Below are 41,400 nucleotides of genomic sequence, written 5' to 3'. Positions count from 1 at the left end.
TCGAGTGCGGCTCGTTCCTCGTCCGACAGTGTCAACTCGGCCTTCGGCCGCCCCGTCCGTGCCATAGAGCAAGCCTATACATCTGAACAGAATTCTCGACTCAGAACACTAGGGCATGTGTCGGAAGTGCTCTAGGTTGGCTGGCGTGAGTGGGTGGGGGCGGAGCTATCGATATGTCGGACCGGTCGAGCTGAAGGCTGCGGTCCGGCTTGGTGACGGCGGGCGTCGGATCGGCTCGGCGGGTGACTTCGGTGGCTGGATCGAGGAGCAATCGGCGGCGGAGCTGGCCGAGCCGTTCACCTTCGTGGTCGGTATGGACAGTGTGCTTCGGCTGGCGCCGCGGCGTAGCGAGCACGTGGCCTGTGCCGGCGGAGACATGGTTCTGAGTGCCGGCGAGATCAGCTTCATGCGCGAGGCAGACCGGTGGGCCGTGAGCGAGGTCAGTAACCAGTCCACCGGGTACTGCCCGGACGTCAGCTCCTGGGTGGAGGTCGCCCGTGCTCTGGACGCTGTCGAGCTCCGGCGGCCTTCCGGCTTCACCCACGAGGTTGTATTCCGGCGGTGCCCCGGCTGCCAGGAGCACAACATCGTGCGTGACGACGACTTCGTCTGCGTCTTCTGCGGCAGCGATCTGCCTGCGGCGTGGAACGTGGATCCCACCGCGTGACGGCCGTGGGTCACAGCCACTCGTTGAATGGCAGCGACGAGCACAGTCGCCTCGTAACGGACGGCGAGCTTGATGCCCCTATGGATGTCAAACAGCGGCTCCGGCGGGACCTGTCTGGCCAGTCGGAGAGTTGCCCGGGGCGATGAGTCGATAGAGCTCGCGTGCGACGTAGCGCTTGAGACAGCGAATGATGTCTCGCCGTGTCTTGCCCTCGGCCAGGCGTCGTTGCATGTAGCTGCGGATGCGGTCGTCCCAGCGCAGACGGCTGAGGACGATCCGATAGAGAGCGGCGTTCGCCTGTCGATCGCCCCCGCGGTTCAACCTGCGCCGCTGTGTCTTCCCGGAAGACGCCTCGACCGGGCTGGTGCCGCATAGGGCCGCGAAGGAAGCCTCGCTGACGAGTCGTTCAGGGTTGTCGCCGGCCGAGATGAGCAGGGCGGCGGCGCTGTCCGGGCCGACCCCGCGGACTTCCAGCAGGCCCGGCGTGCTGGCCTCGACAGCCTTGGCCGCCTGCTTGTTCAGATCGTCGATCTCCTCGGTCAGGTGCCGGACGCGGCGGGCCAGCAGCCTCACCGACGCCCAGTCGCGGCGCACGACATCCTTCTCGTCCTACCTGCTGGCCGCGACACCCGCCCTGCGTGCGTTGGACCCTTGCGGCGGGCTTGTGCGAACCGTCTGGCGCCAGATCCACCTCCTGCGTGACTTCCGTCCGGACCAACCACACCGCTACCGGATGCCCTACCAGGTGATCGCCCAGTACATCAGCGAGTTCGCCGCGTTCGCGGCGGCATGGATGGCAACTATCCACCTCCTTCAGGTCCTTCTGGCCTGGGGAAGTATCTGGTTCATCAGCTGGCTCGGCGTCGGCACCGCATGGGAGGCAACGGCGATCCGCGGGTTTCGGACCACTGCCCGAGATCTGCTCACGCCCACCAAGTGGGTCGCACCGATCGTCGGCACCGCGCTCTGGCTCTTGTGCCTGCCCGGTGCATGGTGCTCCTCGAACGGCCTGACCACCTACTGGCTCCCGTCCCTGCTCGGACCTTCCACGTTCCCAATCGTCCTGATCTGCCAGATCGTCTTCATCGCCCTGCTCGCCATGGACTTCTCCCGACGACTCAGGTTCAGCGATCCCACTCGCTACTTGGGCCCAGCCGCGCTGATCCACGTAGGCACGGGTTCGGGTGTGCCAGCGCAGGCGGGCCGGGACGATGGTGTAGGGGGCGGAGTTGGCCTGGCGGTCGCCGTCTGCGGCGCGGGGTCTTGCCGGACGATGCTTCGACGGGGCTGGCGCCGCATAGTGCCGCGGATGACGCCTCGTTGCCCGTCCGGTCGGGTTTATCGCCGACTGCCGTCAGCAATGCGGCGGCGGTGTCCGGGCCGACGCCATGGAGATCAAGTAGCTTGGGTGTGCAAACCTTGACCGCTGTGGTGAGCCGGGCCGTTCGGTCGTTGATTTCCTCGGTGAGACGCAGGATCCGCCTGGGCAGGATCCGGAGCCTGTGGCGGGCTGCCGTCTTCGGACTGGTGTCTTGCGCGGGACGCAGTTACGAACATCGGCGGATGAGCTTGGGAAGAACTCCTCGGCCACGCCCACATCGGCGTCGCCGCCTCCGTCTACGCCTACGTAAGCTCCGCTTCCAACGGCAAGCCATCGACACCCTCAACCGACAGAGGACATTACGGGCGAGCCGGTCGGACCGATCAGCGACCATAGACCACTGACGAATCGAGTTCAGTAGTCGGCCGGATTAGGAATCCGAAGGTAGCGCGCCACAAGCTCGCTGTCGCTCTCGTACACCAGAAGCCGCAGTTCGTCGCCGTCGCTGGCCCGGTAGTTGAATACCTGCATGCCAGGTCGCCAGCTGGCGCTGCGCACGGCACGCCCGCCGACCGGTAGTCGCAGTGGCCGCCGAGCCGGACGCTTAAAAATGGCACCGCCTGTGTCAATGCTGAGCTTTCCGTACATGAAACGACTACGGCCCAACCCCCGCCGCCAAGAGATCCGACAGGGAATAGGGATGTTTCCACCCCGCTCAGATCTTTCTGCGCGCCGAGCCGACCGTTTCGCAATAACTGCTCTGAATATGGGAATTATGAGTACAGCGATCAAGGCGAACGAGGCAAATTCCAGCAATGAAATCACCCTCCTAAATTGGTTTAGGCCACGATGACGGGCTGCGGCGCTTGGATGACAAAGACTCGGTGGCCTTGGTGCCTTCGGTGAAGTGGGTGAGCTCGCCTTCGGTGTCCCAGGTGAAGGCACGCGCGATGCTGGTGAGGCCGTAGCTGTTGGTGGTGTTGCCCTGCTCGTCGTACGAAAGGGTCCCAGCTTGGCCAGATCTCCGACAGCACCTACGAAACCGAGCATGAACTCCTTCTGTGTCCACATCCGGCCTCGCTCCTGCACATTCAGTTCGTCGTAAGACATGTATGCGCATATTGCGTGCTGCAGCAGGTTTTCGAGGCTCAGCAGACCCCGGCCGGACGTCGTCCGGCTGGGGCCTGCTTGAGTGTCAGCGGATTCAGGGCTGACGCGCCTCTTCGTGCAGTCGGTCACGTGCGGCCCTCAGCAAGCCCTGCGACCACTCCGCACGGGTGATTCCCTCGGGCAGTCTGGTCAACTCGGCGTGGCTGGCGCCCAGGGCGCGGGCGATCGCCTCCACCGCGAGACCCTGCATAAGATCGTCGTTGTACTCACCGCGGCCTTCCTCGGCGAGCTTCAGCAGGGCGCGGAGGAGTTCGGCGTCGAACCCGTTGTGCAGGATCGACCCAGCCCCCGAGACCGCGGCCATGAACACGTCGTCATCCAGGTCCCACTCGGGGGATCCCAGCAACTCCAGGATCTGCTTCCTGTACTTCGCTCCGACTCTCCAGTGCGCCGTGAGCACCTGTACGGCAAGCGCCGAGACCTCGGGATCCTGGGGGTAGATCAGATACGTGGCGATCAGCGGCTCGTAGGCCGGGCCGCCCGCACGGGCCACCGCGTACAGCCGCTGGTAGAGCTCCCGGCCGGCCTGGCACTTGGTGACGGCTTGGGCGATCTGCTTCACCTCCTGTGGCGGGATGGTGCCGTCCTTCGCCCGTGCGATCAGCTGCCGCACATATGCATCATGCGCCACTGTCATGCTCCACTCACTTGATTCTGGGGACGAACTGCTCGGAGAAGTCCAGCGTTCTGCTGGCCCGCCCCAGGTCGGCGACGAGAAGGTCTCGCATGGCGCCACTCGTCCCACGGCGGGCCAACTTCCTGCTGCGGCTGCGGCTGCGGCTGCGGCTGCGATTTGATTGATTAGGCCACCCTGGGCGTTGCGAACCTCGTCGACATGATCCCAGGGGACACCGCTCGCCTTCCGCTTAGAACTAACGAAATGATCTTCGAGGTGGTTGGATCACTCCGGGACTGATGATCTGGGGGTATGGGGCGGCTCGGTCAAAGCCGTGGCATGTCGATGACGAGCTGTGGGCGGTGATCGAGCCGCTGTTGCCTCAGGTCGCGCGTCGGCCCCGGCATCCAGGGCGGAAGCGGCATCCGGACCGACTGGTGTTCCAGGGCATCCTGTTCGTGCTGCATACCGGGATCGCCTGGGGACACCTGCCGCAGGAGCTCGGATTCGGCTCCGGGATGAGTGCTGGCGCCGCTTGGCCGAGTGGACCGGGGCCGGCGTGTGGCCCCGACTGCATGAGGTTCCCCTCGCCAAGCTCCGCAGCGCGAATGCTCTGGACTTTTCCCGTGCGGCGGTCGACGGCTCCCACATCCGGGCGTTAAAAGGGGAGCCAAGACGGGACGAAGCCCTGTTGACCGGGGTAAGACGGGCAGCAAGCACCACTTGATCACCGACGCCACCGGCATCCCGCTCGCCGCCACCCTGACCGGCGGGAACCGCAATGACGTCACCCAGCTCATCCCGCTGCTCGAAGCCGTGCCGCCCGTGCGGGGCAAGCGCGGCCGGCCCCGGCGCCGTCCCGATGTCGTACTCGGCGACCGTGGCTACGATCACGACAAGTACCGCCGCCTCGTGTGGGACCTCGGCGTAGAACCGGCGACCGTGGCTACGATCACGACAAGTACCGCCGCCTCGTGTGGGACCTCGGCGTAGAACCGGTGATCGCCCGCCGCGGCACCGAGCACGGTTCCGGATTGGGCACCCAACGCTGGGTCGTGGAGCGCGCCTTCGCCCACCTGCACTGGTTCCGCCGCCTGCGGATCCGCTGGGAGATACGGGACGACATCCACGAGGCTTTCCTCACCCTTGGATGTGCGCTCATCTGCTGGCGGCGGCTTGTGTCCCTACGCTGAGAGCATCGGAACCCAGTGCTTCATCAGCTGGTGCAGACGCTGTCGATGGTCGGCGATCCAGTCGTCGGGCAGGGCGATCGGCACGCGCACGGTGACCATGGATCCTGACTCGTCCTCTACGACCACCTCCGGACAGTCACGCTCGCCAGTGAGTTGGATGAAGATGGACGCTCCCCTGCTCATCTCCATCCAGGCGACATCCTCGCCAGCGTCGAGCCTGTTCAGTGCGTCGGACCAGCTCTCCAGCTTCGAAACGGACAACGACAGGTAACAGCGGCCGGACACGAAGGGCGTCCCGACGACGATCTCTGCATCGAGCCCGGCAGCCCACCTGGCGTTACGCCCCAGGACGTTGACGGTGACGCTGTTCCCCTCGTCATCGGCGAGGGAGATGAGCTCCCTCGGAGCGATGTCGCCCATAGCTTCCCCTTCATCGGCGAGTACCGAGAGATCGTCGCCCCGCCGCAGTGCAACCGCCACCCCATTTCGTTAGGGGTTCTTAGCTTGTTCTTTAACTACCGTCGGTAGCTGCTTCGACTAGCTTCACGAGGGGCGCCAGGATCTGTGGCAGGTCGTTCTCGGAGGCGAGCACCGGTTGGTCCTGCCAGGTGTGCTCGGTTCCGGAGTCGATGAAGAGCAGTGAAGTGGCACCCGATTCCCAGAGGAACACCATCCCCGTGCGCTCGTCTGATTCCAGTGTGAGGCTCACTGCCGTGGCCTTCGGCCGCCCTCGCGACGGGGTTTTTGGGACGGGCTGCTTCACCGCAGAGCTGATCCCACGAGAGCGAAGCTCGTGTTCATGTGCGGCATGCCAGTCCTTAAGCCACTGAGCGATCTCTGACATTGCGCCCCCAAGTGGGCCTCGAACGGCCGTCGAACTTGATCGTAAGCCCGACAATCACCGGACGCAGGAACGGCCTTCGTCTGATCATGTGCTCCGACCAAGGTGCACGTGACCAAGACGAAGGCCGTGAGGGTGAGTCTGCTGCCTGTTGCTGTCCGGAGGGAAGCGTTCGCGGAAGCGTCAGCCTTCCGGGGTGAGTTCTATGAGTGTCTGACCGCTCGGCGCGACGAGTTGTTCGAGCTGGTGGACGCGGTGCTGTGTGCGGACGGGGCGGTGAAGTCGCCGGTGGACTTGACGTTACTGCCCGAGCATCGTCGTGGGCACGGAGCGATGTACGGCGGCTTGAACCACGGCCGGATCGACGTCAATCGGCTGCGGACGGTGCTGGCCGGGTTGTCGCTGCCGCGTTTCGACGGCGGGCGCCTGGTCCTGGCGGTCGATGTGTCGCCGTGGCTTCGTTCGGACGCGCCGTGCTCAGCGGAGCGGCTGTTCTGCCACGTCTACGGCCGTGCGAAGACGGCGTCTCAGTTCATTCCGGGCTGGCCCTACTCCTTCGTGGCCCTGCTGGAGCCGGGCGCCACGTCCTGGACCGGGATCCTGGACGCGGTCCGGCTCGGCCCGGCGGACGACGCAACCGCGATCACCGCTGACCAGCTCCGAGGAGTAGTTGAGCGGCTCATCACCACGGGCCAGTGGCAGGCCGGGGACCCGGCCATCGTGATCGTCAGCGACGCCGGCTACGACGTCACCCGCCTGGCCTGGGTCCTGCGCGACCTGCCCGTCGAGCTGGTCGGCAGGGTCCGCTCCGACCGCGTCATGCGTCTGCCGAAACCACCCAGGACGCACGGCGTCAACGGCCGACCGCCCAAACACGGACCGGAATTCCGCTTCACCAAGCCGGAGACCTGGCCCGAGCCCGCGATCACCACGGTCACCGACACCACCAACTACGGCAAGGCAAAAGCCCAGGCATGGGACCGGGTCCACCCCCGACTCACTCACCGTTCCTCATGGCTCGACCACGAGGGTGAACTCCCCTTGGTGGAGGGCACGTTGGTCCGTTTGGAGGTCGAGCACCTGTCGAAGGAACGGGACGCTCCGCCGGTGTGGTTATGGTCTTCGAAGACCGGCGCCACCCCCGATGATGTGGACCGTTTCTGGCAGGCATTCCTCCGCCGCTTCGATCTGGAGCACACCTTCCGCTTCGCGAAGCAGACCCTCGGCTGGACCACCCCGAAACTCCGTACTCCCCAGGCGGCGGACCGCTGGACCTGGCTCCTGATCGTCGCTCACACTCAGCTCCGGCTCGCCCGGCCCCTCGCCGTGGACCTCCGCAGGCCCTGGGAGAAACCCACCGCCTCCGGCCGGCTCACCCCGGCCCGGGTCCGCCGTGGGTTCAGGAACATCCGCGCCCACCTTGCCTGCCCGACCCGTGTTCCCAAACCCCGAGGTGTCGGCCCCGGACGGGCACCCGGCGCCAAGAACAAGAAACGGGCACCCCGCTACGACGTCGGCAAGACCGTCAAACGTCCCGACACCCTCAAGGCCATCGGCAAGCCTGGAAGATCCTGGTAGATAAAAAACAAGCTTAGTGGTCGTCTCGTTTGGCTCTCCAGGCGACGTGGGGGGTGTCCGTGACTGTTGGGGTAGTCAGGGCTACATGCCGCGCTCCGGCCCGCTCCGGGGCTCTGGCCGTTCGCCGGCGGCCATCGGAAGTCGACGCAGTTGTACCGGGCCGGGATAGAAGGCTGAGGTGTTGGGGCCAGCCATGTCTTCGCCGATGAGGTAGCGGTAGAGCCATTCGGCGAAGCTCATCTCGTACTGCGCCCAGCCGCCTTCCCCGTCTTCGACCAGTGCTTGAAGAACCAGGCGTACTTGTCGAACTTCGCGGCGCGAGGCGGAGCTACAGGGCGGCCGCGGCGCCCTGCAGGTTCTTGGCGGCCAGTGCCAGTCCCTCGGTCTGGGAGTAGGTGGCGTCCTCGTGTTCGATGTTCACGGCCATGTCCGGGTCGATCTCGACGAGGGCGCGCAGGAACTCGGTCCAGTAGGCGACGTCGTGTCCGACGCCGACGGCGACGAACTTCCACGCCGGGTTCTCGGGCCAGGCGTTGCACCAGAACCCGTAGCCGGTCGACACCTTGCCCGGCGCGTCGGCGGGCACGCGGGTGAACGATGTGTCCAGCACGCCGCGGATGTCGGCGCCGGGGCAGAGCGTCGCGTCCTTGGCCGCGGCGTGGAACACCAGCGGACCCAGCCACTTGATGCAGGCGACGACGTCCATGCCCTGCCACATCAGATGCGAGGGGTCCATCTCCGCGCCCACGTTCGTCGCGCCGGCCTCGTCGACGAGCCGCTTCAGGGTGACCGGGGAGAACACCAGGTTGTGCGGGTGCATCTCGATGGCGACCCGGACGTCGTTCTCCCGGGCCAGTGCGTCGATCTCCTTCCAGAACTCGACGGCCACGCCCCACTGGTAGTCCAGGACGTCCATGTAGACGCCGTCCCAGGGGTTGACGACCCAGGACGGGTACTTGGCGTCGGGGTCAGAGCCCGGCGTGCCGGACATGGTCACCACGTGCCTCACACCGAGCAGGCCGGCGAGGCGGATGGTGCGGCGCAGGTCGTCGGCGTGCTTCGGGCCGACGCCGGGGAGCGGGTTGAGCGGGTTGCCGTTGCAGTTGAGGCCGGTCAGCTCCATCCCGCGGTCGGCGAAGGTCGCCAAGTACTCCTCGCGCGCGGTGGCCGAGGACAGCAGCAGGTCGACCGGGCAGTGCGGGGACGGAATGAAGCCGCCGGTGTTGACCTCCACGGAGGTCAGGCCGTTCTCCTTGAGGAGGTCGAGAGCCCCGGTGAGGGGCCGGTCGTGCAGACAGGCGGTGTAGGCGCCGAGCTTGAGGGCCATGTGTGTCTCCTTGGATGCGGGTGGGGGCGGGCGGTCAGGCGGCGGGCGGAACCGTGACGGCGGCGCCACCGTCCAAGGAGGACTCGACAACGGCCCGGATGATCTCCATGGTCCGCAGCGCGTCGGCGAAGGTGGCGCAGGCCGGCAGCGGCTCGGCGACGCCCGCGACCTGGTCGAGGAAGGCTCGGGCCTGGTAGGTGAAGTTGTCGGCGTTGCTGGCGCCCACACCCGGAGCCTCCATCGGGACCCCGCCCGCGAAGTACGGCAGCTGCGGGCCGACGATGATCTGGCGCGCGCCTCGGGTACGAGCCTCGGGCTGGGCGTCGTCGAAGAGGTACTCGGCGGGCCGGTGCTGGTCGAACGCGGCGCGGCCACCGATGCCCAGGATGTCGAAGGACAGCCCGTTGGGCAGGCCGAAGCCGGTGCGTGTCACCGAGAAGGTGCCGACGAGACCGGACTCGAAGCGGGCGGTGAAGGACGCGGTGTCCTCGTTCTCGACCTCACCGAACTCCTCGGAGATGGGAGCCGCGTTGTGTCCCACGACCGCGCCCAGCGGCAGGGGCCGCTTGGGGATCTGCGTCGACAGCGAGGCACCGGAGACCGAGGCGATGGGCCCCGCGACGTACTCGGCGGCGTCGATGACGTGCGAGCCGATGTCCCCGAGCGCACCGGAACCGAGGCCGCCCTTGAACCGCCAGCTCAGCGGCCCGTTGGGGTCGGTCGCGTAGTCGCACCAGTAGCGGCCGCTGAACAGGGTCGGGTCACCCAGCTCGCCACGCCGGACGTGCTCGCGGATCGCGGCGACGGCGGGGGAGCGGCGGAAGGTGTACCCGACGGCGGTCACGACCTCGGCGGAGCGCTCCAACTCGGCCATGGCGCGGGCGTCTTCCAACGACCCGGCAAGCGGCTTCTCGCACAACACGTGCTTGCCCGCGGCGACCAGTGCCTCGGCGATCGGTCGGTGCAGCGCGTTGCCGACGACGATGCTGACGGCGTCGATCGTAGGGTCCTCGGCGACGGCCTCCCAGCTCGGGAGTGCCTTCTCGAAGCCGTAGCGGCGGGCGGCGTCCTCGCCGAGTTCTACGTTGGCATCGGCGATCGCGGCCAGCCGGACCGGCGGCAGACCGGCGCCGAAGACCGTGTTGACGTTGCGGTAGCCGGCGGCGTGGCTGCGGCCTGCCATACCGGCGCCGATCACCGCGACGGAGAGGGGTTTGGCGGACGTGGACATGGGGGTGCCTTTCTCAAGGAAGGTTCGCAAGGAAGGTTCACGAGGAAGGAATGTCAGCCCGCCCCCGGGACGTTCGTGCCGGGGCGGTCATGGTCCGTCAGGACCAGGTGGCCAGGTACTCGTCGATCTTCTTCCGCATGAGGACGGAGGACTCCTTGGCGCGTTCTTCCCAGGCGAAGACACAGGCCGTGAGGGTGCCGTCGAAGCCGTTCGCGCGCAGCTCGCGGAAGAGTTCGTCGAAGTCGACCTCGCCCTGGCCGATGTCGAGGTGCTGGTGGATCCGGGCCGACGTGCCGGGCGGGTTGAGGATGTAGCGGTTGCCGGAGGACGCGGTGTGGTCCAGGGCGTCGGCGAGGTGGACGTGGGTGAGCAGGTCGCCGGCGTACTGGATGATGCCGGGAGCGTCGTTGCCGATGTGGAAGGTGTGCGGGGCGCAGTACAGGAAGCTGACGTTCGGGTGGTTGATGCCGCGAATCAGGTTGATCGCGTCGTGGCCGTTCTCGATGAAGTCGTCGGGGTGCGGCTCCAGGGTGAGGCGGATGCCCTCCTGCTCCAGGAGCGGCAGCAGGTCGTCCATCGACTTCCAGAACTGGGCCTCGCTGCGGTCCGGATCCTCGGGCCGGCCGTTGAGCTCGGAGATCATGCTGTCCACGCCGAGATCGGCGGTGATCCGGATGGCGCGCTTCCAGTAGCGGACGGCGGCCTGCCGGGCATCCTCGTCCGGTCCCGACCAGCGGAACAGGGGCAGGACGGAGGAGACGCCGACGCCCGCCGAGTCCAGTGCCTTGCGGAACTTCCGTACGGTCGCGTCGTCGACGCGCGGGTGCCGGAAGAAGGGGATGAAGTCCTCCCGGGGGGAGAGTTCGATCCATTCGTAGCCCAACTCGGCCACCACAGCGGGTAGTTCGAGGAGCGGTACGTTGCGGATCATGTAGGGATCGAGGGCGATCTTCACGCGAGTGTGCCTTCCGGTCACGGGGAGACGGTCGAGCGTTGGGGCAGGATGTCTTCCGTCCAGCGGCGGTGCCTGGAGGTGGGCGGAGGACGCCCGGGGTTACCCGCTCAGGGAGTGCACGAGTACGTCGGTGCCGCCGAGGAGCACGCCGTCCTCGGGCCGGGCGAGCAGCCGCAGTGTCAGGGAGCGCTGCGCGGTCTGCCCGTCGGTCTCCTTGGGGCCGGGGGCCGGCGGTGTGGTCACCGCCGGCTCGGCCTGCTGGGCCATGGTCCTCACCGGGTGCCCTTCGCGGCGAACTGGGCGACGGTGTCGACGTTGGACTTGTCGACGAAGGCCGGGCCGGTCAGGATCGGCTGCTCGCCGCCGCCGCTGTAGTTGCCGTTCGTCTTGTAGAGCCACAGCGAGTCGACGGCCAGGTAGCCCTGGAGGTAGGGCTGCTGGTCGACGGCGAACTGGATGCTGCCCTTCTCGATGGCGGCGATGAGGTCCTTGTTGAGGTCGAAGGTCGCGACTTTCGCCGTGCTGCCGGCCTCGGACGTCGCCTGCGCGGCCGTCAGCGCGAACGGGGCGCCGAGCGTGACGATCTCGTCGATGGACTTGTCCTGCGCGAGCTTGGCGGTGATCGTCGACTTCACGGACGGCATGTCGGTGCCGTTGACGTAGAGGTTGTCGGTCTTGCCGCTGAAGGTCTTCTTCACACCGGCGCAGCGCTGTTCCAGGTTGATGTCCCCCTGGGCCTGCACGACGCACAGGGCGTGCTTGGCGCCGGTGTCGTTGAGCTTGCTTCCGAGCGCCTGGCCGGAGACGGACTCGTCCTGACCGAAGAACGAGAGCAGACCCTGCTTCTTCCATTCGGACAGGCCGGCGTTGAAGCCGACGACCGGGATGCCGGCCGCCTCGGCCTTGGCGACCACGGCCTTCATGGCGTCGGGCTTGGCGAGGGTGACCGCGATGCCGTCGACCTTCTGGTCGATCGCGTTCTGCACGAGGTTGGCCTGGTCGGCGGCGGTCTCGTCGTTGGAGTAGACGAGCTTGACGTTGTCCTTGGCGGCGGCGGCCTCGGCACCCTTGCGGATGGTGTCCCAGAAAGTGTCGCCGGAGGGTGCGTGGGTGACCATGGCGATCGTCATGCGGGGGGTGTCGGCCTTGCCGGCCGACACCGCGGCCCCGCTCTCCGCGGACTTCTTCCCGCCGGAGCTGCTGGAACAGCCGGCGAGGGTGAGAGCGGCCGCGGCGGCCACCGCCACGGCGGGGGCGATTCTGCGGAAACGGGGAGAACGGGGACGGGATGTGTGGCTCATGGCGCGTGCACCTCGCTGTGCAAGTGAGAGGGAGTGACGGGCAGTGGGCTGCGGATCGACGGCCGCGGTTGGGGCCGGGGAGGTCGCGGCGGCCTCGGTCGTGGTGTGGTGCGCGGGAGAGACCTGCTGCATCGGGTGCGGCGGGTCTTGGAAGCGGGTGGGGTGCCCGGAAGCTGTCGGCAGCCGGACACAGGCCCTCGACCCGGGGGAGTCAGTGGCCCTGGGTGCGATGACCGTCCCGGGGTCGAGACGGTGGGGCGGCTTGGGAACTCGGTCTGCGGGACGGTGACGTGGCCGGTCTCGGAATGCCGGGAGTCGTAGCGGTCCGAGCTGACTTCGTTGGAACGTCAGGACAATTTAAAGCGCTTTAAGTTCTGGTACTATCGGCTCGTTTCGTGAACGTGTCAAGGGTGTTGCCCGAGGAGTTCTGCCGGGAGGTGCGAGTGGACGATGACGCTTCCGTGAGTCGCAGGGACGGCGCGAGCAAACGCCCCCGGCTGGAGGACGTGGCCGCCCGCGTGGGCGTGTCCACGGCGTCCGTCTCCCTGGTGCTGCGTGGTGTGCCCGGCCCCAGCGAGCGCACCCGGCAACGCGTCCTGAAAGCCGCCGCCGATCTCGGTTACCAGGTGGACCGCACTGCCAGTCTGCTGGCCAGCAGACGCACCCGGCTGCTCGGCGTCATGGTCGACATTCACAGCCCCTTCCACGCGGATCTGGTCGAGCACCTCCACACGGCCGCCGAAGAGGTCGGCTACGACCTCGTCCTCAGCACCCAGACCCGCACCCGCGACGAACACACCGCCGTCGAGACGCTGCTGGCCTTCCGCAGCGAGGCCCTGATCCTGCTCGGCCCGACCGCCTCAGGGGACGCACTCGCCGCGCTGGACCGCAAGGCTCCCGTCATCGCCGTCGGCCGCCGGATCGCCGACGCCGACCTCGATGTCGTCCGCTCGGCCGACGACGACGGGGTCGGCCAGGTGGTCGACCACCTGGTGGACCTCGGCCACCGCGCGATCACCTACGTCGACGGCGGCAAGGGTGTCATCGCCACCGACCGTCGCCGCGGCTACCGCGCCGCCATGCGCCGTCACGGCCTGGACGCGCACATCGGGGTTCTGCGCGGGGACAACACCGAGGCGGCCGGTGAACGTGCCGCCCGCCAGCTGCTCGACGGCGCCGAACTCCCCACCGCCATCGTCGCGTTCAACGACCAGTCCGCCATCGGCGTCCTGGCCGCTCTGTCCCGTGCCGGGGTCGCCGTCCCGGGCGAGGTGTCCGTGGTCGGCTACGACGACGACGCCCTCTCCCGACTGAGCTGTTTCAATCTGACCACGGTCAGCCAGAGCGCCCGTGAACAGGCCCGGCATGCGGTGGTCGCCGCGGTGGAGCGACTGGACCAGGGCCGCACCGAGTCCCGCGAGGTCGTACTGATCCCACGGCTCGTCCTGCGTGGCACCACCGGGCGTGTCTGACAGGCGGTTTGGGGTCGCGGCGGCCTAGGCCCTGTCGTCACATTCCCGTCTGCCTCGCGACGCCATGCACGCGCCCCCAGGTTCTCGGCTTCGCTCGAACAGGGAGGGACCCCCTTCGCCGCACCGGGCGAAAGCCCAAGTACATCCAGTACGAGGACTTTCGCCCGGCACGCCGAGAGCACGCTCCCCCAAGCTCTCGACTCCGCTCGAGCAGGGGGGACCCCCATGACGCCGCAGGGCCCGCCCTTCGGGCGGACGACGGGAGTTCGACGACAGGACCTGGTTCGGGGCGCGGCGCGAAGCGGAGGCGTGACCTACGTGGAGTGGCACCGCGACGCGGACCGGCTCGCGGAGTCGGCGGCCTTGCGGCGCGGGTCGGCGTCAGGCGGCCGGTCGCACCAGGCCCGACTCGTAGGCGAAGGCCACCGCCTGCACGCGGGCGCGGGCGCCGATCTTGGCGAGGATGTGGCTGACGTGTGACTTGACGGTGGTCGGCGCGATGGACAGCCGCGCGGCGATCTCGGCGTTGGACCAGCCGGAGGCGACGGCGGTGAGGACGTCGCGTTCCCGCTCGGTGAGCATGTCGAGCCCTGTCTCCTGCTCGGCGGTGCGGGCCGGGCGCTCCTGGCGGACGGCGTCGATGAGCGCACGGGTGACGCTGGGCGTGGTGACGGCGTCTCCGGCGGCCACGATACGGACGGCCGCGGTCAGTTCGTCGGGGGTGGCGTCCTGGGGGAGGAACCCACCGGCTCCGGCGCGCAGTGCCGCGTAGGCGTACCCCTCGTGGCTGCTGGGGGTCAGGACCAGTACGCGCGGGGGGCGTCCGCCGACCCTGACGGTCTCGGGTGCCGGAAGCGGGGTGAGGGGCCGGGTGATGCGGCGGATGGCCTCGACGCCGTTCGGATCGGCTGCGTGGGTGCCCATCACGACGACGTCGGGACCGAGCGCGACGCTCATGCGGACCGCCTCGGCGCCGTTCGTCGCCTCGCCGACGACGGTCAGGTCGGGCTCGGCCGCCAGAAGCATGTGCAGACCGAGCCGGTGCAGGGACTGGCTGTGCACGACGAGTACGGAGGTCATGACGGGCGCCCTTCGTGAGGATGGGGGCGAGCGCCGACGTGGGTCGGGTGTCCGCCACCGCACTCCCTGTGAACGAAACGGTTTCGTTCACTTCGGTGTCATCAGCCTAGCTCCGGTGCTATCGAAACGGCATCGTTTCCTTTGTGGCCTCGGTCACTTCTCGACTCGTGGGGCGCCGGACCGTATGTGGGATGGCCTTGCATGACCATGCGGGATGTTGCATAATCTTGCCATGTCCAAGGTCCTCACTTCCCTCCCCACCGGCGAGCGCGTCGGCATTGCCTTCTCCGGCGGGCTCGACACTTCGGTCGCCGTCGCCTGGATGCGCGACAAGGGCGCCGTCCCGTGCACGTACACCGCAGACATCGGTCAGTACGACGAGCCCGACATCGCCTCCGTGCCCGGCCGTGCCACCGCGTACGGCGCCGAGATCACCCGGCTCGTCGACTGCCGTGCCGCGCTGGTCGAGGAGGGGCTGGCCGCGCTCGCCTGCGGTGCGTTCCACATCAGGTCGGGCGGGCGCCCGTACTTCAACACCACGCCGCTGGGGCGCGCCGTGACCGGCACGCTGCTGGTGCGGGCCATGCTCGAGGACGGGGTGCAGATCTGGGGCGACGGCTCCACGTTCAAGGGCAATGACATCGAGCGGTTCTACCGGTACGGGCTGCTCGCCAACCCGCACCTGCGGATCTACAAGCCCTGGCTCGACGCGGACTTCGTCACGGAGCTCGGCGGCCGCAAGGAGATGTCGGAGTGGCTGCTCGCGCACGGGCTGCCGTACCGGGACTCGACCGAGAAGGCGTACTCCACGGACGCCAACATCTGGGGCGCCACGCACGAGGCCAAGACCCTGGAGCACCTCGACACCGGTATCGAGACGGTCGACCCGATCATGGGGGTGCGGTTCTGGGACCCGTCGGTGGAGATCGCCACGGAGGACGTGACGGTCGGCTTCGACCAGGGTCGTCCGGTGACCGTCAACGGCAAGGAGTTCGGCTCCCCGGTCGACCTCGTCATGGAGGCCAACGCGATCGGCGGCCGGCACGGCCTCGGCATGTCCGATCAGATCGAGAACCGGATCATCGAGGCCAAGAGCCGCGGCATCTACGAGGCCCCCGGCATGGCGCTGCTGCACATCGCCTACGAGCGTCTGGTCAACGCGATCCACAACGAGGACACCGTGGCCGCGTACCACAACGAGGGCCGGCGGCTGGGTCGGCTGCTCTACGAGGGCCGCTGGCTGGACCCGCAGGCGCTGATGGTGCGCGAGTCGCTGCAGCGCTGGGTCGGCGCGGCGATCACCGGTGAGGTGACCCTGCGGCTGCGGCGCGGCGAGGACTACTCGGTCCTCGACACCCGGGGCCCGGCGCTCAGCTACCACCCGGACAAGCTCTCCATGGAGCGGACCGAGGACTCGGCGTTCGGCCCGGTGGACCGCATCGGCCAGCTCACCATGCGGAACCTGGACATCGCCGACTCCCGTGCCCGTCTCGAGCAGTACGCGGCCCTGGGCCTGGTCGGCAGCGATCACCCGACGCCGATCGGCGCCGCGCAGGCGGCCTCGACCGGTCTGATCGGCGCCATGGACGAGGGCGGCGCCGAGGTGATCGCCTCGCGGGGCGAGGCCACGGACGAGGAGACGATGCTGGACCGCGCCGCGATGGAGTCCGGCACGGACTGACGCAGGTCACCGGTCGTACGTACCCGGGCGGCGGGCCCCGGCGGATTCTGTTCCGCCGGGGCCCGCCGTCGTCCGCTGCGCGAGGGGGAGGGGTTCACCGCCTTGGCTCCCGTCGCCGAACAGCGACCTCACGCATGGGGAGTGCCGAACAGCGACCTCACGCAGGTGGAGTGGCGGCGCCAGGCCCACCGACACACCGTCCGCCGACGTTCCCTGTCCGCCGGAACTCCCAGCGCATCTGTCAGGGCATCACATCGCGACAGCCGGCGAGCGGCAGGAGCCGGAGGCTGCGGTCCGCAGGGCTACGGGTGCAGTATCACCTTCGTGTAGCCCTCGATCCGCTTGTCGAACTTGTCGTAGCCCGACGGTGCCTGATCCAGGGGCAGTTCGTGGGAGACGACGAAACTGGGCTTCGCCCTGCCCTCGATGATCATGTCGCGCAGGTACCGGTTGTAGCGCTTCACGTTGCACTGTCCCGTCCCCATCCGCAGGCCCTTCTCGAAGAGCTTGCCGATCGAGACGAGGAGCATGCCCTGCTTGGCCTGCTCGTCCGGGCCGCCGGGGTCGGAGGGCACATAGAGGCCGGGTATCCCGAGCGCTCCGGTGGCTCGCACCGTGCCGACGAGCGAGTTCAGGACGGTCGCCGGTTCTTCGCGGTCCGTGCCGTGCCCTGTCGCCTGATAGCCGACGGCGTCAATGCCCTTGTCCGTGCCGATGCCGTCCGTCTGGTCCTTGATCTGCTCGATCGGGTTGCCCTCGGAGAAGTTGATCGGAACCGCGCCTATCTCCTCGGCCTTCTGGAGCCGTTCGGGGACCCGGTCCACGACGAAGACCTGCTTCGCGCCGCGCATCAGAGCCGAGTAGGCGGCCATGAGTCCGACCGGACCTCCGCCGTACACCGCGACGCTCTCGCCCGGGCGGACCTGGGCGAGCTCACAACCGTGGTATCCGGTGGGGAAAATGTCGGCGAGCAATATGAAATCGCTCTCGTGCTCGTTTCCCGGCGGCAGCTTCAGGCAGTTGAAGTCGGCGAAGGGTACGCGCAGATATTCGGCCTGGCCGCCCTTCCAGGGGCCCATGGCGACGTATCCGTACGCGCCGCCCGCGAAACCGGGATTGACGGTCAGACAGTAACCGGTGAATCCCTCGACGCAGTTCATGCAGAACCCGCAGGCTACGTTGAAGGGCATGACCACACGGTCGCCCTCCTTGAGCGAGGTGATGCCCTGGCCCAGTTCTTCGATGATTCCCATGTTCTCGTGGCCGAAGACGATGCCGGGTTCAGCGGCGGTACGGCCCTCGTACATATGCAGATCGGATCCGCATATCGCGGTGGAAGTGACCCGTACGATCACATCGTTCGGATGCTGGATGCTGGGCTTTTCAACCTCTTCGACCGCAACGCTGAACGGCCCTTTGTAAACGACGGCCTTCACGGCTGCCACCTCCGCTCGGTGACGCATGTATGTGATGTCCACGCCCCCGCCCGTATTCTCCGCGTGACCCATCTCTCATGATTCTCCGTCCTGCGCGATCGGACAAGCCGGTAACGTCGATGTGAATAACTGCCCGGTGCCGTGCAGAGAAATGCAGTGGCGAAGGAGGCCGAAAGATGTCAGCACAGCGACTGGGAACGCTGCTTGTCCCCGTGCCGGGATTGTCCGGCACCACCTACCCGCCGGGAACGACCGTGACGGTCCGCGGCCGAGGCGCTACGGTCGACGCCTTCGTCAACGGCGACTGGCTTCCCCTGTCGTGGTGGGAATTCTCCGACGGCCTGCGCGAGGACATCGCCGACCGCTGACCTTCCGCGCCGATGCCGTCGCGGGCATCGGCGATGACGACGGTCCTGGGCGCGGTCGTGTCGTTCCTCTGTAGTTCAAAGCCCCCGGCAGTGAGCCTCAGTGCCTGCCGGGGGCTTCGTGTGCCCGCCCACCCGTCATGGATCGGTGGTGAGGGCGTTTGTGTCGGAGTTTCTCTAGCGGTGGGCCGTAGCGGGCCGGCCGCACTGGCCGGTGTTCCTGGCCCGTCCCGTGCGGAGCCGTTGGGCGGCGAGCGCGAGGGCGCTGAAGGCGATGACGGCCGCGCTGTAGACGACCGAGGTCTCGTGCAGGCCGACGTTCGTGGCGGCGATCCCTGCGGCCACGGCCGGGACGCTGAAGGCCAGGTAGGAGATGACGAACGCGACCGCGAACAGTTCGCCCCGCTCGGCCGGCTCGGCGATTCGGGCCAGTGTGCCGAAGCTGGCGAGAGCCGAGCCACCGAAGCCGATTCCGGCGATGGCGGTGCCGGACGCGGCCATCGTGAGCGAGTTTGCCTCCACACCGCCCAGGCCCACGGCCGTGCCGAGCAGCAGCAAGGTGGCCGAAAGGGCGAGCGTGCGCTCGGTGGGCCAGCCGCGCAACGCGAACGCCGTGATCGAGGCGGGCACGCAGAGCAGGGTGACCACCAGGCCGCCGATGACATGGCTGGACAGGCCGAACAGGTTGGCGGCCACTGAAGGACCGAGAGAGAGATACAGTCCGCCCAGTGCCCAGCTCGCCACCAGGATCGGCACGAGCGCCATCAGGTCCGTGCGCAGTCGCGGAGCGACGCCGAGGCGCGGCTGAAGCGACCGTACGACGCCGGGCCGGCGCTGTGCCGTCTCGGGTATGAGGGCGACGAGCAGACCGGCGAGGACCAGAGCCGCGAGCAGCAACACGTAGACCAGCCGGGTCGGGTGCGGCCCGTACTCCGCGAGGACACCACAGCCCAGTGCACCGAGGCCCAGTCCGAACGTCGGGGCCGCACCGGTGATGACGCCGGCGCGGTGCGGCGCGTGGGGAGGGTTGAGATCGACGAGGGTCGCGCCGAGTGTGGTCATGGCCGCGCCGGTGGCGACACCCTGGACGAAGCGGGCCGTCAGCAGGATCGAGACGTCGTCGGCGACGATGAACAGTGCCATCGCCACCACTTCGAGGGCGATGGCCGAGGCCAGGACCGGCCGGCGGCCGATGTGATCGGACAGTGCGCCGAGCACCAGGAGCGCCCCGATCATTCCGACGACGTACACCGCGAAGACGGTGGTGAGGGTGGTCGCCGAGAAGCTCCACTCGTGCTGGTAGATGACGTACAGCGGCGACGGCGCGCTCGACGCGGCCATGAAGAGGACGAAGACGGCCGCGATGGAGGCGAAGGCCACCGGTCGGCTCAGCCCGCGCCGCACACGGCCGGACGGTAGGCCCCCTGGGGCTGAGGCCGACGGGATCATCTTGGAGGACGTGGGTGCGTCAGACATGCGCTCTCTCTCCGAATGCAGTGATCACTGCGTTAGCAGTTCTCCCCTAACGCAGCGATCAGTGCGATAATTTCCGCATGACCGAAGCAATAGTCCAGCCCCGTCCCGGCGGCCGCTCCGCGCGGGTGCGCGCGGCCGTTCACCGCGCGGTCGGGGAGCTGCTCGCCGAAGAGCCGACCGAGGTGCTGACCATTCCCGCCATCGCGGCGCGCGCCGGCGTGCACGCGACCACGGTGTACCGGCGATGGGGTTCGGTGGCACAGCTCCTTGCCGACGTCGCCACGAGTCGGTTCAGCGGCGATGTCGTGGTGCCGGACACCGGCTCTCTGGCGGGTGACCTGGAGCGGTGGACGGGCGATGTCGCCACCGACCTCGCCGACCCCGACGTCCTCGCCCTGATGCGGGCGACGATCGGCTCGGGTCCGGAGGGCGGCAGCGCCTGCACGGCCGACCGGCACGCTCAGCTCGGGGCCATCATTGAGCGGGAGCGAGCTCGAGGAGGCAAGGTGCCGAGCGTGGAGCGGGCCGTCGACGGACTGCTCGGTCCGCTGTACTACCGCGCGATCTTCAGCGTGGAGCCCGCGTCCGGCGAGTGGGCGCGGGGTCTGGTCGCGCCGTTGCTCGCGGCGGTCTAGTGCGGTGACCGGACAGGTCGGCCGGGACGGAGGGGCAGCGGCCGCGACCGATCGCGCGGAAGGCGGTGCCTGCTGCGTCAGACGTCGTACGCGGAGAAGTCGACGACCGCTGTCGAGTTCTTGCCGTACTGCACGGCTATGTCCACCGTCATCGCCCCGCCTTCAGCTTCGGGGTGCAGATCGATGTGAGCGCAGACGTCCGCCGGTGTCCCGGAGCAGTTCTCCGACGTGAGACGGGTGCCGGGATAGGCCTCCTTGAGCCACGCGTCCAGATCCGTTCGTGTGATCGAAAATCGCGCCTGGTAATCCGTGTCCAGCCAGGCGCGGACGGTGCACTTCGCGTCTTGAGCCCCCTTGGGCAACCCGTCCTGGTCCGCGTAGCGCATGGCGTCCTCGCACGAGGCGGCTTCCACCTGAGTCATCGGATCGGCTGTGAGGGCCGTGATGACCGTCCAGGCAATCCACCCGACGAAAGCCATCGGGAACGCCACAACTGCGGCGAGCACCCATTTCCGCCTCATGATCACCCTTTGCTGTTGTTCGCGCCCCGAGCGGCGGCCGTCACTCTGCAAGACAGGCAGGACGCACCAGCGTGCCCCGCGGTTCTCGGCCGTGCCGGTCGGATGGACGGCGACGTCGTCATGGCAAGGTCATGGCTCTCGGTGCTCGTGGGCCGCCGATTCCAGCGTCGCGATCTCTGCCTCGGCCAGGCGGGCCTCGGCATCGACGTCGATCGACCGGGTGAGCAGCCAGTAGAGCACCGCGGAGACGGGCAGCCCGATGAACAGGGCGATGTCCGCACCGCCGAGCGCGTGGGCGGCGGGTCCGACGTAGAGCGTGCCGACGGAGAAGAACGGCACCATGACGGCGAAGCCGACCAGGTAGGAGATGATGCCGTGCCAGCCCCAGCGGCCGTAGATGCCGTGCGGGTTGAAGATCTCGGCGACCGCGTAGTGGCCGCGGCGCACCACGTAGTAGTCCATGAGGTTCACGGCGGTCCACGGAATGAACAGGTAGAGCACCAGCAGCAGGAAGTTGTTGAAGTTCTCGAGGAAGTGGGCGGTGGAGGCCAGTGCCCCCACCACGGAGAGCGCCGCGGTGAGGCCGATCGTCACGAGCCGTACGGCGACGGTCGGCCGCACTCTCTTGAACGAGTCGATCGCGCTGATGAGGGTGAGGGACCCGCCGTACATGTTCAGGGCGGTCACCGAGATCAGACCCAGGGCGGAGAACAGCAGAACGATCGCGCCGAAGCCGCTGAAGACCTTGTCGCCCGCCGCGTTGATCGAGCGGACGGTCTCGAAGTCCTTGCCCGCCCACGCGGCGAGCAGAGCCCCCAGACACATCAGCCAGATGCCGCCGAGCGCCGACCCGAAGTACGTCCAGTAGAAGGTCTTGCGGACGGTCACGTCCGGCGGGAGGTAGCGGGAGTAGTCCGAGACGTAGATGGCCCAGCTGATCTGGTATCCGGCGACCACGCCGAACTGCGCGAGGAACGGGGTCCATTGGAAGCCGCCGAGGTCGAAGGAGCCCGGGGGATAGTGCAGGGTGAGCAGGATGCCCACGGTGAAGATCCCGAAGACGACCAGGAAGGTGTAGGTGAGGAGCCGCTCGGCGCGGTGGATGACGTCGTAGCCCACCAGCGCGATGACGAACCCGATGAGTGTGACCACGACGACCCACAGCTTGACGCCGCCGTGCAAGGTGGTGTGCAGGGCCTCACCGGCCAGGATCGTGTTGAAGATGTTGAACCCCGCGTACTGCACATAGGCGAACAGCCATACGAGCAGGGCTCCGACGTAGCCGAACTGCGGCCGCGACTGGATCATCTGCGGCAGTCCCAGCTGCGGACCCTGCGCGGAGTGGAAGGCCATGAAGAACGTGCCGAGGATCGTGCCCGCGGCGATCGCGATCAGCGACCAGATGAGGTTGCCGCCCTCGGTGATGCTGATCAGCCCTACCGCCAGGGTGGCGATCTGCGCGTTGGACATGAACCACAGAGGCCCCAGGTGCCAGAGTTTCCCGTGCCGCTCGTCGAGGGGGACGTAGTCGATGGAGCGGATTTCCAGACCCGATACCCGTGGCTGCGACGAGGTGGTCACGAGTGCCTCCTTTGGGCGGGTTCATAATCTGATGAGAAGATTAACCACCTATGATCACGTTCATCTTCTTGTCGTACTGGCCGAGGCGGGCGTACCGATCAGTATGTCCGACCGGTACGCCGTGCAACCCCAGGTACGCCACGCCACTGAAAGGATGAAAACGGCCCCTGCCGGGCTGCTCCGGCGACGCGCCCTGGAAGGGATCCCGCGTCAGGTGATCGCGACGACCCCCGTGGAGCATCCGTGCCGGAGAACCGCCGGAAGAGACCGGGGCGTCTGGGCGTCCTGTCCTGCAGTGCGGTCGTCCTCGCGGCGACCGCCCTCGTCGGAGCGGGGGAGGCGCGGGCCGCCGCGCGGGTGCCCACCTGTTTCGGCCGACCGGCGACGACCACGGGCACCAGCGGGACACCGGGGCCGGACGTGATCATCGGCACCGCGGGCGCCGACGTCATCGAGGGACTCGGTGGCGACGACCTGATCTGCGGTCTGGGCGGGGACGACCGTCTCATCGGCGGACCGGGTGCCGACTCCGTCGACGGCGGAGACGGCGACGACAGCCTGATCGGCGACAATTTCGGCGCCACCGGAGCCGTGACCGCTGCCACGGGCCGGGACCTGCTGTTCGGTCGTGCCGGGAACGACACTCTGGTGGGCGACAACTCCGCTCAGCTGGGCGCCGCGGCCGGTGCCTCGGGCGACCGCCTGTTCGGCGGGCCCGGAGATGACAGCATGGTCGGTGACAGCAGGGGCGACACCGCTTCCGGAGGTGCGAACGACCATCTCGAGGGCGGCGACGGCAGCGACAGCCTCATCGGGGACGCCTTGGGGTTCTTCGGCGCCTCGGGGGCCGGCGACGACGTACTCCTGGAGGGGCCCGGGGAGTTGGGCGACGCGACGGGCGACAGCGTCGCCGTCTCGGGGAACGCGAGTGGGGCCGGCGGTGACGACGTCATCGACCTCGGCGAGGACGGCGGCACGATCGCGATCGGGGACCACTCCGCTTCCGGAGGCACCGCGGTCGGCTCGGGCAACGACCGGATCGCGGGAGGAAGCGCGGGGGAGTTCCTCGTCGTCGGCGACAGTTCCCTGGGGGACGCCACCGGGGCGACCGCCGGGCGCGATGTGATCAACGGGCGCGGCGGCAACGACCTGCTGTTCGGCGACAACATCGACCAGAACACCCGGAGCGTCCCGGGAGTGGGCGGGAGCGACTCGATCGACGGAGGAGCCGGGGACGACATCCTCAGGGGCGGCCCCGACGCCGATTTCCTCAACGGCAACACCGGTAGGGACGACTGCGACGGCGAGCAGGGGACCGACGTCGCGATCAGCTGCGAGATCTGACCGCCCAGGGATCCGATGAGCGAGCCGGAGCCGCCCGCACAACCGGCCGGCAGACTACCTGCCACCAGATAGTGCGCCCAACTCCCGCACCCACCTGCGGAGTTGTGCACGTAGCCGGTCACGTATTCCTCCGGGCACAAGGCCAGGCCACGAGGGTCTCCATGGGGCGCGGGCCGGGGTTACGCGCGGCCGGGGCCCGGCTGGCCACCGCTCTCGTTCCGGCCGCAGGGGTCAGTCCGTCGGGCGCCGAGCGGAATGATCGAACGCCAGCGAGTGCTGCTCGTGCTCGGGCCTGCCGTCGCGCCGTGCCTCGTGCTGGTCGAGGAGGGTCAGCAGGCCCTCTACGCTCAACCCGGCCTCCGCCGGGTGCCGGAGGATGGTCCCCGGTTCGATGTGGTAGATGTTTGAGCGGCCCTGGCGGGTGTGGGTGAGATAGCCGTCCTGCTCCAGATCGGAAATGATCTTCTGGACGGCGCGCTCGGTGAGTCGGCACCGTGCGGCGATGTCGCGGATACGGGTTCCCTGATCCCTGGAGATCGCGGCCAGCACTCGGGCGTGGTTGGTGAGAAACGTCCAGCCGGTATGTCCCTGCGGTACTTCACCCATGTCTCGAGGATACGGCTCGGCATTCGCGCATTCAAAAGGATGAAAGAAAGTTCCTGTATCTCTTGACGTGTGAGGATCCGAAGGCCGACGCTTGGAGTAGTGAGATAGGCGGATGCCCCAGGAGCGACTGCCATGCACGAACGTCCACTCTCCGTCCAGGTCGGCAGCGAAGGCTTTGGCCCGCTTCTGAAGGTGGTGGCACGTTCGGGCGGTGGGCGGGCGGCCGCCGCGATCTCCGGTGACGTCGACACCGAGCACCCACTCCAGCGCTCCTTGTGCGAAGCCCCTACGCGGTCGATCGGCGGACTGTCGACGGCCGTGACAGGCATCCCGGCAAGAACGACCGAGCGCACAAGGAGGACGGGTTGAGCGACGACGCCGAGCAGGACCTGCGCACCGAAGTCGTCCAGCTCAAACGTGCCATGCAGACCCGGCCGGTCATCGATCTGGCCCGGGGAGTCCTGATGGCCTCGTTCGGCCTGAGTGCCGCCGACGCCTGGAACGTACTGGTCGAGGTGTCCCAGCACGCCAACACCAAAGTCCACCATGTCGCCGAAGACCTGGTCGGCGCCGTCAACGGAGATCCGCTTCCCGACCCGCTCCGGCAACACGTGTATGCGGCGGTCGCCGAAGTCCTCGGTCCACATGCTCCTGACCATCCGAGCGCCGAGTGGACCTCTCCCACCGACCGGACGTCACGGGCGGGCGGTGGCAACGACACGCCGCCGATGTCCGACCGACGTCGCGATCTGTCGTCGGACCCCCTCTGACCTCTGCTGACCCCTGGCCTTTGACCCTGGCCTTTGGCCCCGTCACGCACGCTTGCGGCCGACGCCCGCGTACACCCAGTACTCCGACGGGTTCTCCGGGATGTGGTCGTCCGGGGCCGGGCGCCACAGGGGTACGTAGACCAGGTCGGGCTCCACGAGGTCGAAGCCGTCGAAGAGATCCCGGATCTCGCCGCGGGAGCGGGCGGTGACCGGGGATGTGGCCTTGGACCGGTACAGCTGCCCCACGGCGGCGGCCGTGTCCGGGCGATCCTGGTTCGTGGCATGCGTGAGTGTCAGCCAGCTCCCCTCGGGCAGGGCGTCCCGGAACGCGGCCACGATGCCGGCGGGGTTCTCCTCGGGCGTGATGAAGTGCAGGATCGTGATCATCAGCACCGCGACGGGCTGCTCGAAGTCGATCAGCTTCCGTACCTGCGGGGACGACAGGACGTCGGCCGGCCGGCGGATGTCGGCGTCGACGATGTCCGCACCGGGATTGTCGGCGAGCAGGGCGGTGCTGTGGGCCACGGCCACCGGGTCGTTGTCCACGTAGACCACCCGGACGTCCGGGCTGGCCGCCTGTGCCACCTCGTGCACGTTGCCCTGTGTCGGGATGCCCGATCCGAGGTCGATGAACTGCCGTACCCCGGCCTCGACCAGAAAACGCACGGCCCGGCCGAGAAAGGCGCGATTGGCCCGCGCCAGCGTGCGCACCTGGGGGTCGATCGCCGTGAAGGCCGCCACCGCCTCCCGGTCTATGGGGAAATTGTGCTGTCCGCCGAGCATCGCGTCGTACATCCGGGCAACGCTCGCCTTGTCGGGATCGATCCCCTGCGGGAGACCGTCGTTGTCGGCCAACTCAACTCCCTGTCATGTCCTTGATCTTGACGCTCCATCATATAGTTGCCGACCATGTGTGGCGGGACGATGCCCAGGCCACGCTGCCGAAGCCGCGCGCCACCGGAAAGGCACAACCCTGCGGAACGAAGTGCACTGTCCCATGGACGACGAACCCGCCACCGCGCGTTCACGCCGTCCGCCGGTCTTTTCCCCTGCGGCCGACGCCATCGGCTCGGAACTCGACCTGCGCCTGACCGGCAGCCATGTCGTCGACGCGTTGACGCCAGGGTTCTGCGACGCGGCCTCCGTCTACCTGTTGGAGCGCTGGCTGTTGGAGGAGAACGCGTACGCCTCCGCGGAACCACGGCAGATCGAGGCCCGCCGACTGGCGCTGCGCATCGGAACGGACGCGCCCGAGGACTGGGAGGGGCTGCTGCCGGTCGGCGAGGTCATCGTCTTTCCGCGCGGGACGCCCTACACGCGTGCCATCGCCACCCTCGATACGCAACTGCTCGACACGGTCGACGCCCATACCTCCGCGCGGCTCAGCACCTCCGGTGGCGGCGACGCCCGCATGGACGTCCTCCTGCGCACGGCTTCCTTCCTCGTCGTCCCGATGCATCTGCGCGGTATCGCCGTCGGATTCATCGCCTGCACGCGCGGCCCGGACCAGGCGCCCTTCCTGCCCCTCGACGCCGAGGCCGTGGAGTCGCTGGCGGCGCGCGCCTGTGTGGCCCTGGACAACGCGCGCCGGTACGAACGCGAGCGCCGTACGGCACTGGCCATCCGCCGAAGCCTCCTCCCCGCCACCGAGCAGGCGTTCGAGGGATGTCGTATCGCCCACGGTTACCTTCCCGCCGGGCGCGACAACATCATCGGCGGTGACTGGTTCGACGTGCTGCCCCGGTCGGGAGGCCGCGTCAGTCTGATCGTCGGGGACGCCATGGGGCACGGTCCGGAATCGGCCGTCGCCATGATCCAGCTGCGCACCGCCGTCCGTACCCTGGCGGGACTGGACATCACCCCGGCCGAGTTGATGCACCGTCTCGACGCGCTCGCCTGTGACACGCCCGGAGCTTCCTTCGCCACGTGCATGTACGCCGAGTGGGACGCGAGGCGCCGCATCTGCACCTTCGTCGGAGCCGGCCACCCGCCCCCGCTGATCCGCGATCCGGGCGGACGGACCGGGCCGGTCACTCTCACCAGCCCAGGCCTGCCCCTCGGACTCGGCATGGGGACGTACGAACCCACCGTTGTGCACGTGCCCGACCCGGTGCTGCTCCTGCTCTACAGCGACGGTCTGGTCGAGTCCCGCCACGCCGACATCGACCAGGGCATCGCCCGCCTCGCCGGCCTTCTCGACACGGACGGGGACGACCCCGACCGCGTCACCGGCCCGGACACCCTGGAGTCCCTGTGCCGGCGGCTGCTGCACGGCACGTCGGCCGCCAACGACGGAGCGGACGACCGTACGCTCCTGCTCACCGAACTCGTACCCGCGAAGATCCCACCCCCGCCGCAGGAGCCGGATAGTTCCGCCGATCGCCTGCCGCAACCGCATTAATCGCCTGCCGCAACCGCGTTAGGAGTTGCCCTGCGGTGGTACACGGAGGTGACGAGGGGGGCCCATTGCGGGAGGTTGCAATGCTTGTCCTCGGCATCATTCTGCTCGTCGTCGGTTTCGTCACGGGCATCAGCATTCTTTGGACGATCGGCGTGATCCTTGTGATCATCGGACTCGTCCTGTGGATCCTCGGGGCTGCCGGACACGCTGTCGGTGGTCGCCGCCACTACTGGTGACCGGGGCCGCGGGCAGCCCCGTGTGCGCGCTACGTCGTGAAACGGTGGTCGCCGGAGCCGACCCGGTACACCACGTAGCCGTCCTCCGTCCGCAGAAACGTCGCGGGGGTGTGGATCACCGCCTCCGGGTCTTCCCCGGGGACCCACACCTCCGCGGTCGTGTTGGGAGGCACGGCGCAGCTCAGGACGAACTCGTCGGATCGCTGCCGCCACCGCGTGGAGACCGGGCCGTAGCCGGAGGTGAACGTGGCGCGGGAGGAGGTGACGCCGCCGCCCGGGCGGGGGCGTATGACGATCTCCCGGTAGCCGGGCCGGCCCGCCGAGATGCCGGCGATGTTGGCGTACATCCACTCGCCCACCGAGCCGTACGCGTAGTGGTTGAAGGAGTTCATGTCCGGGGTCTGGAAGCTGCCGTCGGGCTGGATGGAGTCCCAGCGTTCCCACATCGTGGTGGAGCCCTTGTCGATCTGGTAGCCCCAGCTGGGGAAGGAGCGTTGCCGAAGCAGCCGGTGGGCGACGTCGGTGTGGCCGGTGTCGCTGAGGACGGGCAGCAGCCGGGGTGTACCGAGGAAGCCCGTCGAAAGGTGCCAGTCCTTGGTCTCGATGAGCGCGACGAGGCGGTCGGCCGACGCCTTGCGCAGCGCGTCCGGCAGCAGGTTCATCGACAGGGCGAGGACATAGGCCGTCTGCGTGTCGCCCTTCACCCTGCCGTCGGCGGTGACGTAGGCGTTCTGGAAAGCGGTGCGGACGCGCTCGAAGAGGTCGAGGTAGGGGGCGGAGTCCATGCCGAGCTCGTTGGCCGTGCGGGCCGCGAGGTCGGCGCTGTGCGCGAAGTACGCGGTGGCGATGACGTCCTTGGGGGTCTCGTCGGAGACGTTCAGCCAGTCGCCGTACCCGCCGGCCGGCCGCAGCAGGTGGTCGCTGTTCTTCTCCAGGTACTTCAGCCAGGCCTGGACGGAGGACCAGGCGTCTTCCAGGACCTGTCGGTCTCCGTACGCCTGGTACAGGGACCAGGGGACCGTGACGCCCGCGTCGCCCCAGCCGGCGACACCGTTGCCGACCGTGCCGACCATGGGTGCCACGTCCGTGAAGGCGCCCTCCGGGGTCTGCGCGTCGCGCAGGTCCACGAGCCACTTGGTGAGGAAGCGGGCCGATTCCATCGTGTACGCCGCCGTGGGCGCGAAGACGTTGATGTCGCCCGTCCACCCCAGGCGCTCGTCGCGCGCGGGTGTGTCCGTCGGGACGGACAGGAAGTTACCGCGCTGCCCCCAAGTGATGTTGCTGTGCAGCTTGTTGAGCATCGGGACGTCGGTCTCGAATTCGAGGGTGAAGGGCGCGGAGGTGTGCATGACGCGGCCGGTCACGGCCGTCACCGGGGGAGTGCCGGGGAACCCGGTCACCTCGACGTAGCGGAATCCGTGGAAGGTGAAGCGCGGCTCGTACGTCTCCTCGCCGTCACCCTTGAGGGTGTACGTGTCGGTGGCCGCGGCAGTGCGCAGATTCGCGGTGTAGAGGGTGCCGTCCGGGTTGAGCACCTCGGCATGCCTCAGACGTACGGTCGTTCCCGCCTCGCCCGAGACGCGCAGCCGCACCGATCCGACCATGTTCTGGCCGAGATCGAAGACGAAGACGCCCGGCTCCGGTTCGGTCACCGTCCTTGCCGTGAGTTCCCCGGCCACCCGGACCGGGCCGTCCACCTGCGCGACGATCAGGTCGGGAGCGGCGTCGCCCGCGGCGCGGACGTCGAGCCAGGTACGGTCGTCGAAGCCGGGTGAGGTCCAGCCGGAGGTCTCCTTGCGCGCGTCGTACGTCTCGCCGCCCAGCAGGTCGGCGGAGACGATCGGTCCGGACGCGGCCCGCCAGTCCGTGCCCGAGACGATGCGCTCACTCGTCCCGTCGGCGTACTCGACCTCCAACTGCGCCAGCAGCGCGGGGCGTTCGCCGTACTGATGGGGTCCGAACATACCGACGTTGCCCGCGTACCAGCCCGGAGCCACGTACGCGCCGACGGCGTTGGCGCCGGGCCGCAGGAGCGTGGTGACGTCGTACGTCTGGTACTGGACGCGTTCGCGGTAGTCCGTCCAGCCGGGAGCGAGCTGATCGCGGCCCACGCGGCGGCCGTTGAGGTGGGCTTCGTACAGGCCGAGAGCCGTGGCGTACAGGCGGGCACGGGCCACCTTCTTGCCCGGGAGCCTGAACTCGTGGCGCAGCTGGTTGGCCGCGTACGACGCCGGGACGACCCGCCCCCAAGGCCCGGCTCCCCAGGCGGCGGCCTCCTTCGCCGCCGGCCAGCCGCTGTCGTCGAAGTCCGCCTCGCGCCAGTCGGCGGCGGGCTCCTTGTCCGTCGATCTCCAGGAGTCGTCGGTGACGATCCGCTGTTCGCCGGATGCCGTGTGCAGGACGAGGACGGCGACCAGACCCGCGGGTCCCTCGGTCGCGTTGGTCGCCGAGACCGCGAGGACGTTCTTCCCGGAACGCACCTGAGCGAGGACGTCGATCACGGCCGGCCGGCGCCAGCCCTCGTTGTCCGTCGCCAGGTCGGTACGGGCCACCTCGGTGCCGTTCACGGAAACGGCGTACACGTTGTCGGCGGTGATCGCCAGGGTCGCCGCCGTGACGCCGCCCGGGAGATCGAAGGCGCGACGCAGCCAACGAGTGGCCGCGGGCGCGCTGTTGGCCGGCTCGCCCTCGGGGAACCAGATCCAGGCGCTGCCTTCCAGCGAGGGCGCGTCGGTGAGAGCCGGAGGGGCCGAGACCCATTCCGCCGACCACTGTGCGGCGCCCATGAGGCCCGTCTCCCACCATGCCGCCGCGCTCCAGGCGGAGGCGTCGCCCTTGGCGTCCCAGACACGTACGGACCAGAAGTAGCGCGTCCGCGGCTTCAGTTGGGGGCCCGCGTACGGCACGAGTACGGACTCACCGGAGGTGACCTTCCCGCTGTCCCAGACATCCGGGTGCGAGAGGTCCGACGCACTGGAGGCGACACGGATCTGATAGGCGCTCTGGCGCACCCCCGGTTCGTCCGAGGCCATCGGCCAGCTCAGCCGTGGGTGTTGCGCGTCGAGGCCCAGGGGGTGCCGAACGTACTCGACGGTGGGCGTGGTGATGCGCAGGGCACCGCGTGGCGCTCCCGCTCGGGCTGGTGCGGACGCCGCCCCGGCCACTGCTGATCCGGTGTCGGCGACGGCCGCGGCCGTGGTGGCCGCCGATGCCGCCAGGAAGTTCCTCCTGCTGATCACTGGGGCCCCTCACGTAGAAGCGATGAATCGATTCACGGCGGTGAACGTAGGGGCGTGCGGGATGGAGGTCAATGAGTGTGCGGGATTTTCTTGCCGAGCTGCCGGGTGGGCACGCGCTTTCGGTGGAGCCTGACGCGTCCGAGGCGGGGGCGATTGAACGGTTTCAATCGCCCCGTGTACTCAGGACGAACTGACGAGGCGGTCCAAGGAGTCGGCGAGGACGGGGGCGAGGGCCGCGGCGTAAGCCTCGGAGAGGTGGCTTTCGTCGCGGTAGACGGCGGTGTTGCCGACGACGACGGGGCAGATGCCCGTGCGGATCGCGCAGACCCAGGGTCGGGGGTCGATGACCGTGATGCCGGTCGCGGCGGCGGCGTCGCGGACGGCGGACTGGCGGGTCGCATCGTGGATCGCGTCCGGCAGGTGGTTCGCGCAGGCGTGCAGTTGCAGGGAGTTGTCGGCGGCGCAGTCGACCGGGTCGCCCTTGGGCCACGGGGTGTCGAGCAGGGCGGCCACATGGGCGCCGGAGGTGCTGAGGTCCCGGAAGGTGTCCTCGAAGCCGGTGGTCCACTGCCGCAGGGTGTCGGCGGCGGGCTCGGCGGGGTCGCCCGCGTCCGAGGAGGAGACGACCACCAGGGCAGGGTGAAGGGCGTTGATCCTCGCCACGGCGTGGGAACGCCAGGTGTCGCAGGCCGTATACGGCTTGTGGCGGTTGATGATGGTCACGCCGGCGACCTTGCAGGAGGCCTTCGTCAGTGAGACCAGCTTCCATCCGCGCGCGGTCGCGAGACCCTGCAGAGCCGGGAACCACTGGGCCGCGTGGGAGTCGCCGAAGAGCACGACGGTCCGGGAGGAGGCGCGGTTGCCGTAGACGCACGGCGGATTCCGCGTGCTGTCGTAGTCGACGTGGCAGCCGTCCCGATAGACCGCGGACCGGGAGGACTTCACCTTCGGCAGGGCCGGGGTGAGGTTGTTCGGCAGGCTGCCGGAGGACGCGGCCAGGAGCTCGGCCAGCCGCGCCTGCGGGTCCGGCGCGCCGGCCAGCTCCTGCGCCAGTACGGGCGCGGGGCCGCCGACTTCGATCGTCGGCGGGACCGCCGCCGCCGTCAGCGCCAGCACCGTCGCCCCCGCCGACAGCCCGATGCCGAGCGCCAGGGCCCGGTTCGGCCGTCCCCGGAACGCCCGGTGGAAACGGACCGGGTTCTCGACGAGGCGCAGTGTCAGCCAGGCCAGGCCCAGCGCGACCGCGCACAGCCCGAGCGCGAGCGGCACCCCGGCGGTGCCGTCCGTACGGCTCAGCGCCACCGGGGCTACGACCAGCAGCGGCCAGTGCCACAGGTACCAGCCGTACGAGAGCCCGCCCAGCCACACCATCGGCCGCCGCCCGAGCAGCCACCCCGCGCCGTGCGAGGCGGGCGCGCAGCCGCCGGCCAGGACGAGCGCGGCGCCGAGGACCGGCAGGAGGGCGTGGTAGCCCGGGAAGGGCGTCTGGTCGTCGTACCAGACCGCCGCCAGCGCGACGCAGGCCAGGCCGAGCCAGGTCAGCGGGGCCGCGAGGGCGGCGGGCAGCCGTTCCAGCCGGGCCGTGGCCAGCGCAAGCAGCGCGCCGGCGCCGAGCTCCCAGCCCCGGGTGGGAGAGCCGAAGTACGCCCAGGGCGCCGAGGAGTTCGTCACCAGGACGCTGACCACGAACGATCCCAGGCACAGCGCCCCGAGCACCAGCGCGATCGGTCGGCGCCGGCCGCGGGCGGCCCGCCAGCTGAGCAGCAGGAGCAGCGGCCACACCAGGTAGAACTGCTCCTCCACGGCGAGCGACCAGAAGTGCTGGAACGGCGAAGGCGGACTGTTCTGGGCGAGATAGTCCGTACCGGCCGCCGCCAGCCGGAAGTTGACCGCGTACAGCGCGCTGCCGAGGGCGTCGCCCGCGTACTCGGCGAGCCGCGCCTTCGACAGGAACAGCCATGACCCGGCCAGTGTGACCGCGATGACCAGGGACGAAGCGGGCAGCAGCCGCAGCGCACGGCGGGCGTAGAAGGTGCGGACCGACAAGCGACCGGTGGTGGCGAGTTCGCGCAGGAGCAGCGACGTGATGAGGAAGCCGGAGATCACGAAGAAGACGTCGACCCCGACGTATCCGCCGCTGACCTGAGGCACCCCGGCGTGGGAGAGCACCACGAGCGTGACGGCCACCGCGCGCAGCCCCTGGATGTCCAACCTCAGCGAGTGGCCTCCGGGTGGTGCGGTTCTGCCGCCCGCTGGGATGGTACGGACCTCGGCGGGCGTGGTGCTCGGCATCAGGCGCAACTCCTTGGGGGACTGACATGGATTGATGCCGTACTGTCCGGCCGCCGCCCGGAGTTCGGGTGAACAACGCACCAACTTCACGAGAATCCCCGGGGTGACGAGAATTCCCGGCGCGCCCGTGCGGAACCCGCTGGTCAGAGGGTTGCCCCCGCCATGCGGATGTCAGGCGGTCGAATGGGGGAGAGGAGGTAATCCGTTCGAGCGTCGCGGTCCGCCACCTGTCCGTGGCGATGGTGGCGGCGGGTCGGCTCCCGCACGATCTTCCGGGGGATTCCTGGAATGTCGTGCTCGAGTGAGGGACGTCTTGTCGACCGATTCCGCGACGGCGATCGACCATGCTGCTGTTCGTGCAATGCCGCTGGGTGAGGCGCTGGACGGCGCGCCGATGTCCCGGTTCCATGTCCGGTTCTGGCTGCTGGCGGGACTGGGCATCCTGCTGGACGGCTTCGACTTCTTCATCATCGGGGTGGCCAATCCGCTGGTCGCCAAGGACTTCGCGGTCGGCTCCGCCCTGCAGGGACTGATCTCGGCTGCCGCGATCGTCGGTGCGATGTTCGGCGCCGCGCTGCTGGGACCGTTGGGGGACCGGATCGGCCGTAGCCGGATCTTCCGGCTGGACCTGTGGATGTTCGTCGTCTTCTCGGTGCTGTGCACCCTCGCCTGGGACCCCTGGTCGCTGGCGGCGTTCAGATTCGCTCTGGGGCTGGCGGTCGGACTCGACTATCCCATCGCCGCCGGCTACCTCGCGGAGATCCTGCCGTCCAAGAACCGCGGGCGGTGGTTGGTGGGCGCGTTCAGTCTGCAGGCGGCCGGGATCCTGCTCGGCGCGGTGGTCGGTGTCGTGGTCCTCAACGTCCGGCCGGAGGTCGACTCCTGGCGGATCATGCTGGGCTTCGGCGTGCTGCCCGCCCTCCTGATCATCTGGCTGCGGCGCGCGGTGCCGGAGAGTCCGCGCTGGCTCGCCCAGAACGGACGCGAGGAGGAAGCCTGCGGGATCGGTCGGGCACTCGCCGGTGTACCCGTGACGGTGACCGGTGCCGACCGGGAACGCCAGGAGGGTCCCCCGGAGGGGTTCCGTGCGTTCCTCCAGCCGCAACTGTTCTCCCGACGGTGGAGGCGGCGCACGATCTTCACCGCGGTGCCCTGGTTCCTGATGGACATCGCCACCTACGGCGTGGGCATCTTCACCCCCACCCTGCTGGCCTCGTTCGCACTGGCCGGTGCCAACAGCACCTTCATCGCCGATGACATCGCCTCTACCAAGGGCACCGCCCTGCTGGACGTCTTCCTGGTCATCGGCTTCTGGCTGGCCATCGTGCTGGTCGACCGGGTCGGCCGGGTACCGCTGCAGCTGACCGGATTCGGTGTCATGGCCCTCGCGCTGTGCATCCTGGCCGGGAGCGCCCAACTGCCGGGCGGACCGCAGGCCCACCTCTCCATGGTCGTGGTCGGGTTCGCCCTGTTCAACACCTTCATGAATCTGGGTCCCAACTCCACCACCTTCACGCTGCCCGCCGAGGTGTTCCCCTCCGAAATGCGAGCCGCCGGCCACGGCTTCGCCACCGGGTGCGGCAAGTTGGGCGCGGCCCTGGGCACCTTCCTGTTCCCGGTGCTCCTGGCGCGGCTCGGCGAGAGCCTGTTGCTCTACGGCGTGGCGGTCACCAGCGTGCTCGGCTTCCTGGTGACGTACTTCTTCCGCATCGAACCGCGGGGACGGTCGTTGCAGGAGCTGTCGGGAGTCGATGCCGCCGCGCTGGCGCCCCGTATCGCCCCTCCGTGACCCGTCGGCGTTACCGGTCGCGCTCAGGCTTGCGAAGCGGACTGGCGGTCCGTATGCTCCAGTGCATACGGACTGTCGGTCCGCTTTCATTCGGGTGTCCCACGGCGGCGAACCGTCATCACTGGATAGCGCGCTCCTTGTGACGAGTGGCCGTACCCCACGGGCTGGGATCGCCGTGTCTTCGAGCAGAACGGAAACCTTGATCATGGCAATGCCAATGACGGCCGCGGAGCTCTACCGCCACGGTCTGCGACTGCTGGTGGAGAAGGACATCCCCGGCTGGGTGGACCTGTGGGACGAGGCCGGCGTCCTCGAGTTCCCCTTCGCGCCCCAGGGCTGGCCGGAGCGGTTGGAGGGCCGGCAGGCCATCGGGGACTACATGCGCCACTACCCCGACCACGTGGACATCCACGACTTCCCCGACGTGACGATCCACCAGACCACCGTCCCCGAGACGATCGTGGTGGAGATGCGCGGAGTCGGCCGCCTGGTCGAGACGGACAGCCCCTTCGACATGACCTACATCGCCGTGGTCACGGTCAGGGACGGACGCATCACCTCCTACCGCGACTACTGGAACCCCCTCGCCGTTCAGCAGCCGGGCGCCGACTTCGTAGGAGCCAACCGATGAACGCCCCCGGCGCCACCTTGGTCATCGGAGCCACCGGCACCACTGGTAGCCGTGTCGTCGCCGGGCTGGTCGCCGAGGGCCACCGCGTCAAGGCGGCCGGACGAAGCGCCACCCCGGTGGAGGGTGCGGAGGCTGTCCGCTTCGACTGGAACGAGCCCGCGACCTTCGGTGAGGCCCTCGCCGGCGTCGACCGCGTCTACCTCATCCCGCCGATCGGTTCCTCGGACCCGGCCGCGGTCATGCTGCCCTTCCTCCGTCAGGCCCGATCGGCAGGCGTGCACCGCGCGGTGCTGCTCAGCTCATCGGCGATCCCCGCGGGTGGTCCTGCGGTGGGACAGGTCCACCAGGCCCTGCCCGGCCTGTTCGAGCAGTGGGCGGTGCTGCGGCCGTCCTGGTTCATGCAGAACTTCGCCGGCTTCACCCCCCACGCGCGCAGCATCCGCGAGGACGGCGCCATCCTGACTGCCACGGGAGACGGCCGCGTCGGGTTCGTCGACGCGGAGGACATCGCCGCCGTCGCCGTACGCGCCCTGACCGACGAGCAGGCCCCCGACGCCGACCTGATCCTGACCGGGCCGCAGGCGCTGAGCTACGACGATGTCGCCGCGATCATCACCGAGGTCACCGGCCGACCCGTCGTACACCGGCATCTGACGTTCGAGCAGCTGCGCGATCGCTGGGCGGCGGAGATACCGCTCGAGTTCGCCACCATGCTGGCCGGCATGGACCGTGCCATCGCCGACGGCGCGGAGGACCGTACCTCGGACACCGTCCAGCGCCTCACCGGCCGCCCCCCGGGCACGTTCCGCGCCTTCGCCGAACGGGAGTTGTCATGAAAGAGCTGATGTTCCATGACGATCCACCCTTCTGGTTCGAGACCCTGCGCAACCTCGGTCTCGCCGCCTACGGGGGCTCGGACGTCGGCGAGGTCATCGCCACCGCCTCCCGCGTCACTCCCGGCGACTACGACAGCTGGCACGACGCCTGGCTCTCCACCGCCGAACGCCTGGAGGCCGAGGCACGGGGAAGCCACTCCGTCAGCGCACGCGACGGACTGCTGCGCGCCTCCAGCTACTACCGGGCGGCCGAGTTCTTCCTCCACGGTCACCCCGAGGACCCGCGCATCGACCACGCCTACGAGCGCGGCGTCTCCTGCTTCCGCGACGCCATCGCCCACTTCCCGGGCGTCACGCCCGTGGAGATCCCCTACGAGGACACCGTGCTGCACGGCTACTTCTACCGGGCGGCGGGCGAGGGTCCGAGGCCGGCCGTGGTGATGCACAACGGATTCGACGGCGCCGCCGAGGAACTGCACTTCTCCGGCGCCCTCGGCGGACAGGAACGCGGCTACCACGTCCTGACGTTCGACGGCCCGGGGCAGCCCGCAGCCATCCACCGGGACGGGCGGGCCTTCCGGCCGGACTGGGAGAACGTGGTCGGTCCCGTCCTGGACTTCCTCACCCAGGACCCGGGTGTCGATCCCGCCCGCATCGCGCTGCTCGGCGTCAGCCTCGGCGGCTACCTCGCGCCCCGCGCGGCCGCCTACGAGCCGCGCCTGGCAGCCGTCGTCGCCCTCGACGGTGTCTTCGACGCCGTCTCCGCCCTGACCGCGCACCTTCCGCTGCCGCACGAAGAAGCCGTCCGGCGCGCCGCAGCCGAGTACGACGAGGACATGGACCGCCTGATCGCCGACGCCCGGGCGCGGAGGCCGATCCTGCGCTGGGCTTTCGACCACGGCCGCTACGTCACGAGGACCTCGAACGACCGCGAGTTCCTGGCCGAGTATGCCCGCTACAGCTTCAAGGACGGGAGTGCCGGGAAGATCACCTGCCCCGTGCTGGTGTGCGAGGCGACCGACGACCTGTTCTACTCCACAGCCGAGGAATCCGATCCGCGCAAGCTGTACCGGCACCTCACCGCGCCGAAGACGCTTCTCAGCTTCACCGAGGAGGAAGGCGGCGACGCCCACTGCCACCCGGGTGCCCTCCGTCTGGCGGTTGCGCGTATCTTCGACTGGCTCGACGACACGATCTGACGCGTTGCCCGTCACGCGGAACGCTCGGCTGCCGCCCCTGTGCGCGGGAGGCGCAGCCGGGCGCGAGCCGCCACTCACGCGAACCCACCGCATATCATTCCCGGGGGCCGGGACAGGCCGAAGACCAAGGAGGCCCCGTGGCCCAGCGCACAGAACGCGCGGACGCCCTGCGCAACCGAGAAGCCGTCCTGGCTGCCGCCGACGCCCTCTTCGCGGCCAGCAGCAGCCCCCACAGTGTGTCGATGGACGACATCGCCGCGGCCGCGGGTGTGGGCAAGGGCACGCTCTTCCGCCGCTTCGGCGACCGCGCCGGCCTGATCGGCGCGGTGATCGCCTCCCGCCTCGACCCCCTGCAGCAAGCCGTGCGGGAAGCGCAGGACGCAGCCGGATCCTCACCGCGGCAGCTGGTGCTGGACCTCCTTGATGCCTCCCTGCGCTTCAAGATCGAGAACCGGAACCTGATGACGGCCGCGGAGGATGCCGGGCTCAGCAGCCCCTACCAGGCCGAGCACTACGGCTGGTGGCACGAAATCCTCCGTGCGGCGCTGGATCAGGTGCCCGGCGTCCACAACGCGGATTTCACCGCCCACGCCCTGTTGGCCGCCATCCGCGCCGACCTCGTGGCGCACCTGATCGACGATCAGAAGATGACGCCCGAAGGCCTGCGTTCGTCGCTCGCGGCCTACATCGACAACGTCCTCGGCGGCAGTTCAGACTCACCCGGCACGCGCAGGGACGCGTGAGTGACTGCTCCCCGCACGTACGTCGTCGAGGCCTGAGGGCCCCGACGGACGGCCCCGCTACAGTCCGAACATCGCCGACAGGGTGCTGGTGGCGAGGTCTTCGGGAGGTTCGTCCATGCCGAACCTCTGGTGGGGCTGGCGCAGGCGGAGTACCGCAAGTCCGTGCAGAGTGGCCCAGATGGACCTGGCCATCAGCTCCGGCGACGGCTTCGTCGGAATGAGCGCCGCCGTCTGCGCGTCGACGACGGCCCCAAGGAGCACCTCGAAGGACTCGACGCCGACCGGACTCGTGCCCGACCGGCCGCGGAACATGGTCACGAACAGGTCGGGATGGTCGTGCGCGAAGCGCACGTACGCCCCGGCCAGATGCAGCAACCGCTCGCGCACATCGGCCGTTTCCGCCGCCACCCTCTCAAGACTCTCGTGCAAGGTGGCGTAACCCTGGTCGGCCACCGCGGCCAGCAACTCGTCCTTGCCGCTGAAGTGGCGGTAGGGCGCGGCGGTACTCACACCGGCCCGGCGGGCGACCTCGTTGAGGCTGAACTGCTCATGCCCTCGCTCCGCGAGGATCTCCCGGGCCCCGTCGATCAGCACCTGCCGCAATGCGCCGTGATGATACGTCGTCCGTGTCACCGCTGCCCTCCACTCAATCTATGTTACCGATTCTAACATTGACTGCTATGTTAGAGCCGTTCACATCGGGGCGGCATGAGAACACGAGGAGTTCGGATGACTTCCATCGCACCCCCCGCACCCGCCAAGGGGCGTTCCCGGCTGGGGCGTTCGCAGTGGAGCTGGGCCTGGGTGGTCCTCTCCTCGCTGGCGATCACCGGTTACTTCGTAGGCCAGTACGCCCAGGGCACGCTCGACTCCCTGGCGCACCAGCACGTCGGGCTCGCGGACGACTATGCCTCCCGGGCGCTGCCGATCCGCGTGGCCTTCTATGTCCACATCGTGTCCGCCGGGCTGGCGTTGGTGCTGGGCCCGTGGCAGTTCTCCCGGCGGCTGCGCAGCCGCCGCATACAGGTCCACCGTGGCGTCGGCCGCGCGTACCTGGTCAGCGTCGCCATCGGCGCGGTCTCCGCGTTCGTGATGTCGATGTTCAGCTCGGTGGGCCTGCTGGGCTTCTTCGGCTTCGGTTCACTGGCGGTGCTGTGGGGATGGACGGCATGGCGCGGCTACAAGGCCATCCGCGAGCGTGACATCCGTAGCCATCAGGCCTGGATGATCCGCAACTTCGCGCTTACCTACGCGGCGGTCACCCTGCGGTCCTGGTTCGGAGTGCTGATCTTCACTCAGGTGCCCTTCGCGCACGGCGCGGACCCCTTCCCCGTCATCCTTACGCAGGCCTATGCCCCCCTGCCCTTCCTGTGCTGGCTGCCCAACATCGTCATCGCCGAGTTGATGATCCGCCGGCGCGGCCTGCCGGCTCTGCACCTCACGACGCCTCCCTCGACCCGCCACCGCGAACCGTCCGCACGGGCTGCGGCCACCGGTGGATGACCCGACGCATGAGCGCCCGGCCGACCGGAGAGCCGACCGCTTTCGGCCGGCCCCGGCAAGCCCCGCCCCGAGCCGTACTCGGAACGACCCGCATGCCCTCGCACCTCGACAGTGCCACCTCTCAGGGAGAAGCCATGACCGTCTACACCGTCAAGAACGTCGCCTCGTCCGCCTTCCTCGTCACCGACGAGAACGGGGCCATGATCGTGGACACCGGCGTCGCCGGGCGAGCCCCCGCGATGCTCCAGCGGATCGCCGACGCGGGCCTGCGCCCCGCCGACGTCAAACTCATCCTGCTCACCCACCACCACGCCGACCACAGCGGTTCGGCGCTCGCCCTGCGCGAGGCCACCGGAGCGCCCGTCGCCATCCACCGCGACGACGCCGACCAGCTCCGGCGCGGCGGCCGGGTCGCCCTGCGGCCGACCAGCGTGATGCCCCGGCTCATGAAAGTCATGCTGGCCAAGGCCGAAATCCCGGCCATCGAGCCCGACATCATCCTCGCCGACGAAGAGGACCTGACCCGCCACGGAGGAATCGGCCGGTCCTTCGTGACCCCCGGCCACACCCCAGGATCCGTCTGCGTCCTCCTCCCCGACAACAGCATCCTGGCCGGCGACGCACTGTCCGGCGGCCTCATGCGAGCCCGGATCGCCCGCAAGCCGATGTTCGCCACCGACCTGGACGCCGCCGCACGCAGCATGCGTGTCATCGCCGGCCATGGGCCGACCGCCGTGTACGTCGGCCATGGCGGTCCTCTGGCGGCTCCGTCCGTCGCAGCGCTCAAGACCCCGTGAGCTTCTTGGTCCACTTGGGCTCGGCCAGTGTGCAGTGGGGGAGTCCGGCTGCTGCGGACGGTCCCGGATCACGTGCCTGATGGTGTGGCGGGACTCGCGCTCGGCCGCCCTGTGGCCGGGGGCCGGAGGGTCGGGTTGGTAGGGCCAAGGGTGGTCATGCGGTAGGGCTGTCGGCTGCCGCGTCTCCCCAGCACCAGCCTCACGTCGGCCGTGGTCAGGCCAGGGGGTGCTGCGCGAGGTTAAGGCAAGTGTCGGAACCGAACGGCTCACATGATGAGTTATGTGAACCGAATGGATCAATCAAGGGTGCTGCGGACCAGTCCGGCCAGTTCCCGGGCTGAGGACGTCACGCGCTCCCGGTCCCCAGTGGCGACCAGGTCGAGGATCAGGCCGCGGAAGGCGCTCAGGACCAGGCCGGCCAGTGGTGTCGCCCGCGCGGGGTCGCAGCCGGCCCCCACCAGGTGGCGTTCGATGACGGAGAGCCAGTCGCTGACGATGCCGTCCAGGAAGGCGGCGTGGCGCTCCGGCTCGCGCAGGGCGTAGGCGTAGGCCTCGAAGAAGAACCGC

General features: G+C 68.8%; 35 protein-coding genes and 3 pseudogenes (1 of these 38 running past the window's edge). 18 read left to right on the top strand and 20 right to left on the bottom strand.

Annotation, left to right across the window (positions count from 1 at the left end):
- The first annotated feature begins 115 nt into the window (after positions 1-115).
- Positions 116-667, top strand: coding sequence for a hypothetical protein (locus ACZ7M3_RS38985; RefSeq protein ID WP_472069918.1), 552 nt, complete (start codon positions 116-118; stop codon positions 665-667).
- Between the two features lie 87 nt (positions 668-754).
- Here ACZ7M3_RS38985 and ACZ7M3_RS38980 read toward each other — a convergent pair.
- From ACZ7M3_RS38980 to ACZ7M3_RS38970, 3 genes and pseudogenes are all read right to left on the bottom strand, one after another.
- Positions 755-1,243 (bottom strand): annotated as a pseudogene (locus ACZ7M3_RS38980) (transposase); the annotation flags it as partial.
- A 548-nt stretch (positions 1,244-1,791) separates the two neighbouring features.
- A complete protein-coding gene (locus ACZ7M3_RS38975) occupies positions 1,792-2,124 on the bottom strand; it encodes a transposase (protein WP_472069944.1) in 333 nt (110 codons plus the stop codon).
- Between the two features lie 1,068 nt (positions 2,125-3,192).
- Positions 3,193-3,771 carry a hypothetical protein gene (locus ACZ7M3_RS38970; protein ID WP_472069916.1) on the bottom strand — a complete coding sequence of 193 codons (579 nt, stop codon included), beginning with the start codon at positions 3,769-3,771 and terminating at the stop codon, positions 3,193-3,195.
- 302 nt (positions 3,772-4,073) lie between these two features.
- Here ACZ7M3_RS38970 and ACZ7M3_RS38965 point away from each other — a divergent pair.
- Positions 4,074-4,967: pseudogene (locus tag ACZ7M3_RS38965) on the top strand (IS5 family transposase).
- Here the strand turns inward: ACZ7M3_RS38965 and ACZ7M3_RS38960 are convergent.
- On the bottom strand, positions 4,959-5,387 hold the full coding sequence (locus ACZ7M3_RS38960) for a DUF5959 family protein (protein WP_472069914.1): 429 nt from the start codon (positions 5,385-5,387) through the stop codon (positions 4,959-4,961). The pseudogene ACZ7M3_RS38965 and the gene ACZ7M3_RS38960 sit on opposite strands and share 9 nt — an antisense overlap.
- A 556-nt stretch (positions 5,388-5,943) precedes the next feature.
- On the opposite strand from ACZ7M3_RS38960, the gene ACZ7M3_RS38955 reads away from it, so the two are divergent.
- Positions 5,944-7,386: an NF041680 family putative transposase gene (locus ACZ7M3_RS38955; protein ID WP_472069942.1), complete on the top strand. Its 1,443-nt coding sequence runs from the start codon at positions 5,944-5,946 to the stop codon at positions 7,384-7,386.
- 328 nt (positions 7,387-7,714) lie between these two features.
- Here the strand turns inward: ACZ7M3_RS38955 and ACZ7M3_RS38950 are convergent, their stop codons facing one another.
- The 5 genes and pseudogenes from ACZ7M3_RS38950 to ACZ7M3_RS38930 all read right to left on the bottom strand — a co-directional run bounded on the left by ACZ7M3_RS38950 (position 7,715) and on the right by ACZ7M3_RS38930 (position 12,200).
- Positions 7,715-8,713, bottom strand: coding sequence for a sugar phosphate isomerase/epimerase family protein (locus tag ACZ7M3_RS38950; protein WP_472069912.1), 999 nt, complete (start codon positions 8,711-8,713; stop codon positions 7,715-7,717).
- A 34-nt stretch (positions 8,714-8,747) separates the two neighbouring features.
- Complete coding sequence (locus ACZ7M3_RS38945) at positions 8,748-9,944, bottom strand: Gfo/Idh/MocA family protein (RefSeq protein ID WP_472069910.1); 1,197 nt, start codon at positions 9,942-9,944, stop codon at positions 8,748-8,750.
- Positions 9,945-10,041: 97 nt separating this feature from the next.
- Complete coding sequence (locus tag ACZ7M3_RS38940; protein ID WP_351297725.1) at positions 10,042-10,899, bottom strand: sugar phosphate isomerase/epimerase family protein; 858 nt, start codon at positions 10,897-10,899, stop codon at positions 10,042-10,044.
- 108 nt (positions 10,900-11,007) lie between these two features.
- Positions 11,008-11,166: pseudogene (locus tag ACZ7M3_RS38935) on the bottom strand (ABC transporter permease); the annotation flags it as partial.
- Between the two features lie 5 nt (positions 11,167-11,171).
- On the bottom strand, positions 11,172-12,200 hold the full coding sequence (locus ACZ7M3_RS38930) for a substrate-binding domain-containing protein (RefSeq protein WP_472069908.1): 1,029 nt from the start codon (positions 12,198-12,200) through the stop codon (positions 11,172-11,174).
- Positions 12,201-12,661: 461 nt separating this feature from the next.
- Here ACZ7M3_RS38930 and ACZ7M3_RS38925 point away from each other — a divergent pair, with 461 nt between their 5' ends.
- Positions 12,662-13,672, top strand: coding sequence for a LacI family DNA-binding transcriptional regulator (locus ACZ7M3_RS38925; RefSeq protein WP_472069906.1), 1,011 nt, complete (start codon positions 12,662-12,664; stop codon positions 13,670-13,672).
- A gap of 381 nt (positions 13,673-14,053) precedes the next feature.
- On the opposite strand, the gene ACZ7M3_RS38920 is transcribed toward ACZ7M3_RS38925, so the two are convergent.
- A complete protein-coding gene (locus ACZ7M3_RS38920; RefSeq protein WP_472069904.1) occupies positions 14,054-14,752 on the bottom strand; it encodes a LuxR C-terminal-related transcriptional regulator in 699 nt (232 codons plus the stop codon).
- A 232-nt stretch (positions 14,753-14,984) separates the two neighbouring features.
- On the opposite strand from ACZ7M3_RS38920, the gene argG reads away from it, so the two are divergent.
- Entirely contained in the window at positions 14,985-16,433 is a 1,449-nt protein-coding gene (argG, locus tag ACZ7M3_RS38915) for an argininosuccinate synthase (RefSeq protein WP_355311054.1), read from the top strand.
- A gap of 302 nt (positions 16,434-16,735) precedes the next feature.
- On the opposite strand, the gene ACZ7M3_RS38910 is transcribed toward argG, so the two are convergent.
- Positions 16,736-17,869, bottom strand: coding sequence for a glutathione-independent formaldehyde dehydrogenase (locus ACZ7M3_RS38910; RefSeq protein ID WP_388401920.1), 1,134 nt, complete (start codon positions 17,867-17,869; stop codon positions 16,736-16,738).
- A gap of 176 nt (positions 17,870-18,045) precedes the next feature.
- On the opposite strand from ACZ7M3_RS38910, the gene ACZ7M3_RS38905 reads away from it, so the two are divergent.
- On the top strand, positions 18,046-18,237 hold the full coding sequence (locus ACZ7M3_RS38905) for a hypothetical protein (protein WP_030190387.1): 192 nt from the start codon (positions 18,046-18,048) through the stop codon (positions 18,235-18,237).
- 174 nt (positions 18,238-18,411) lie between these two features.
- Here ACZ7M3_RS38905 and ACZ7M3_RS38900 read toward each other — a convergent pair whose 3' ends face one another.
- Positions 18,412-19,638, bottom strand: coding sequence for an MFS transporter (locus ACZ7M3_RS38900; RefSeq protein ID WP_472069901.1), 1,227 nt, complete (start codon positions 19,636-19,638; stop codon positions 18,412-18,414).
- A gap of 149 nt (positions 19,639-19,787) precedes the next feature.
- Between ACZ7M3_RS38900 and ACZ7M3_RS38895 the strand changes: the two genes are divergently transcribed.
- Positions 19,788-20,345 carry a TetR/AcrR family transcriptional regulator gene (locus ACZ7M3_RS38895; RefSeq protein ID WP_351296788.1) on the top strand — a complete coding sequence of 186 codons (558 nt, stop codon included), beginning with the start codon at positions 19,788-19,790 and terminating at the stop codon, positions 20,343-20,345.
- A gap of 77 nt (positions 20,346-20,422) precedes the next feature.
- Here the strand turns inward: ACZ7M3_RS38895 and ACZ7M3_RS38890 are convergent, their stop codons facing one another.
- Positions 20,423-20,767 carry a hypothetical protein gene (locus ACZ7M3_RS38890; protein WP_472069899.1) on the bottom strand — a complete coding sequence of 115 codons (345 nt, stop codon included), beginning with the start codon at positions 20,765-20,767 and terminating at the stop codon, positions 20,423-20,425.
- Positions 20,768-20,995: 228 nt separating this feature from the next.
- Positions 20,996-22,447 carry a purine-cytosine permease family protein gene (locus ACZ7M3_RS38885; protein WP_472069897.1) on the bottom strand — a complete coding sequence of 484 codons (1,452 nt, stop codon included), beginning with the start codon at positions 22,445-22,447 and terminating at the stop codon, positions 20,996-20,998.
- 243 nt (positions 22,448-22,690) lie between these two features.
- Here ACZ7M3_RS38885 and ACZ7M3_RS38880 point away from each other — a divergent pair, with 243 nt between their 5' ends.
- Positions 22,691-23,791 (top strand): calcium-binding protein, encoded by a 1,101-nt coding sequence (locus ACZ7M3_RS38880; RefSeq protein ID WP_472069895.1) that lies wholly within the window; start codon positions 22,691-22,693, stop codon positions 23,789-23,791.
- Positions 23,792-24,022: 231 nt separating this feature from the next.
- Here the strand turns inward: ACZ7M3_RS38880 and ACZ7M3_RS38875 are convergent, their stop codons facing one another.
- Positions 24,023-24,397 carry a helix-turn-helix transcriptional regulator gene (locus tag ACZ7M3_RS38875; protein ID WP_452978648.1) on the bottom strand — a complete coding sequence of 125 codons (375 nt, stop codon included), beginning with the start codon at positions 24,395-24,397 and terminating at the stop codon, positions 24,023-24,025.
- Positions 24,398-24,762: 365 nt separating this feature from the next.
- Between ACZ7M3_RS38875 and ACZ7M3_RS38870 the strand changes: the two genes are divergently transcribed.
- Positions 24,763-25,167, top strand: coding sequence for an ANTAR domain-containing protein (locus ACZ7M3_RS38870; RefSeq protein WP_472069893.1), 405 nt, complete (start codon positions 24,763-24,765; stop codon positions 25,165-25,167).
- Between the two features lie 42 nt (positions 25,168-25,209).
- Here the strand turns inward: ACZ7M3_RS38870 and ACZ7M3_RS38865 are convergent, their stop codons facing one another.
- On the bottom strand, positions 25,210-26,022 hold the full coding sequence (locus ACZ7M3_RS38865) for an SAM-dependent methyltransferase (protein ID WP_472069891.1): 813 nt from the start codon (positions 26,020-26,022) through the stop codon (positions 25,210-25,212).
- A 142-nt stretch (positions 26,023-26,164) separates the two neighbouring features.
- On the opposite strand from ACZ7M3_RS38865, the gene ACZ7M3_RS38860 reads away from it, so the two are divergent.
- Positions 26,165-27,568 carry a PP2C family protein-serine/threonine phosphatase gene (locus ACZ7M3_RS38860; RefSeq protein WP_472069889.1) on the top strand — a complete coding sequence of 468 codons (1,404 nt, stop codon included), beginning with the start codon at positions 26,165-26,167 and terminating at the stop codon, positions 27,566-27,568.
- A gap of 80 nt (positions 27,569-27,648) precedes the next feature.
- Entirely contained in the window at positions 27,649-27,804 is a 156-nt protein-coding gene (locus ACZ7M3_RS38855) for a DUF6131 family protein (RefSeq protein ID WP_095856802.1), read from the top strand.
- 29 nt (positions 27,805-27,833) lie between these two features.
- On the opposite strand, the gene ACZ7M3_RS38850 is transcribed toward ACZ7M3_RS38855, so the two are convergent.
- On the bottom strand, positions 27,834-31,043 hold the full coding sequence (locus ACZ7M3_RS38850; protein ID WP_472069887.1) for an alpha-L-rhamnosidase: 3,210 nt from the start codon (positions 31,041-31,043) through the stop codon (positions 27,834-27,836).
- A 180-nt stretch (positions 31,044-31,223) separates the two neighbouring features.
- On the bottom strand, positions 31,224-33,335 hold the full coding sequence (locus tag ACZ7M3_RS38845; protein WP_472069885.1) for an acyltransferase family protein: 2,112 nt from the start codon (positions 33,333-33,335) through the stop codon (positions 31,224-31,226).
- Between the two features lie 313 nt (positions 33,336-33,648).
- On the opposite strand from ACZ7M3_RS38845, the gene ACZ7M3_RS38840 reads away from it, so the two are divergent.
- The 5 genes from ACZ7M3_RS38840 to ACZ7M3_RS38820 all read left to right on the top strand — a co-directional run bounded on the left by ACZ7M3_RS38840 (position 33,649) and on the right by ACZ7M3_RS38820 (position 38,533).
- Entirely contained in the window at positions 33,649-35,124 is a 1,476-nt protein-coding gene (locus ACZ7M3_RS38840; protein ID WP_472069883.1) for an MFS transporter, read from the top strand.
- A 205-nt stretch (positions 35,125-35,329) separates the two neighbouring features.
- Complete coding sequence (locus tag ACZ7M3_RS38835) at positions 35,330-35,755, top strand: nuclear transport factor 2 family protein (protein WP_351296821.1); 426 nt, start codon at positions 35,330-35,332, stop codon at positions 35,753-35,755.
- The gene (locus tag ACZ7M3_RS38830) at positions 35,752-36,591 is read left to right on the top strand and encodes an NmrA family NAD(P)-binding protein (RefSeq protein WP_472069881.1); all 840 of its coding nucleotides are present in this window, start codon (positions 35,752-35,754) and stop codon (positions 36,589-36,591) included. Before ACZ7M3_RS38835 ends, ACZ7M3_RS38830 begins: the two co-directional genes overlap by 4 nt.
- The gene (locus ACZ7M3_RS38825; RefSeq protein ID WP_472069879.1) at positions 36,588-37,790 is read left to right on the top strand and encodes an alpha/beta hydrolase family protein; all 1,203 of its coding nucleotides are present in this window, start codon (positions 36,588-36,590) and stop codon (positions 37,788-37,790) included. The genes ACZ7M3_RS38830 and ACZ7M3_RS38825 overlap by 4 nt, the downstream gene beginning before the upstream one ends.
- Before the next feature lie 137 nt (positions 37,791-37,927).
- Positions 37,928-38,533, top strand: coding sequence for a TetR/AcrR family transcriptional regulator (locus ACZ7M3_RS38820; protein ID WP_472069877.1), 606 nt, complete (start codon positions 37,928-37,930; stop codon positions 38,531-38,533).
- Between the two features lie 57 nt (positions 38,534-38,590).
- Here the strand turns inward: ACZ7M3_RS38820 and ACZ7M3_RS38815 are convergent, their stop codons facing one another.
- The gene (locus ACZ7M3_RS38815) at positions 38,591-39,127 is read right to left on the bottom strand and encodes a TetR/AcrR family transcriptional regulator (protein ID WP_472069940.1); all 537 of its coding nucleotides are present in this window, start codon (positions 39,125-39,127) and stop codon (positions 38,591-38,593) included.
- Positions 39,128-39,262: 135 nt separating this feature from the next.
- On the opposite strand from ACZ7M3_RS38815, the gene ACZ7M3_RS38810 reads away from it, so the two are divergent.
- Both ACZ7M3_RS38810 and ACZ7M3_RS38805 read left to right on the top strand, forming a co-directional pair.
- Entirely contained in the window at positions 39,263-40,036 is a 774-nt protein-coding gene (locus ACZ7M3_RS38810) for a DUF2306 domain-containing protein (RefSeq protein ID WP_472069875.1), read from the top strand.
- A 134-nt stretch (positions 40,037-40,170) separates the two neighbouring features.
- Complete coding sequence (locus tag ACZ7M3_RS38805; protein WP_472069873.1) at positions 40,171-40,833, top strand: MBL fold metallo-hydrolase; 663 nt, start codon at positions 40,171-40,173, stop codon at positions 40,831-40,833.
- A gap of 296 nt (positions 40,834-41,129) precedes the next feature.
- Here ACZ7M3_RS38805 and ACZ7M3_RS38800 read toward each other — a convergent pair whose 3' ends face one another.
- Positions 41,130-41,400, bottom strand: the end of a protein-coding gene (locus ACZ7M3_RS38800; protein WP_472069871.1) for a TetR/AcrR family transcriptional regulator. Its footprint extends 338 nt past the window's final position; the window shows 271 of its 609 coding nt (coding positions 339-609); its start codon lies beyond the right edge, outside the window; it ends in the stop codon at positions 41,130-41,132.

The organism is Streptomyces sp. NPDC111656 (assembly GCF_055656965.1).
This window is presented reverse-complemented; position numbering and strand designations above follow the sequence as displayed.

Excerpts from the sequence above, each read along its gene's own strand:
- ACZ7M3_RS38985 (WP_472069918.1), top strand. The coding sequence starts at position 116 with ATGTGTCGGAAGTGCTCTAGGTTGGCTGGCGTGAGTGGGTGGGGGCGG.
- ACZ7M3_RS38960 (WP_472069914.1), bottom strand. The coding sequence starts at position 5,387 with ATGGGCGACATCGCTCCGAGGGAGCTCATCTCCCTCGCCGATGACGAG.
- ACZ7M3_RS38950 (WP_472069912.1), bottom strand. The coding sequence starts at position 8,713 with ATGGCCCTCAAGCTCGGCGCCTACACCGCCTGTCTGCACGACCGGCCC.
- ACZ7M3_RS38945 (WP_472069910.1), bottom strand. The coding sequence starts at position 9,944 with ATGTCCACGTCCGCCAAACCCCTCTCCGTCGCGGTGATCGGCGCCGGT.
- ACZ7M3_RS38930 (WP_472069908.1), bottom strand. The coding sequence starts at position 12,200 with ATGAGCCACACATCCCGTCCCCGTTCTCCCCGTTTCCGCAGAATCGCC.
- ACZ7M3_RS38920 (WP_472069904.1), bottom strand. The coding sequence starts at position 14,752 with ATGACCTCCGTACTCGTCGTGCACAGCCAGTCCCTGCACCGGCTCGGT.
- argG (WP_355311054.1), top strand. The coding sequence starts at position 14,985 with ATGTCCAAGGTCCTCACTTCCCTCCCCACCGGCGAGCGCGTCGGCATT.
- ACZ7M3_RS38905 (WP_030190387.1), top strand. The coding sequence starts at position 18,046 with ATGTCAGCACAGCGACTGGGAACGCTGCTTGTCCCCGTGCCGGGATTG.
- ACZ7M3_RS38895 (WP_351296788.1), top strand. The coding sequence starts at position 19,788 with ATGACCGAAGCAATAGTCCAGCCCCGTCCCGGCGGCCGCTCCGCGCGG.
- ACZ7M3_RS38890 (WP_472069899.1), bottom strand. The coding sequence starts at position 20,767 with ATGACTCAGGTGGAAGCCGCCTCGTGCGAGGACGCCATGCGCTACGCG.
- ACZ7M3_RS38875 (WP_452978648.1), bottom strand. The coding sequence starts at position 24,397 with ATGGGTGAAGTACCGCAGGGACATACCGGCTGGACGTTTCTCACCAAC.
- ACZ7M3_RS38860 (WP_472069889.1), top strand. The coding sequence starts at position 26,165 with ATGGACGACGAACCCGCCACCGCGCGTTCACGCCGTCCGCCGGTCTTT.
- ACZ7M3_RS38855 (WP_095856802.1), top strand. The coding sequence starts at position 27,649 with ATGCTTGTCCTCGGCATCATTCTGCTCGTCGTCGGTTTCGTCACGGGC.
- ACZ7M3_RS38845 (WP_472069885.1), bottom strand. The coding sequence starts at position 33,335 with ATGCCGAGCACCACGCCCGCCGAGGTCCGTACCATCCCAGCGGGCGGC.
- ACZ7M3_RS38835 (WP_351296821.1), top strand. The coding sequence starts at position 35,330 with ATGGCAATGCCAATGACGGCCGCGGAGCTCTACCGCCACGGTCTGCGA.
- ACZ7M3_RS38830 (WP_472069881.1), top strand. The coding sequence starts at position 35,752 with ATGAACGCCCCCGGCGCCACCTTGGTCATCGGAGCCACCGGCACCACT.
- ACZ7M3_RS38825 (WP_472069879.1), top strand. The coding sequence starts at position 36,588 with ATGAAAGAGCTGATGTTCCATGACGATCCACCCTTCTGGTTCGAGACC.
- ACZ7M3_RS38810 (WP_472069875.1), top strand. The coding sequence starts at position 39,263 with ATGACTTCCATCGCACCCCCCGCACCCGCCAAGGGGCGTTCCCGGCTG.
- ACZ7M3_RS38805 (WP_472069873.1), top strand. The coding sequence starts at position 40,171 with ATGACCGTCTACACCGTCAAGAACGTCGCCTCGTCCGCCTTCCTCGTC.